Annotated in this window: 48 protein-coding genes and 1 pseudogene (1 of these 49 running past the window's edge); 22 read left to right on the forward strand and 27 right to left on the reverse strand. The window is 53.9% G+C overall.

Annotated elements, in window-relative coordinates:
* Nucleotides 1-192, forward strand: a 192-nt coding sequence (locus IBT46_RS27315; RefSeq protein ID WP_234480161.1) for a hypothetical protein, incomplete at its 5' end; no start/stop codon positions are given.
* 222 nt (nt 193-414) lie between these two features.
* On the opposite strand, the gene IBT46_RS16065 is transcribed toward IBT46_RS27315, so the two are convergent.
* The 16 genes from IBT46_RS16065 to IBT46_RS16140 form a co-directional block, all read right to left on the reverse strand.
* On the reverse strand, nt 415-1,176 hold the full coding sequence (locus tag IBT46_RS16065; protein WP_105592870.1) for an amino acid ABC transporter ATP-binding protein: 762 nt from the start codon (nt 1,174-1,176) through the stop codon (nt 415-417).
* A 10-nt stretch (nt 1,177-1,186) separates the two neighbouring features.
* A complete protein-coding gene (locus IBT46_RS16070) occupies nt 1,187-2,287 on the reverse strand; it encodes an amino acid ABC transporter permease (RefSeq protein WP_200546511.1) in 1,101 nt (366 codons plus the stop codon).
* A gap of 14 nt (nt 2,288-2,301) precedes the next feature.
* Nucleotides 2,302-3,480, reverse strand: a complete 1,179-nt coding sequence (locus IBT46_RS16075) for an amino acid ABC transporter permease (protein ID WP_200546512.1) — start codon at nt 3,478-3,480, stop codon at nt 2,302-2,304.
* A 67-nt stretch (nt 3,481-3,547) separates the two neighbouring features.
* Nucleotides 3,548-4,573: an amino acid ABC transporter substrate-binding protein gene (locus IBT46_RS16080; protein ID WP_200546513.1), complete on the reverse strand. Its 1,026-nt coding sequence runs from the start codon at nt 4,571-4,573 to the stop codon at nt 3,548-3,550.
* Nucleotides 4,574-4,908: 335 nt separating this feature from the next.
* Nucleotides 4,909-5,829, reverse strand: a complete 921-nt coding sequence (gene lpxP, locus IBT46_RS16085; RefSeq protein WP_105592874.1) for a kdo(2)-lipid IV(A) palmitoleoyltransferase — start codon at nt 5,827-5,829, stop codon at nt 4,909-4,911.
* 437 nt (nt 5,830-6,266) lie between these two features.
* Nucleotides 6,267-6,563 carry a DNA-binding transcriptional regulator Fis gene (fis, locus tag IBT46_RS16090; RefSeq protein ID WP_000462905.1) on the reverse strand — a complete coding sequence of 99 codons (297 nt, stop codon included), beginning with the start codon at nt 6,561-6,563 and terminating at the stop codon, nt 6,267-6,269.
* A gap of 25 nt (nt 6,564-6,588) precedes the next feature.
* Nucleotides 6,589-7,554 (reverse strand): tRNA dihydrouridine synthase DusB, encoded by a 966-nt coding sequence (gene dusB / locus IBT46_RS16095; RefSeq protein WP_105592875.1) that lies wholly within the window; start codon nt 7,552-7,554, stop codon nt 6,589-6,591.
* A 304-nt stretch (nt 7,555-7,858) separates the two neighbouring features.
* On the reverse strand, nt 7,859-8,740 hold the full coding sequence (gene prmA / locus IBT46_RS16100; protein WP_200546514.1) for a 50S ribosomal protein L11 methyltransferase: 882 nt from the start codon (nt 8,738-8,740) through the stop codon (nt 7,859-7,861).
* Nucleotides 8,741-8,750: 10 nt separating this feature from the next.
* Nucleotides 8,751-10,205 (reverse strand): sodium/pantothenate symporter, encoded by a 1,455-nt coding sequence (gene panF, locus IBT46_RS16105; protein WP_200546515.1) that lies wholly within the window; start codon nt 10,203-10,205, stop codon nt 8,751-8,753.
* Nucleotides 10,195-10,437, reverse strand: coding sequence for a YhdT family protein (locus tag IBT46_RS16110; protein WP_105592878.1), 243 nt, complete (start codon nt 10,435-10,437; stop codon nt 10,195-10,197). Before IBT46_RS16110 ends, panF begins: the two co-directional genes overlap by 11 nt.
* Nucleotides 10,438-10,577: 140 nt before the next feature.
* Nucleotides 10,578-11,927, reverse strand: a complete 1,350-nt coding sequence (accC, locus tag IBT46_RS16115; protein WP_105592879.1) for an acetyl-CoA carboxylase biotin carboxylase subunit — start codon at nt 11,925-11,927, stop codon at nt 10,578-10,580.
* Between the two features lie 11 nt (nt 11,928-11,938).
* Complete coding sequence (accB, locus tag IBT46_RS16120; RefSeq protein WP_200546516.1) at nt 11,939-12,415, reverse strand: acetyl-CoA carboxylase biotin carboxyl carrier protein; 477 nt, start codon at nt 12,413-12,415, stop codon at nt 11,939-11,941.
* 21 nt (nt 12,416-12,436) lie between these two features.
* Entirely contained in the window at nt 12,437-12,889 is a 453-nt protein-coding gene (aroQ, locus tag IBT46_RS16125) for a type II 3-dehydroquinate dehydratase (RefSeq protein ID WP_105592881.1), read from the reverse strand.
* Nucleotides 12,890-13,136: 247 nt separating this feature from the next.
* A complete protein-coding gene (msrQ, locus tag IBT46_RS16130; RefSeq protein WP_200546591.1) occupies nt 13,137-13,739 on the reverse strand; it encodes a protein-methionine-sulfoxide reductase heme-binding subunit MsrQ in 603 nt (200 codons plus the stop codon).
* 3 nt (nt 13,740-13,742) lie between these two features.
* Entirely contained in the window at nt 13,743-14,747 is a 1,005-nt protein-coding gene (gene msrP, locus IBT46_RS16135) for a protein-methionine-sulfoxide reductase catalytic subunit MsrP (protein ID WP_105592883.1), read from the reverse strand.
* A 126-nt stretch (nt 14,748-14,873) separates the two neighbouring features.
* The gene (locus IBT46_RS16140) at nt 14,874-15,851 is read right to left on the reverse strand and encodes an MDR family oxidoreductase (protein WP_200546517.1); all 978 of its coding nucleotides are present in this window, start codon (nt 15,849-15,851) and stop codon (nt 14,874-14,876) included.
* A 227-nt stretch (nt 15,852-16,078) separates the two neighbouring features.
* Here IBT46_RS16140 and csrD point away from each other — a divergent pair, with 227 nt between their 5' ends.
* The 8 genes from csrD to tldD all read left to right on the forward strand — a co-directional run bounded on the left by csrD (nt 16,079) and on the right by tldD (nt 28,439).
* Entirely contained in the window at nt 16,079-18,028 is a 1,950-nt protein-coding gene (gene csrD / locus IBT46_RS16145) for an RNase E specificity factor CsrD (protein ID WP_200546518.1), read from the forward strand.
* Between the two features lie 314 nt (nt 18,029-18,342).
* Complete coding sequence (mreB, locus tag IBT46_RS16150; RefSeq protein WP_105592886.1) at nt 18,343-19,386, forward strand: rod shape-determining protein MreB; 1,044 nt, start codon at nt 18,343-18,345, stop codon at nt 19,384-19,386.
* 70 nt (nt 19,387-19,456) lie between these two features.
* A complete protein-coding gene (mreC, locus tag IBT46_RS16155; RefSeq protein WP_234471967.1) occupies nt 19,457-20,509 on the forward strand; it encodes a rod shape-determining protein MreC in 1,053 nt (350 codons plus the stop codon).
* A complete protein-coding gene (mreD, locus tag IBT46_RS16160; RefSeq protein ID WP_105592888.1) occupies nt 20,506-20,994 on the forward strand; it encodes a rod shape-determining protein MreD in 489 nt (162 codons plus the stop codon). Before mreC ends, mreD begins: the two co-directional genes overlap by 4 nt.
* A gap of 9 nt (nt 20,995-21,003) precedes the next feature.
* Complete coding sequence (locus IBT46_RS16165; protein ID WP_200546519.1) at nt 21,004-21,597, forward strand: nucleoside triphosphate pyrophosphatase; 594 nt, start codon at nt 21,004-21,006, stop codon at nt 21,595-21,597.
* Nucleotides 21,587-23,056 carry a ribonuclease G gene (gene rng / locus IBT46_RS16170; RefSeq protein WP_105592890.1) on the forward strand — a complete coding sequence of 490 codons (1,470 nt, stop codon included), beginning with the start codon at nt 21,587-21,589 and terminating at the stop codon, nt 23,054-23,056. Before IBT46_RS16165 ends, rng begins: the two co-directional genes overlap by 11 nt.
* Nucleotides 23,057-23,096: 40 nt before the next feature.
* The gene (gene yhdP, locus IBT46_RS16175) at nt 23,097-26,891 is read left to right on the forward strand and encodes an AsmA2 domain-containing protein YhdP (RefSeq protein WP_200546520.1); all 3,795 of its coding nucleotides are present in this window, start codon (nt 23,097-23,099) and stop codon (nt 26,889-26,891) included.
* Between the two features lie 102 nt (nt 26,892-26,993).
* A complete protein-coding gene (gene tldD, locus IBT46_RS16180) occupies nt 26,994-28,439 on the forward strand; it encodes a metalloprotease TldD (protein WP_200546521.1) in 1,446 nt (481 codons plus the stop codon).
* Nucleotides 28,440-28,519: 80 nt separating this feature from the next.
* Here the strand turns inward: tldD and aaeR are convergent, their stop codons facing one another.
* Nucleotides 28,520-29,437, reverse strand: a complete 918-nt coding sequence (gene aaeR, locus IBT46_RS16185) for an HTH-type transcriptional activator AaeR (protein WP_200546522.1) — start codon at nt 29,435-29,437, stop codon at nt 28,520-28,522.
* 267 nt (nt 29,438-29,704) lie between these two features.
* Here aaeR and aaeX point away from each other — a divergent pair, with 267 nt between their 5' ends.
* The 5 genes from aaeX (at nt 29,705) to IBT46_RS16210 (ending at nt 34,722) form a co-directional block, all read left to right on the forward strand.
* Nucleotides 29,705-29,908, forward strand: a complete 204-nt coding sequence (aaeX, locus tag IBT46_RS16190) for a p-hydroxybenzoic acid efflux pump operon protein AaeX (RefSeq protein ID WP_105592894.1) — start codon at nt 29,705-29,707, stop codon at nt 29,906-29,908.
* A 7-nt stretch (nt 29,909-29,915) separates the two neighbouring features.
* Nucleotides 29,916-30,848 (forward strand): p-hydroxybenzoic acid efflux pump subunit AaeA, encoded by a 933-nt coding sequence (aaeA, locus tag IBT46_RS16195; protein ID WP_200546523.1) that lies wholly within the window; start codon nt 29,916-29,918, stop codon nt 30,846-30,848.
* A gap of 13 nt (nt 30,849-30,861) precedes the next feature.
* A complete protein-coding gene (aaeB, locus tag IBT46_RS16200) occupies nt 30,862-32,820 on the forward strand; it encodes a p-hydroxybenzoic acid efflux pump subunit AaeB (RefSeq protein WP_370569484.1) in 1,959 nt (652 codons plus the stop codon).
* Between the two features lie 126 nt (nt 32,821-32,946).
* On the forward strand, nt 32,947-34,401 hold the full coding sequence (locus IBT46_RS16205) for an NAD-dependent succinate-semialdehyde dehydrogenase (RefSeq protein ID WP_200546525.1): 1,455 nt from the start codon (nt 32,947-32,949) through the stop codon (nt 34,399-34,401).
* Nucleotides 34,402-34,452: 51 nt separating this feature from the next.
* A complete protein-coding gene (locus IBT46_RS16210) occupies nt 34,453-34,722 on the forward strand; it encodes a hypothetical protein (protein WP_105592898.1) in 270 nt (89 codons plus the stop codon).
* Between the two features lie 80 nt (nt 34,723-34,802).
* Here the strand turns inward: IBT46_RS16210 and yhcN (IBT46_RS16215) are convergent.
* From yhcN (IBT46_RS16215) to argR, 4 genes and pseudogenes are all read right to left on the reverse strand, one after another.
* Nucleotides 34,803-35,066, reverse strand: a pseudogene (gene yhcN / locus IBT46_RS16215) (peroxide/acid stress response protein YhcN).
* 97 nt (nt 35,067-35,163) lie between these two features.
* Nucleotides 35,164-35,433, reverse strand: a complete 270-nt coding sequence (gene yhcN, locus IBT46_RS16220) for a peroxide/acid stress response protein YhcN (RefSeq protein WP_200546526.1) — start codon at nt 35,431-35,433, stop codon at nt 35,164-35,166.
* Between the two features lie 110 nt (nt 35,434-35,543).
* Complete coding sequence (gene yhcN, locus IBT46_RS16225) at nt 35,544-35,807, reverse strand: peroxide/acid stress response protein YhcN (RefSeq protein WP_200546527.1); 264 nt, start codon at nt 35,805-35,807, stop codon at nt 35,544-35,546.
* Between the two features lie 452 nt (nt 35,808-36,259).
* Complete coding sequence (argR, locus tag IBT46_RS16230) at nt 36,260-36,730, reverse strand: transcriptional regulator ArgR (RefSeq protein ID WP_105592902.1); 471 nt, start codon at nt 36,728-36,730, stop codon at nt 36,260-36,262.
* Between the two features lie 450 nt (nt 36,731-37,180).
* On the opposite strand from argR, the gene mdh reads away from it, so the two are divergent.
* Complete coding sequence (mdh, locus tag IBT46_RS16235) at nt 37,181-38,116, forward strand: malate dehydrogenase (protein WP_200546528.1); 936 nt, start codon at nt 37,181-37,183, stop codon at nt 38,114-38,116.
* A 48-nt stretch (nt 38,117-38,164) separates the two neighbouring features.
* Here the strand turns inward: mdh and degS are convergent, their stop codons facing one another.
* The 3 genes from degS to zapG all read right to left on the reverse strand — a co-directional run bounded on the left by degS (nt 38,165) and on the right by zapG (nt 41,198).
* Nucleotides 38,165-39,220 (reverse strand): outer membrane-stress sensor serine endopeptidase DegS, encoded by a 1,056-nt coding sequence (degS, locus tag IBT46_RS16240; RefSeq protein WP_200546529.1) that lies wholly within the window; start codon nt 39,218-39,220, stop codon nt 38,165-38,167.
* Nucleotides 39,221-39,301: 81 nt separating this feature from the next.
* Nucleotides 39,302-40,675: a serine endoprotease DegQ gene (gene degQ / locus IBT46_RS16245; RefSeq protein ID WP_200546530.1), complete on the reverse strand. Its 1,374-nt coding sequence runs from the start codon at nt 40,673-40,675 to the stop codon at nt 39,302-39,304.
* A gap of 121 nt (nt 40,676-40,796) precedes the next feature.
* A complete protein-coding gene (zapG, locus tag IBT46_RS16250) occupies nt 40,797-41,198 on the reverse strand; it encodes a Z-ring associated protein ZapG (RefSeq protein ID WP_200546531.1) in 402 nt (133 codons plus the stop codon).
* A gap of 177 nt (nt 41,199-41,375) precedes the next feature.
* Between zapG and zapE the strand changes: the two genes are divergently transcribed.
* The 5 genes from zapE (at nt 41,376) to sspB (ending at nt 45,036) form a co-directional block, all read left to right on the forward strand.
* Complete coding sequence (gene zapE, locus IBT46_RS16255; protein ID WP_200546532.1) at nt 41,376-42,503, forward strand: cell division protein ZapE; 1,128 nt, start codon at nt 41,376-41,378, stop codon at nt 42,501-42,503.
* 243 nt (nt 42,504-42,746) lie between these two features.
* Nucleotides 42,747-43,175 (forward strand): 50S ribosomal protein L13, encoded by a 429-nt coding sequence (gene rplM / locus IBT46_RS16260; protein WP_105592908.1) that lies wholly within the window; start codon nt 42,747-42,749, stop codon nt 43,173-43,175.
* Between the two features lie 15 nt (nt 43,176-43,190).
* Entirely contained in the window at nt 43,191-43,583 is a 393-nt protein-coding gene (rpsI, locus tag IBT46_RS16265) for a 30S ribosomal protein S9 (protein WP_056231096.1), read from the forward strand.
* A 311-nt stretch (nt 43,584-43,894) separates the two neighbouring features.
* Entirely contained in the window at nt 43,895-44,536 is a 642-nt protein-coding gene (sspA, locus tag IBT46_RS16270; RefSeq protein WP_105592909.1) for a stringent starvation protein SspA, read from the forward strand.
* Nucleotides 44,537-44,541: 5 nt separating this feature from the next.
* Nucleotides 44,542-45,036, forward strand: a complete 495-nt coding sequence (gene sspB / locus IBT46_RS16275) for a ClpXP protease specificity-enhancing factor (protein WP_200546533.1) — start codon at nt 44,542-44,544, stop codon at nt 45,034-45,036.
* Nucleotides 45,037-45,134: 98 nt separating this feature from the next.
* Here the strand turns inward: sspB and IBT46_RS16280 are convergent, their stop codons facing one another.
* Both IBT46_RS16280 and IBT46_RS16285 read right to left on the reverse strand, forming a co-directional pair.
* Nucleotides 45,135-46,892 carry a sulfite reductase subunit alpha gene (locus IBT46_RS16280; protein ID WP_200546534.1) on the reverse strand — a complete coding sequence of 586 codons (1,758 nt, stop codon included), beginning with the start codon at nt 46,890-46,892 and terminating at the stop codon, nt 45,135-45,137.
* 105 nt (nt 46,893-46,997) lie between these two features.
* Nucleotides 46,998-52,523 (reverse strand): glutamate synthase-related protein, encoded by a 5,526-nt coding sequence (locus tag IBT46_RS16285; protein WP_200546535.1) that lies wholly within the window; start codon nt 52,521-52,523, stop codon nt 46,998-47,000.
* Between the two features lie 1,134 nt (nt 52,524-53,657).
* Between IBT46_RS16285 and arcB the strand changes: the two genes are divergently transcribed.
* Both arcB and mtgA read left to right on the forward strand, forming a co-directional pair.
* Nucleotides 53,658-56,000 carry an aerobic respiration two-component sensor histidine kinase ArcB gene (gene arcB, locus IBT46_RS16290; RefSeq protein WP_200546536.1) on the forward strand — a complete coding sequence of 781 codons (2,343 nt, stop codon included), beginning with the start codon at nt 53,658-53,660 and terminating at the stop codon, nt 55,998-56,000.
* An 808-nt stretch (nt 56,001-56,808) separates the two neighbouring features.
* Entirely contained in the window at nt 56,809-57,501 is a 693-nt protein-coding gene (mtgA, locus tag IBT46_RS16295) for a monofunctional biosynthetic peptidoglycan transglycosylase (protein WP_370569485.1), read from the forward strand.
* Nucleotides 57,502-57,526: 25 nt separating this feature from the next.
* Here mtgA and npr read toward each other — a convergent pair whose 3' ends face one another.
* Nucleotides 57,527-57,671: the 3' portion of a PTS phosphocarrier protein NPr gene (gene npr / locus IBT46_RS16300; protein WP_105592915.1), read on the reverse strand. 128 nt of this gene lie beyond the right edge of the window; the window shows 145 of its 273 coding nt (coding positions 129-273); the start codon falls outside the window, past its right edge — the gene reads right to left on this strand; it ends in the stop codon at nt 57,527-57,529.

Here is a 57,671-nt window from a genome sequence, read left to right on the forward strand (position 1 = left end):
GGTAGTGTGGGGTCTCCCCATGCGAGAGTAGGGAACTGCCAGGCATCAAATAGAGATGAAGCCCTCTGCGAAAGCAGAGGGCTTTTTCTTTTGTCTGCGATTAAGTCATCAGCAGTCGATTTTATGGCAGAAAATGCAGCGGAAGCAGAAATTGAACGCTTCAAATCGAATTATGATTGGCTGACTGGCTGACTGGCTGACTGGCTGACTGGCTGACTGACTGACTTGCTGAGCCTGCTGAAGCAGCTGCTCTTACTACATACTCAATATAATAAAAGGGCCACCCAACCGGGTGGCCCTTTTATTATGGCGATGATTCTATTTCTTAAAAGGCTATTGAAACTATCCCTTAAGTCATCATGGCGCTATACGGGCTAATTTAGAACGGCCATAAAATAGACTAAAATAATAAAATCAGTGGATTACCTGTGAAAGGAATGCACGGGTTCTCTCAGACTTAGGATTAGAGAAGAACTCTTGTGGCGGTGCCTGTTCGACGATCTCCCCGCGATCCATAAAGATCACTCGATCCGCAACGGTGCGAGCAAAGCCCATTTCATGGGTAACACACAGCATTGTCATCCCGTCTTCAGCCAGACCAATCATCGTGTCCAGCACCTCTTTCACCATTTCTGGGTCCAGTGCGGAAGTTGGTTCATCAAACAGCATGATCTTTGGCTTCATACACAGCGATCGCGCAATCGCTACGCGCTGCTGCTGACCACCCGACAGCTGGCCAGGAAATTTATGCGCATGTTCAGCAATACGAACACGTTCCAGATAATGCATGGCCAGCTCTTCCGCCTCTTTCTTCGGTGTTTTACGAACCCAGATTGGTGCAAGCGTGCAGTTCTGCAGTACGCTAAGATGGGGGAATAAATTAAAATGCTGGAAAACCATGCCAACTTCGGTCCGAACACGCTCAATATTGCGGAGATCGTCGTTAAGCAGAGTTCCATCAACCACAATACGCCCCTGCTGATGTTCCTCCAGATGGTTGATACAGCGGATCGTGGTGGATTTACCAGACCCCGAAGGACCGCACAGAACGATTCGCTCGCGTGGTTTGACCGCCAGATTAATATTCTTCAGCACGTGGAACTGCCCGTACCATTTATTAACATTTTCGAGCGTAATCATCATCGCATCGTCAGAAGGGGTAATAATTTGAGTCATTTAATTAACCTCAGTGCGGCGTACGCCCGGTGTGAAAGCGCTTTTCCAGATGCTGGCTGTAGCGCGACATGCTAAAACAGAAAATCCAGTAAACCAGTGCAGCAAAAACGTATCCTTCGGTCGACATACCCAACCAGGTGGGGTCGACGGTCGCCTGCTGCACGCTACTAAACAGATCGAATAATCCGATGATGATCACCAGACTGGTATCTTTGAACAGGGCAATAATGGTATTTACCAGCCCCGGAATCACCAGTTTCAACGCCTGAGGCAGGATAACCAGACCCTGCGTTTTCCAGTATCCCAGCCCCAGCGATTCTGCAGCTTCGTACTGACCCTTTGGCAGCGCCTGCAGGCCACCGCGAACCACTTCCGCCACATAGGCCGACTGAAACAGGATCACCCCAACCAGGGCTCGGATAAGCTTATCAATGGTGCTGCCTTCTGCCATAAACAGCGGCAACATAACTGAGGACATAAACAGCACGGTGATGAGAGGAACTCCCCGCCAGAACTCAATAAACAGGATGCACAGCGTACGGACAACCGGCATGGTTGAGCGACGACCCAATGCCAGCAGGACCCCCAGCGGCAGCGCCCCGGCAATCCCCACTGACGCAATAATCAACGTCAGCGTCAATCCTCCCCACTGACGAGTTTCAACCCGATCCAGGCCGAAATAGCCACCATACATCAGCAGCCAGACGACTATCGGGTAGATAATTGCCCAGGCGGCAATATAGCGTCCTCTGCGCGGTAATCTGCTGACGAACATAGGAACGATCGATATCAGCCCGATAATCAGGGCCAGATTGATGCGCCAGCGCAGTTCATGCGGATACAGGCCATACATAAACTGGCCGAAGCGCGCATGGATGAATATCCAACACGCTCCTTCCTTAGTACAGTCTGCCCGGGTGGTGCCAAACCAGTTAGCCTGGAAGACCAGCCAGTTCAGGGCCGGTGGGACAACCGACCACATCACCCACAGACAAAACAGAGTCAGCAGGGTATTACCCCAGCTGGAAAACAGATTCTTCCTGGCCCAGGTCACCGCACGCGCAAGCGCGTTGGGAACAGCAGGCGAAGTTTCATGAGTGGCAACAGTCATAATTATCCGTTCTCTTAGCGCTCAATGAGGGCGATCTTGCGGTTATAAATATTCATGAGCAGCGATATCGACAGGCTGATAATGAGGTAAACCCCCATCGTAATGGCGATCGTTTCGATGGCCTGGCCTGTCTGATTCAGTACCGTTCCGGCAAACAGCGACACCATATCCGGGTAGCCAATCGCCGCAGCCAGAGAAGAGTTCTTCACGATATTGAGATACTGACTGGTCAACGGCGGAACGATGACTCGCATGGCCTGCGGAATAATGACCTGACGCAGCGTAACTGGATTTGGTAAACCCAGCGAACGTGCAGCTTCGTGCTGGCCGTGGGGTACCGACTGAATACCCGAGCGGATAACTTCTGCGATAAATGAAGAGGTGTAAATTGACAGTGCCAGTGTTAACGCCGCCAGTTCCGGTATCAGCACAAAACCACCGCGGAAGTTGAAGCCGCGCAGCTCAGGGACATCCCAGTGCATTGGACGGCCTGCAAACAGCGATGCCACAAGCGGAAACAGGATCAGCATAGCGATAGCGGCAGGCCAGGTACGACGCAGTTGGCCGGTCTTCAACTGATGCATTCTGTTGTAGCGGAAGAGAGCGACGGTGACCACGGCAGCCAGTAAAATCGCGATCAGGAACGGCCACGTTCCCGGCGCATACTCAGGCCAGGGAATGTACAGTCCGCGATTGCTGACAAACGCGAGGTCGAAGGCGCTGAGTGCCTGGCGAGGGCCGGGTAAATTACGTAATACGGCAAAGTACCAGAAGAAAATCTGTAACAGCGGCGGGATATTGCGGAACGTCTCAATATAGATATTAGAGATTTTACGCAACAGCCAGTTGTCAGATAACCGCGCCAGTCCAATAAAGAAGCCGAGAAACGAGGCAAACACAATACAGAGTGCGGAAACCAGCAGCGTATTGGTCAGGCCGACCAGAAAGACGCGAGCATAGGTATCGCCTTCACTGTAATCAATTAGATGCTGAACAATACCAAAGCCGGCACTGCGTTCCAGGAAGCCAAAACCGGAGGTAATTCCCCGGCTTGCAAGGTTGATGATGGTGTTATGGATCAGGTAGCCAGCAACGATAAGTACCGCGGCGATCGCAGCGATCTGATAAAACCATGCGCGAACCGCAGGATTACTGAATGAAAAATCCCTTTTTACGGTTGGGCGTTGAGACATGTTGAAACCTCAGTAACGAAAATTCTGATGTGGGCACCGCTGGAGCGGTGCCCGGTATTCGGAGGAATTAACGTACTGGCGGTGCGTACTGAATGCCGCCATTGTTCCATAGCGCATTCTGACCACGGGCAATTTTCAGCTGACTGTCTTTCCCGACGTTACGGTCAAAGACTTCCTGATAGTTACCGACCTGCTTAACGATGTTGTAAGCCCATTTGTTGTCGAGCTTCAGATCTTTACCAAAATCACCTTCGGTACCCAACAGGTGAGCCATATCAGGCGTCGTAGGCTTCGCAGCCATCTGGTCAACATTTTTAGAGGTGATACCCATCTCTTCGGCATTCAGCATGGCGAACAGTGACCATTTCACGATCGTGAACCAGTCATCATCGCCGCGGCGTACCACTGGTCCCAGAGGCTCTTTCGAGATGACTTCCGGAAGAACGATAAATTCATCAGGCTTACCCAGCTTGATGCGCAGGGCATACAGCTGAGACTGGTCGGAGGCCAGTGTATCGCAGCGGCCGGTGTCCAGCGCCTTAGCGGATTCGTCTGAACGGTCAAAGGTGACCGGCGTGTACTGCATTTTGTTCGCTTTAAAGTAATCCGCCACGTTCAGTTCGGTATCGGTACCGGCCTGAATACAAACCGTTGCGCCATCCAGCTCTTTTGCACTTTTCAGACCTGCTTTCTGGTGGGTCAGGAAGCCGATGCCGTCGTAATAGTTAACGCCGGCGAAAATAAAGCCCATACCACCGTCGCGCGCAGAGGTCCAGGTGGTATTACGCGACAGAATATCAACCTCACCGGATTGCAGTGCGGTAAAACGCTCTTTCGCAGTCAGCGGGGTATATTTCACTTTTTCCGCATCACCAAACACCGCTGCGGCTGCAGCACGACATACATCCACATCAATACCGGTAAACTTGCCGCTGGCATCCGCATAGGAGAAGCCCGGCAAACCATCACTGATACCACATTGAATGAAGCCTTTCTTTTTAATGGCATCCAGAGTGGTGCCCGCGTGGGCCTGATTGGCAACGGCAAACAGTGTTGCAGCGGCAATCAACGTGGAGAGCATCATTTTTTTCATAAAGCATCCTGTGTGGCGGGATCATATTGTTATGTTTTAACGCACGCTTTGGTGCGCTTGCCTGTCTGGCTATTCACTGCTTTGCAAACACGGTGCCAGGTTTGCATTGCGCTGAATTCCTTGGAAAGCTTTACTAATAATCAGAAGGGAATTGAAAGTTTTATTAATATCGCGCACTGGGGCGGGGCAAAAATAGATGGCTTGGTCACAGATGGTGCAAACAGTTTCACTATATGGAAACGCTGTGAGAAAGGTAACAATTTTGTAAGGGTTTTGTAGGGAAATAGATAAAAGCCAGCGAGGATACGCTGGCTTTTAGAATTCAGAGAGGGCTATTAGTAGAGAGAAGTCGCCCCTGCCGGGCGAGTTTTAAAGCGGCGATGCAGCCACATATACTGGTTTGGCGCGCGCATGATCTCTCGTTCAATCACGCGGTTCATATAGGCTGCTGCCTGCTGCTCGTCATCGATCGGATAATCTTTCAGTTCTGGCTGAATGACCAGTTCATAGCCGCTGCCATCCTCTTTGCGGATCAGCACGACGGTCACCATCGCCGGTTTTGCCATACGGGCCAGCATCCATGTACCGCTGGTGGTGGCGGCCTGGGGGACGGCGAACAGCGGCGCAAACACGCTGCCTTTCGGGCCGTAATCCTGGTCCGGGGCAAACCACACGGCTTCACCCTGTTTAAGGGCCTGGACCATGCCACGTAAATCACGGCGGTTGATCATCGCCTTATTAGAACGCATGCGTCCTTTGGTCTGAACCCATTCCATCAGCTTGTTATTGTGCGGGCGGTACATGGCCATCATCGGCTGGCAGAGGCCCATCGCCCGGCCACCCAGCTCTAGCGACATGAAATGCACGCCAATCACTAAGGCGCCACGGCCCTCGCTCTGCGCAGCCTGAAGATTATGCAGGCCATTAACATTGAACCAGCGCTTAACGCGACGATCTGACCAAAACCATGCCATTCCAGTTTCAATCAACCCCATCCCAAGGGATTCAAAGTTTCCGACGATGCGGTGCTCCAACTGCTCCCGATCCATATCCGGGAAACAGAGTTCCAGGTTACGGCGGGCAATCGAGACGCGGCGCTTCATAAAGCGCATTGAAGTACGCCCCATCCAGCTGCCAAGTCGGTGTAATAACGGATATGGCAGCTGTACCAGCAAAAACAGTACGCTGACGCCAAACCAGGTAAGCCAGTAACGCGGGTGCAGATAGCCCCTCTGGAACTTAGGTGAATGCTTCATAATTACTCGTATAGCGTTAAGGGATGGTGAATCTGTATTGCATTAATGAAATGAATAGCTGCGGTACAGTAACTCAGACACCCAATCAGGACGATGGTTTAACCGGGTTCCGCTACCGGCAAAAACTTTACATTCGTGGGGCGTTACGCACTGCGGTCAGAAAGGTGAGGGCGGCGGGCCTGCGAAGGCATTTCCATTGGCGCTGAGTGTACACAGGTTACAGGCCATCCAGGAAGGGGGTAAGCCGAATAATCTGAGAAGAATTTCAAGAGCGAAAACCGTCAGGTCAGAGTCATTGAATTATCGACAAAAAATGCACTACCAGATTGACTCAATTTCTTCTGCCGAATGGAGCGTTTAAGCAATTTATCAGGCTATTAAAAAAGGCGCTTCCCATGCCGAGGAGCGCCTTTTATCAAACATATCACTGATTAGTATCAGTTCATGCCGTATTTTTTCAGTTTCTTACGCAGTGTTCCGCGGTTGATACCCATCATCAGGGCTGCACGGGTCTGGTTGCCACGGGTGTATTGCATCACCATGTCCAACAGAGGCTGTTCTACTTCAGCCAGTACCAGCTCATACAGGTCATTCACATCCTGACCATTCAGTTGAGCAAAATAGTTCTTCAGTGCCTGCTTGACCGAATCACGCAGTGGCTTTTGGGTCACCTGATCCTGTGAGTTCACGGTAGATACGGTCAGTACGTCAGAATTTACGCGTTGTTCGAACATAGTTCTGTCAGCTCTTTATTTCTAATTACGCAAGATTTTCGAAGTATGCCTCCAACGCCTCCAGCTGTTCGCTGGCATCCTCAATGGCGTTGAATGTGCGCCGAAACTGGTCGTTTGGGGCATGCTCCTGGAGATACCAAGAGACGTGCTTTCGGGCAATACGGTATCCTTTGCGGTGACCATAAAAGTCGTGCAGTTCCCGTAAGTGCTCGATGAGCAAGCGCTTTACTTCAGCCAGTGGCATCGGTGCCAGCAGCTCCCCAGTGTCCAGATAATGCTGGATTTCCCGGAAGATCCACGGTCTTCCCTGAGCCGCGCGTCCTATCATCAGGGCATCAGCCCCCGTATAGTCAAGCACAGCTCTGGCTTTATGCGGGTCAGTAATGTCTCCATTCGCGATAATCGGAATGGATACGTTCTGCTTAACTGTCCGAATGCTGTCGTACTCAGCTTCGCCGTTGAACAAACAGGCGCGTGTGCGTCCATGAATTGTCAGGGCCTGAATACCGCAGCGTTCAGCCAATTGGGCAATCTCTACGCAGTTGCGGTTGTCGCTGTCCCAGCCGGTGCGAATCTTTAACGTTACCGGTACGTCAACTGCATTGACCACCGCCGAGAGGATAGACTTCACCAGCTCAGGGTGCTGCAGCAGTGCCGAACCTGCCATTTTCCGATTCACTTTTTTGGCCGGACATCCCATGTTGATGTCAATGACCTGCGCACCTGATGCTGCATTGATACGCGCGGCTTGTGCCATCTCTTCCGGGTCACAACCTGCAATTTGCACGGTACGAATACCTGGCTCATCACTGTGTACCATACGCAACCGTGATTTATCGCTGGCCCAAACTTCAGGGTTAGACGACAACATCTCGGATACGGTCATTCCAGCGCCCATTGAATAGCAAAGGGTCCTGAACGGCCTGTCGGTGATCCCGGCCATCGGGGCTGCAATCAATCGATTACGAAGCTGGTGATTTCCTATGCGCATGAAAAAAAAGTGACCATAGTGTGTCCGCAAGGCGGCGTATATTACGCATTTTTTCAGGAAGATGAAAGGCCAAACTTTGAACAATCTAACGCTGGTGGTCAATGTCGTGCGTAGCTCAGCCCATGTTGTATATTTTAATTCATATAAAACAATAAATTAAAAAATATGCTGAAATTGTGTACAAAGATTTTTCTTTTTTTGTGACCAATATAACAATATTTTTCACGTCAGATTGGGTGTTATTTGGCACATGTGACGCAAAGAACGCGCTGGCACAGTTCTAATGACCTGTACCAGCGAAATTTTAGTGGCGGATACCGGTAATACGGCACCACTCCTCTTTCTCGGCGACCGGGTCGAGAGTAAAGGTGTCTGCGTAGGCTTCACAGACGCTTTCTGCCTGGCTCGCCAGCACGCCGGAAAGCCCCAAATGACCACCGTTTTTTGGTAACACGCTAATCAGCGGCGCCAGCTCGCGCAGCGGGCCTGCAAGAATATTGGCGACCACCACATCGGCACTCAGGTGGTCCGGCTGCTGGTGGGGCAGGTACAGCGACAGGCGTTCAGACACACCGTTACGTTCAGCGTTGTCACGGCTTGCCTGAATAGCCTGAGGATCGATATCAATGCCAATCGCCTGTGCTGCACCCAGCTTCAGCGCCGCAATGGCCAGAATGCCGGAGCCGCAGCCAAAATCGATTACTGTTTTACCTACCAGGTCCAGGCCATCCAGCCATGCGAGGCAGAGCGCTGTGGTGGGATGGGTGCCGGTGCCAAAGGCGAGCCCCGGATCGAGCATCACATTAACCGCCTCAGGATCGGGCACATCACGCCAGCTTGGGCAGATCCACAGACGCTGACCAAAACGCATTGGGTGGAAATTGTCCATCCACTCACGTTCCCAGTCCTTATCTTCGATCTGCTCGATCTTATGGTGGAAGCCCGATCCCAGCAGCGGATGTTGTTCCAGTCCGGCGATCACGTCCGGCATCTCGGTTTCGGCGTCAAACAGGCCGATCACATCGGTGTCGCCCCACAGGCGGGTTTCGCCCGGCAGCGGTTCGAAAACCGGATTGTCGTGCGTATCCTGGAAGGTCACCGATACCGCGCCGTTTTCAATCAGTGCGTCACCGAGTTCTTCAGCCTGAGCGCCGGTCGTATTAATTTTCATCTGTATCCAGGGCATAGCAATTCTCTTATTCAAACAGGGTGGAGGTCTTCTGCGGTTCAGCGGCAGAGTGACCAAAACGGTTACCGGCAATAAATGCCAGCAGGCTGAGCAGCAGCGCGGGCACAATCGGGTGGAAACCCATCGGTTCAACGTGCAGGCTGGCCAGCAGTGTGTAGCAGGCAGCACCGGTAATCATGCTGCTCAGTGCACCGGCGGCATTCGCCTTTTCCCAGTACAGCCCCAGCACCAGCGGCCAGAGGAACACGGCTTCAAGGCCGCCGAAAGCCAGCAGATTCAGCCAGATAATCATATCGGGTGGATTCCACGCCGCCAGTAGCAGCAGCAGACCCAGCACCAGCGTTACCAGACTGGAGAAGCGTTTAAGCAGGCGCTCGTTCGCCATATGCTCAGGTCGTAGACGCAGGTAGAGATCTTTCACGATCGTTGCCGATGATTGTAGCAGCTGGGCATTGATCGTTGACATGATCGCCGCCATCGGTGCGGCAAGAAAGATCCCGGCAGCCAGCGGCGGTAATACCTGGATCATCAGCGTTGGGATCACCTGGTCGGGGATCGGCAGATCCGGCAGTACTGCACGGCCAAGTGCGCCGGCCAGATGCATACCCAGCATCAGTACGGCGACCACGATAGTGCCGAGGACGATCGCTCTATGTACCGCCTTGCTGTCCTTATAGGAAATACAGCGCACGGCGGTATGTGGCAGGCCAATCACCCCGAAGCAGACCAGGACCGAGAAAGAGGCGAGGAACGTTGGCGTCAGAATATTATCCACACCGGAAGGCGTAATCAGCCGGGGATCGATCGCTTCCAGTTTGGCAACGGCGGTGTGCATACCGCCCGCGGCGTGGATCACCGCATACAGCAGCAAAAACGTTCCCAGCAGCATCACCAGGCCCTGCATCGCATCGTTCAGCACGCTGGCGCGGAAGCCGCCAAAGGCGGTATACAGCGCAATACTGCCGCCGAAGATCAGCAGGCCGATATCGTAAGGGATACCCGCTGCCGTCTCCAGCAGGCGCGCACCGCCGATAAACTGCACCGTCATCGCGCCGATAAAAGCAACCAGCAGACTCAGACTCGCCAGCCACACGAGCAGCGGGCTGCGGTAGCGGGCATACAGCATATCGTTGAGCGTGACGGCATTATAGCGACGGGCAAGAATCGCGAACTTTTTCCCCAGTACGCCCAGCGCCAGCCAGACAGCGGGAACCTGTACCATCGACAGCAGCACCCAGCCGAGGCCGTATTTATAGGCGGCACCCGGGCCACCGATAAACGAGCTGGCGCTGATATAAGTGGTGGTCAGGGTCATCGCCAGCACAAAGCCGCCCATGGAACGGCTGCCGAGGAAATACTCGGTGAGGAAGCTGCCTTCACGGCGCTTGCGCATGGCAAACACCGACAGACCGGCGACCAGCAGTAAATAGCCAATCAGCGGTAAAATAATCTCAAGCTTCACTGTCATCCTCCAGAGGAATATCGCGGAAAACCACGCGAACCATCAGCCAGCAGAGAAATATAAACAGGCCGGGCACCAGCAGGCAGGAGAGCTCAAACCAGTGTGGCAGCCCGGTGATGCCGGGGCGTTCGTCCCACAGCCAGGCCGTCAGCACCCAGCAGGCAAGATAGGCTACAGCCAGCCAGAATGACCAGCGTGCTTCTTTATTCGCCTGTAGAAAACGCGTATCCATCCGTATCTCCTCAGAGTGACGGCAAAGGTTCATTTATGCAGGGATGGCGGAGTTAAGGCTCATGACCCGGCAATACCTTTAGAAGTGACTTACGGGGAAGGAGAATGGGCCTGACGATGCAGGCCCACGAGCAGGCAGGATTACTTCTCTTGCAGGCCGAGTTTTTTCTCCAGGTAGTGGATGTTAGTTCCACCGTGCTGGAAGTTCTCGTCTGACATGATTTTCATCTGCAGTTCGATATTGGTTTTGATCCCGTCAATAATCAGCTCCGCCAGCGCATTTTTCATGCGGGAGATAGCAACATCGCGGGTTTCACCGTAGGTGATCAGCTTACCAATCATTGAATCATAGTACGGCGGCACGCTGTAACCGGCGTAGATATGTGATTCCCAGCGCACGCCAAAACCACCAGGCGCATGGAAGCGGGTGATCTTGCCAGGGCTTGGCAGGAAGGTGTTCGGGTCTTCGGCGTTAATACGGCATTCCACCGCATGGCCGCGAACGGTCACTTCTTCCTGTTTGATGGACAGCGGCTGACCGGCAGCGATACGCAGCTGCTCTTTGATCAGATCCACGCCGGTGATCATTTCAGTAACCGGGTGCTCAACCTGAATACGGGTGTTCATTTCAATGAAGTAGAACTCACCGTTTTCAAACAGGAACTCGAACGTACCCGCACCGCGATAGCCGATATCCACACAGGCTTTGGCGCAACGTTCGCCGATATAGCGACGCAGTTCTTCAGTAATGCCCGGTGCTGGCGCTTCTTCCACCACTTTCTGATGACGACGCTGCATGGAGCAGTCGCGCTCGGCCAGATAGATAGCGTTGCCCTGACCATCGGCCATAACCTGGATTTCAATGTGGCGTGGATTTTCCAGGTACTTTTCCATGTAAACCATGTCGTTGTTGAAAGCCGCTTTGGCTTCCGCTTTCGTCATGGTGATGGATTGCTCCAGATCTTTGTCGCTGCGCACAACGCGCATACCGCGACCGCCGCCGCCGCCGGAGGCTTTGATAATCACCGGATAACCAATGCGTTTTGCAAAGGCACGGTTTTTATCCATGTCCTCGGTCAGTGGACCGTCTGAACCAGGAACGGTAGGCACACCGGCTTTCTTCATCGCGGTGATAGCGGAAACTTTATCGCCCATCAGGCGGATGGTATCCGCTTTTGGTCCGATAAAGATAAAGCCAGAACGCTCAACCTGCTCGGCAAAGTCCGCATTCTCGGACAGGAATCCATAACCAGGATGGATAGCCACCGCACCGGTGATTTCCGCCGCGGAGATCAGCGCCGGAATATTCAGATAGCTTTTTACCGACTGAGCCGGGCCGATGCAGACGGTTTCGTCTGCCAGCAGCACGTGCTTCAGGTCGCGATCCGCAGTGGAGTGCACGGCAACGGTTTTGATGCCCAGCTCTTTACAGGCACGCAGAATACGCAGCGCAATCTCACCACGGTTAGCAATTACAATTTTATCAAGCATGGTTCGCCTCGTTATTCGATGACTACCAGCGGCTCGTCAAATTCAACTGGCTGACCGCTTTCGACCAGGATCGCTTTCACTACGCCGGATTTATCGGCTTCGATCTGGTTCATCATTTTCATCGCTTCAACGATGCACAGAGTGTCGCCGGCGTTAACTTTCTGGCCAATTTCAATGAAGGCTTTCGCATCCGGGCTAGGAGTGCGGTAGAAGGTGCCTACCATTGGAGAGCGCACGATGTGGCCACTGATTTCAGCTGCAGCTGGTGCTTCCATAGCCGGTGCGCTGGCAGGAGCTACGGCGGCGGCCAGAGCGGGCTGTGGCTGCTGCATCATTGGTGCAGCGTAAGCCTGCTGCATCATTGGATAGCCAACGTTAGCCGGGGAACGGCTGATACGAACTGACTCTTCGCCTTCAGAGATTTCCAGTTCAGCGATACCTGATTCTTCAACCAGTTCGATCAGTTTTTTAATCTTACGAATATCCATAAGTGTGGTTCCGTACTCTGTTTAATTAGATGGTGACAGGCGTTTTACCGCTGTCTGTAAAGCCCAGGAATAACCGTCGACGCCAAGTCCACAGATCACGCCGGCAGAAATATCAGAAAGATATGAATGATGGCGAAAAGGCTCACGGGCATGCACATTTGACAGATGAACTTCGATAAACGGGATGCTAACTGCCAGCAGCGCATCACGCAGTGCTACGCTGGTATGGGTGAATGCCGCCGGGTTGATGACGATATAATCGACATTGCCTTTTGCCTCATGTATGCGATCAATCAACGCATGTTCCGCATTGGACTGGAGATGACTCAGGGTAACATTCAGCGCTGCGGCCTGTGCCGTCAGATCGCTGACAATCTCGCCCAGCGTCGTGTGGCCATACTTTTCCGGCTCACGCGTACCCAGCAGATTCAGGTTGGGACCGTTCAAAAGGAGTACATGAAACTTATCCGTCATCTTGCTGCTATCTCCTGCGATAATTGAGGCATCGCACAAAATACATCGCCAAAGCCGGTTTGTCACCTCATTCAGATGAAATTTGATGTCGGCTGGCAAACGAAGTCGGGCATTATAACGATATCAACGCAATTAGCAGCTAAATACTGGTCTTATCAGCGAAGATAATCCACAGCGCCCGTGAAAAAGACGCCGAAGATTTATCCCGTTGTGACAGAGAACACGCTAACTGCGGGGGCAGAACCGGTTACCACGGCCACCACTTGCGGAATGTTTTATAACGGAATGCCAGCAGGATCGCGGCAAGTAACGCATAAATCCACGGCTGTGGCGAAAGCACTTTCACCGACCAAAGATAGTGAATGGCTGCCAGAATTGCCACCAGGTAGACGGTGTAATGCAGCGTTTGCCAGCGTTTTCCTAATCGACGCTGGGCTTTCTGGAAGGAGGTAGCGGCCAGCAGCAGCAGGATAACCCAGCTGATCAAGCCGAAGGTCAGATACGGTCGGTAAATCAACTCTGAACCCAGCAGGCCAATATTGTCGATCCCCAGTTCGAGCAGCGAATAGCTGACCAGGTGCAGGGTCGCCCAGGCAAAGCACCAGAGCCCCAGCAATCGGCGTACGCGGATCAACAGGGGCTGTTTTCCATAGCGAGCAACAGGTGTGACGGCCAGGCTGGCCAGCAGAAACTTCAGCGCCATTCTGCCTGTAAAATGCTGGATATCCTTCGCCGGATCGGCGCTGAACCAGCCCTGGTCAATAGAGAGCAGCAGCCAGAGGAACGGCAGGAAGCCGGCCAGATGCAGCAGAATCTTCAGGACGGTTATTTGTTTCGCATTCAGGCGCATCACTTAAAAATTTTCCCGTAAATCAAGGCCACGGTAGAGCGAAGCCACCTGTTCAGCATAACCGTTATACAACAGCGTCGGCTGCCGCTTAACATCAAGAATACCGCCTGAGCCAATCACGCGCTCGCTGGCCTGCGACCAGCGTGGGTGATCGACGTGTGGATTCACGTTGGCATAGAACCCGTATTCGTTGGGTGCGAGCTGGTTCCAGGTTGTGGGCGGCATATCTTTGACCAGACTGATTTTTACGATGGATTTAATCCCTTTAAAGCCGTACTTCCAGGGGACGGTCAAACGGATCGGCGCGCCGTTTTGCGGCGGCAGCGCTTTGCCATAAACGCCGGTGGTCAGCAGAGTCAGTGGATGCATGGCTTCATCCAGCCGTAATCCTTCTACATAGGGATAATCCAGCCCGCCGCCGATAAAACGATCCTGCTGACCGGGCATTTCATCCGGGGCATAGACCGTCTGGAAGGCGACATAGCGTGCATTGCTGGTGGGCTCAGCGGCTTTTAGCAATTTACCCAGTTCGAAGCCAATCCACGGCACCACCATGGACCAGGCCTCAACGCAGCGCATGCGGTAGATTCGCTGCTCCAGTGGAAAGCGCTTAAAGATATCATCCATATCTAAAGTCAGCGGTTTTGCCACTTCACCGTCGATGGTAATTTTCCAGTCGGTGGTTTTTAGCGTGCCCGCATTGGCGGCAGGATCGGCTTTATCCAGCCCGAATTCGTAGAAGTTATTGTAGCCGGTGACCTTATCTTCTGGTGTTAGCGGTAAATCGGCCTGGTACTGTGCGGGTTTACTGAATTCCAGTGCCTTACCCGGCATCGCTTTTGGGCGATCGTTGCCTTTAAACCATGAAAGCACATCGGCTCTGGCAGCACCGGGTAGGGTGAAAGCCGCAGCCCCAAGTCCTAAGGTTTTTAACAGCGTGCGCCGGCGGGTATTAAACACGCTCTCCGGCGTGACGTCGTTTTCAGACAGTGTGTTTACGGTTTTCATGGGGAATTCTCGACAAAGACTGTGGATATTAGAGCATGGCCTGGCGAAGAAGTTTCAGCGAGCATTCAGGTGAAATGGAGCATTTGCGGTTAAATCAGCCCCGGAAAATAAACCGGGGCGAAAGGATTAGCGAACCCGTACCAGCGTCCGGCCGGTTATCTGATTATTTAACAATCTTTCTGCGGCCTCAGGGGCCTGTGACAGCGAAATCTCCGTAGTGGCCTGTTGATAGAACGAGGCAGGCAAAACCTTGACCAGGCGTTTCCAGGCGGCAATACGTCGTGCGGTCGGGGCTATCACTGAATCGACCCCCTGCAGGCGCACATTACGTAAAATAAACGGCATTACGCTGGTGGGTAGATCGAAGCCACCGGCAAGGCCGCAGGCGGCTACCACGCCGCCCCAGGAGGTTTGCGCCAGTACGCTGGCCAGCACCTGACCACCTGCGGCATCGATTGCCCCTGCCCAGCGCTGTTTTTCCAGCGGGCGGGAGGCTTCGCTGAACTCACTGCGTGGCAATATGTGGGTGGCGCCCAGCTGTTGTAAATAGTCGTGGGTAGATTCACGCCCGCTGACGGCAGTCACTCGGTAACCCAGCGCGTGCAGCAGTGCAATTGCCGTGCTGCCCACGCCGCCGCTGGCTGCGGTTACCAGTACTTCTCCGCTTTCCGGAGTCACTCCACCTTCTTCAAGCGCCATGACACAAAGCATGGCAGTCAGCCCGGCGGTGCCGATAATCATTGCCTGGCGAGCCTCCAGGCCTTCAGGTAGCGCGACCAGCCAGTCCGCTTTCACCCGCGCCTGTTCAGCCAGTCCGCCCCAGTGGTTCTCGCCAACGCCCCAGCCGGTGAGTACCACCGACTGGCCGCTGTGAAAGCGTGGATCGCTACTGGTGTGTACTTTTCCGGCAAAATCAATGCCGGGAACCATCGGGAACTGGCGAATAATCTTTCCCTTACCGGTAATCGCCAGCGCATCCTTATAGTTAATGCCTGACCACTCAATATCCACGGTAACGTCGCCGGGAGGAAGATCGCTGCTGTCAACCTGCCGGATGGAGGCCAGTGTCTTGCCGTCTGCCTGTTCGAGAACCAGTGCCTGCATGTGAATCTCCTGAAATCGCGTGTTCAATGAAAAAAGTACCTGGTACGACTATACTCGCAGAAACCTCTGATTATCTGACACCAGACAAGCAAACGGCATCCGGGTTATGGTATTTTTCCATTCCGTGTTACTCAGGCTAAGGGTGCCTGCTTTCCACCCGCCATTAATCTACGAGCGTACATTACCGTTAATGGCGTATCTGTCACCGCAGTTGAATGGGCACAAGGATGCGATTAACCACCAAACTCTCTGCGATTACCACACTGCTCTGCACATTAGGAATGTTGCTAATGCTGGTGGGCTGCGTGCTGAGCTTCTTCTATATTAGCAACCAGAGAGCAGAATTTCGGGTTGAACGGATGGCTGACGATGTCGATCTCGCCTTGTTAACCCAGTCCCCACAGCAGATCTCTCCCTCGCTCCATCAGGTCATGAACCCCTTACAGATTGAGCGCATTGAGCTGAATGACGGCAACAACACCCTGTTGCAGGTCACCCGCCATCAGCAGTCACTGCTTGATGATGAACCGAACCGCTTTCGTCAGACCGATATTCATCTTCGCCAGCATCCCCATTTAACTCTGCGCATTATGTGGATCGATCCGACCAAAACTTGGTTCAGCTCGATGATTGGCGCCTCAACGCTATTGGCTATCGTTGCGGTTGTGGCGATCATGACATTTTTGCTGGTGCAGGCCCACCGCTGGCTTTACCGGCAGTTGAAAGGCCTGGAAAAGCTGGAGGTGCGTGCAGAAGCCATCATCAAAGGTGAGCGCGCCAGCGTACGTCCGGGGTCGATACATGAATGGCCGGCAAAAGCGAGTAGCGCAATTGATTTGCTGCTGGCGGATCTGAAAGAGGCGGGAGAGCAGCATTACCGCGTCGACACGCTGATCCGCACCTTCGCCGCTCAGGACCCGCGCACCGGGTTAAATAATCGCCTGTTCTTTGATAATCAATTGACCACGTTACTGGAAGATCCTGAGGCGGTTGGCACGCACGGAATGGTAATGATGATCCGCCTGCCGGATTTTGACACGCTGCGCGAGCGCTGGGGGCATACCGAGGTTCAGGACTATCTGTTTGCGCTGGTCAATCTGCTGTCGACCTTCGTTTTACGCTACCCCGGCGCGCTGCTGGCGCGTTACTTCCGCAGCGACTTTGCTGTGCTGTTGCCGCACCGCAGCATCAAAGATGCCGATGGTATTGCATCGCAGCTGATTAAGGCGGTGGATACGCTGCCGCCAACGCGCATGCTGGACCGGGACGATATGATCCATATCGGTATCAGCGGCTGGCGCAGCGGGCAGACTACGCAGCAGGTAATGGAAAATGCCGAACTGGCCACTCGTCAGGCAACGTTACAAGGTGGAAACGGCTGGTCGGTCGGTGAAGGTGCACTTCAGGATCTGGGGCGGGGCAGCGTGAAATGGCGCACGCTACTGGAAAATACCGTTAATCGTGGCGGCCCTCGCCTGTATCAGAAACCGGCGGTGACCAGCGAAGGCAAAGTTCATCACCGTGAGATGATGCCGCGCATATTTGACGGCGAAAAAGAGCTGCTGGCGGCGGAATACCTGCCTCTGGCGCAGCAGCTTGGACTGGCAGAGCGCTACGACCGCCAGATGGTGACGCGGATTTTGACGCTGGTCGACCTGTGGCCCGAAGAAACGCTGGCGATTCCCCTGACTCTGGACTCCCTGCTGCAGCGCAGTTTCCTCAACTGGCTGCGCGATAGTTTGCTGCAATGCACTAAATCACAAAGAAAACGTATTTTATTTGAACTTGCAGAAGCGGATGTGTGTCAACACTTCAACCGGTTAGACCCGGTGTTTCGTTTGATCTATGGTTTTGGCTGCCGCGTGGCCATCAATCAGGCAGGGTTAACCGTGGTTAGCACTGCTTATATACGGCAGTTTCAGGTGGAGCTGATTAAGCTGCACCCGGGGCTGGTGCGTAATATCGAGCGGCGTACGGAAAATCAGCTGTTTGTACAGAGCCTGATTGAGAGCTGCAAGCACACATCAACACGGGTTTTTGCCGCCGGAGTGCGTTTTAAAGAGGAGTGGCAAACTCTGGTTGAGCTGGGCGTTACCGGTGGTCAGGGGGACTTTTTTGCATCCTCTCAGCCGGTCAACAGCAACGTGAAAAAATATTCGCAAAGATATCGAGTTTAGCCTGCCGTTAGCCGGGTTTTCACGTAGAATAGCCGCGCGGTGTGGTTCGAAGCGGCTTCCTTGCCAGCCGAAGCGAAACTAAAATGTTAAATATTATGTATGTTATGTCCGCTTTATCCGTCTAAACCCCAGGGCAGGATGCCGCGTTATCAGCATTTTTTGCAGAAGATGCTGCTGAAGGTTGTGACACCGGCGCGAGATAGCATGATTTTTCACCGAAGTAGACTGTTTTTGCGCCTTGTCGCTGCTTCGTGTGGTTGGTAAAGTAAGCGGATTTTATTTTCCGCCCCCAGCTTGCAGGATTATCCTTTAGTATGTTTAAAAAATTTCGTGGCATGTTTTCCAACGACTTGTCCATCGACCTGGGTACCGCCAATACCCTGATCTACGTGAAAGGACAGGGCATTGTTCTTAATGAGCCCTCCGTCGTTGCTATTCGTCAGGATCGTGCCGGTTCTCCTAAGAGCGTGGCGGCAGTAGGTCATGACGCAAAACAAATGCTGGGCCGTACGCCTGGCAATATCGCGGCTATTCGTCCAATGAAAGACGGCGTTATTGCTGACTTCTTCGTGACCGAAAAAATGCTGCAACACTTTATTAAACAGGTACACAGCAACAGCTTTATGCGCCCAAGCCCGCGCGTGCTGGTGTGTGTGCCTGTGGGCGCAACGCAGGTTGAACGCCGTGCTATCCGTGAATCTGCCCAGGGGGCAGGTGCGCGTGAAGTGTTCCTGATTGAGGAACCGATGGCCGCGGCAATCGGTGCTGGCCTGCCGGTATCTGAAGCGACCGGTTCGATGGTGGTGGATATCGGTGGCGGTACAACAGAAGTTGCCGTGATTTCCCTCAACGGCGTGGTTTATTCCTCTTCCGTACGTATTGGTGGTGACCGCTTCGATGAAGCCATCATTAATTATGTGCGTCGTAACTACGGTTCACTGATCGGTGAAGCAACCGCGGAACGCATCAAGCACGGTATCGGCTCGGCGTACCCGGGTGATGAAGTGCATGAAATGGAAGTCCGTGGCCGTAACCTGGCTGAAGGGGTTCCACGTGGTTTCACGCTGAACTCAAACGAGATCCTGGAAGCGCTGCAGGAGCCTTTGACCGGTATCGTGAGCGCCGTTATGGTCGCACTGGAACAGTGCCCGCCAGAGCTGGCATCTGACATCTCCGAACGCGGCATGGTACTGACCGGTGGTGGTGCGCTGCTGCGTAACCTGGACCGCCTGCTTATGGAAGAGACCGGCATTCCGGTAGTCGTTGCAGAAGATCCGCTGACCTGCGTAGCACGCGGTGGTGGTAAAGCGTTGGAAATGATTGACATGCACGGCGGCGATTTGTTCAGCGAAGAATAATTTGCCTGAAGGGAGTGGCGGGGCGCTGCCCGCACTCCTTTTTCATGTTGTCGAGGAAAACGCCGATTTTATGAAGCCGATGTTCAGCAGGGGGCCTTCCCTGCAGTTACGCTTATTTTTAGCGGTTATAGTGGCAATAGGCGTTATTGTTGCCGATAGTCGTATGGGGGCTTTCACCCAAATACGCACCTATATGGATACCGCCGTTAGTCCATTCTACTTTCTGGCCAATGGGCCGCGTCAAATTCTGGACGATGTTTCTGAAACATTGGCCTCCCGCCAGCAGGTCGAGCTGGAAAACAAAGCCTTACGTCGTGAACTGATCCTGAAGAACAGCGAACTGCTGATGCTGGGACAATTCAAACAGGAAAATGCCCGCCTGCGCGAACTGCTGGGTTCGCCGCTGCGTCAGGATGAACACAAGATGGTGACCCAGGTCATCTCTACTGGCAGCGATCCTTATACCGATCAGGTAGTGATTGATAAAGGCAGCGTAAACGGTGTTTACGAAGGGCAGCCTGTTATCAGCGATAAGGGCGTCGTCGGACAGGTGGTTGCCGTCGGTAAAATCACCAGCCGCGTGCTGCTGATTTGCGATGCTTCCCATGCACTGCCGATCCAGGTGCTGCGCAACGATATCCGCGTGATCGCGGCGGGCAACGGCTGCACGGAAGATTTGCAGCTTGAGCATCTGCCGGGCAATACCGATATTCGTGTGGGTGACGTGCTTGTAACGTCGGGACTCGGTGGGCGTTTCCCTGAAGGCTATCCTGTCGGCGTTGTGTCGTCGGTGAAAGTGGATACGCAGCGTGCCTATACGGTGATTCAGGCTCGCCCAACCGCCGGACTGCAGCGTCTGCGCTATCTGCTGCTGCTGTGGGGGGCCGATCGTAACGGCACTATGCCAATGGCGCCTGATGAAGTTCACCGCGTGGCAAACGAACGTCTGATGCAGATGATGCCTCAGGTACTGCCGCCGGTAAGCGAGATGGGGCCTCCGGCTCCGCCTGCTGTTAGTGACAGTGGTAGCACCGCGCCCGGCACGGCTGCCGTGACGGAACCCGCGCCAGCTCAGGCTGCGCCGGTTCGCCGCCAGTCACCGGTGCGTGGAGGTCAGCCTTGAGTAGCTATCGCAGTCATGGCCGCTGGGTCATCTGGCTCTCATTCCTCGTTGCGTTGGTATTGCAAATCATGCCCTGGCCGGAACAGATTTATATGTTCCGGCCATCCTGGCTGCTGCTGATCTTGATTTACTGGGTGCTGGCGCTGCCGCATCGGGTAAATGTCGGTACGGGATTCGTGATGGGATCTATAATGGACCTCATCTCTGGTTCAACGCTGGGCGTACGTGCGCTGGCATTGAGCATTATCGCGTATCTGGTGGCGTTTAAATTCCAGCTGTTCCGCAATCTGGCGCTGTGGCAGCAGGCACTGATGGTGATGGTGCTGTCGCTAGCGATGGATGTGATCGTCTTCTGGGCCGAATTCCTGGTGATCAACGTTTCGTTCAGACCAGAGATTTTCTGGAGCAGCGTCATCGACGGCATCCTCTGGCCCTGGTTGTTCTTACTGATGAGAAAAATTCGCCGCCAGTTTGCCGTACAATAAAGGACAATTATGGTATCCCTGTATCTGGCTTCTGGTTCTCCCCGTCGTCGTGAACTACTGACTCAGCTCGGTTTATCATTTGAGCGCATCTCTACTGAGGTAGAAGAGCAGCGCCGCGATGGTGAACAGGCCGAACACTACGTCCGTCGGCTGGCGCTGGAAAAAGCGCAGGCCGGCGTGGCCGTTGCCCGCCAGGATCTGCCCGTACTTGGGGCCGATACCATAGTCGTATTACATAATGAAGTGCTGGAAAAACCAGCCGATAAAGATGCCGCAGCCGCGATGCTGGCAAAGCTCTCCGGCCAGACCCATCAGGTGATGACTGCCGTAGCGTTTGCCGACAGCCAGCGGTCGCTTGATTGCCTTGTTGTCACCGATGTGACGTTTCGCTCACTGACACCAGATGATATCAGGAACTATATCGCCAGCGGCGAGCCGATGGACAAAGCCGGTGCGTATGGTATTCAGGGACTGGGTGGAAACTTTGTCAGAAAAATTAACGGAAGTTATTACGCAGTGGTGGGATTACCTCTGGTTGAAACAGCCGAGCTGTTCAGCAGCTTCCTGGCGCTGCGTGAAGTGAGAGGACAAGATGACAGCTGAACTGCTGGTTAATATTACGCCGTCGGAAACCCGCGTTGCCTACATCGACGGCGGCATTTTGCAGGAAATTCATATCGAGCGCGAAGCGCGCCGCGGCATCGTCGGTAATATTTATAAAGGCCGCGTCAGCCGGGTACTGCCTGGGATGCAGGCGGCGTTTGTGGATATCGGTCTGGAGAAAGCCGCTTTTCTTCATGCTTCAGACATCATGCCGCACACCGAATGCGTCGCGGGCGATGAACAGAAAAACTTCTCGGTGCGGGATATCTCCGAGCTGGTTCGTCAGGGGCAGGATCTGATGGTGCAGGTGGTGAAAGATCCGCTGGGCACCAAAGGCGCGCGTCTGACCACCGACATTACGCTGCCATCACGCTATCTGGTGTTTATGCCGGGAGCCTCCCACGTCGGCGTTTCACAGCGCATTGACAGCGAAGCCGAACGCGACCGCCTGAAAGCGGTGGTCTCCGGCTACTGTGATGAGCTGGGCGGCTATATTATCCGCACCGCGGCGGAAGGCGTGGGTGAAGAAGAGCTGGCCTCGGATGCTGCGTTTCTCAAGCGCCTGTGGACCAAAGTGATTGAGCGTAAGAAGCGCAATCAAACCCGCTACCGTCTGTACGGCGAGGTGGCGCTTTCACAGCGTATTCTGCGTGACTTTGCCGGCGCGGCGCTGGATCGCATTCGTATCGACTCACGTCAGACTTTCGAGCACCTGGTGGAATTCACCAGTGAGTACATCCCGGAAATGACCGCGAAGCTGGAGCTGTATACCGGCAAGCAGCCGATATTCGATCTGTTCGACGTGGAAAATGAAATTCAGCGCTCGCTGGACCGTAAGGTTGAGCTGAAATCCGGTGGTTACCTGATTATCGATCAGACCGAAGCGATGACCACCATCGACATCAATACCGGTGCGTTCGTTGGCCATCGTAATCTTGAAGAAACCATCTTCAATACGAATATCGAAGCCACACAGGCCATCGCCCGGCAGCTGCGGCTGCGTAATCTCGGCGGTATTATTATTATCGACTTTATCGATATGAGTAATGAAGACCACCGCCGCCGGGTGCTGCACTCGTTGGAGCAGGCGCTGAGCAAAGATCGGGTGAAGACCGGCATTAACGGTTTCTCTCAGCTTGGGCTGGTGGAAATGACGCGCAAGCGCACCCGCGAAAGTATTGAGCACGTGCTGTGTCAGGACTGCCCGGTGTGTAAAGGCCGCGGCACGCTGAAAACGGTAGAAACCGTGTGCTATGAAATTATGCGTGAGATCGTTCGTGTGCATCATGCCTATGACTCCGATCGCTTCCTTGTCTACGCTTCCCCGGCGGTCGGTGAGGCGCTGAAAAGCGATGAATCGCATGCGCTGGCAGAAGTGGAAATCTTCGTCGGCAAGCAGGTTAAAGTACAGATTGAGCCGCTCTATACGCAGGAACAGTTTGACGTAGTGATGATGTAGAGTAAAAACTGTTACCCCGGAACGAAACAAGGAGAGGCATGTGAGGCAACTGCCGAGGATTTTGCTACTGACTGGCGCAACGTTAGTTGTGGTTATTGCGCTGCTGGTCAGTGGCTTACGCCTGGTGATGCCGCATATGAATACCTGGCGCGAGCCGATTCTTGAGCGCGTATCGGCCGCGGCAGGCGGTAAGGTAACGGCCAGTTCGCTGTCTGGAAATTGGGAATCTTTCGGTCCGCGCCTGGAAATTAAGGATATTCAGGCGGCGCTGTCTGACGGCGGCAGCGTCAGTATTCAGCGCGTCACGCTGGCACTGGATGTCTGGCAGTCACTGCTGCATCTGCGCTGGCAGTTTCGCGATCTGACCTTCTGGCAGCTTAATCTGGTCACCAACACCCCGCTAACCGGCGGCGGCGGTCAAACCGATTTACAGGCCGATCGCCTCAACAACCTGTTCCTGCGGCAGTTCGATCACTTCGACCTGCGCGACAGTGAAATCAGCTTCGTTACCCCTTCCGGCCAACGTGCCCAACTGGCAATTCCTCAGCTCACCTGGCTTAACGAAAGTAACCGCCACCGGGCCGAGGGGCTGGTCAGCCTTTCCAGCTTTACCGGCCAGCACGGCGAGGTGCAGGTTCGCCTCGATCTGAGTGACAGCAACGGTTATCTCGATACCGGCCGCGTATGGATGCAGGCCGATGATGTGGATGTGAAGCCGTGGCTGGGGCAGTGGATGCGCGATAATACCAGCCTGGAAAGCGCAAAATTCAGCCTTGCCGCATGGATGGAAGTGAAAAACGGTGAGGTCTGGGGTGGCGATGTCTGGCTGAAGCGAGGCGGAGCAAAGTGGGAGGGTTCCGATCGGCCGCACCACCTGCGCGTGGATAACCTGACTGCGCATATCAGCCGCTTTAACCGTGGCTGGCTGCTTAACATCCCGCAAACGCGCTTTATCACCGACGACAATCCGTGGCCAAAGGGTCAGCTTTCCATGCTCTGGCTGCCGCAAAGCAGCGACCTGCCGGGGCCGGATAAGCAGGCGGAACTGCGCGTGCGCGCCACGCATCTGGATTTAGGTTCGCTTGACCCGCTGGTTCCGCTGTTTGCCAAACTGTCGCCGGAACTGCTGGAAAACTGGCGCGCGCTGCAGCCGCGCGGTGAGATACAGTCGCTGGCCGCCGATGTGCCGCTGAACCAGCCCGAATTGACCCGTTTCCAGGCACGCTGGCAAAACCTCAGCTGGCAGCAGTGGAAGCTGCTGCCGGGCATGGAGCACCTTAACGGTTCGCTTTCCGGCAGCGCGGCGGACGGTCAGCTGGCGTTTGCCGTACAGCAGGCGACAATGCCCTACGGCGATATGTTCCGCGCTCCGCTGGAAATCAGCCGGGCTTCCGGTGCGCTGAACTGGCAGCATAATGCCGACGGACTGACGCTGTCCGGCGAGCAGCTTGACGTACAGGCCCGTTCGCTCTGGTCCCGCGGTGATTTCCATTACCAACAGCAGAAAGGTCAGTCCCCGCGCCTGGACATCCTGGCCGGTATCAAGCTGACGGATGCCGCCGATGCCTGGCGCTACTTCCCTGAACCGCTGATGGGCACGTCACTGACCAACTACCTCAGCGGCGCGCTAAAAGGCGGGCAGGTGGATAACGCCACGCTGATCTTCGCCGGGGACCCGCATCAGTTCCCGTTTAAACACAACGAAGGCATGTTTGAAGTGGCGGTACCGCTGCGAAAAGCTACCTACGAATTCGAACCCGGCTGGCCACTGCTGGAAAACCTGGCGATCGATCTCGATTTTGTGAATAACGGCCTGTGGATGAAGGCGGAAGAAACAAAGCTGGGTGAGGTGCAGGGGCGTAACATCTCGGCGGTCATTCCTGATTATCTGGAAGAGAAACTGCTGATTGACGGTGAAATCAGCGGCGGCGGTGACCAGGTTCGCGACTATTTCAACGATTCGCCGTTAAAGTCATCGTTGGGTGCCGCGCTTGATGAACTGCAGGTTGGCGGAAATGTGAGTGGTAACTTACATATTGATATCCCGCTGGATGGCCAGCAGGTGCGCGCGACCGGCGACGTTAACTTCAGAAACAACTCGCTGCACATTAAACCGCTGGAAACCACCTTTGAGCAGCTTAGCGGGCGGCTCACCTATGATAACGGCGACTTGAAAAGCGATCAGATGCACGCCCGCTGGTTCGGTCAGCCGCTGGCGGTCAGCTTTAACACGCTGGAAGGCGAGAAAGACTATCAAATTGGCGTGGATCTGCAGGCCGACTGGCAGCCAGGCGAGGTCAATGCGATACCGGGATCGGTAAGGTCGCAGCTGGCGGGGAATCTGCCATGGCAGGGCAAAGTTCAAATCACGCTACCGCATGGCGGCGGTGCAAATTATCAGGTTGATATTGACAGCGACCTGAGAAATGTAAGCAGTCACTTACCTGCACCGTTGGATCTCAGCAAGCCTGCAAATACGCCAGTCAAACTGGTTGCTAAAGGTAATCTCAATAGCTTCGAGCTTAGCGGTTCAGTCGGCAGCAGCCATCGTTTTAACAGCCGCTGGCTGCTGGGCAAACAGCTGCGCATCGATCGCGGTATTTGGGAGAACGATGCCAAACGCACGCCGCCGCTGCCGGAGACTCAGGGCATGGTACTGAATCTGCCCCCGCTTGACGGTAGCGCATGGATGGGGCTTATGGCCGCTGCCGGTTCGGAGAGTGGAAAAGCGGGCAGCAGCGCGTTACCGGGCGATATCCGGCTGCATACGCCCGCTCTGACGCTGGCGGGGCAGCGATGGCAGGATCTCAACGTTACGCTAAGTCAGGATGTTGCTGGCGACACGACGGTCGCGGCGAAGGGGAAAGAAGTGGAGGGGACGCTGATGATGAAGCGCTCGGCCCCCTGGATCGCTCAGCTCAAATATCTCTATTACAACCCGCAGTGGCAGACCTCGGGCGGCGGTGCTCCGCTGCCAGCTGATACCTCCAGCATCGACTTCAGCCGCTGGCCAGCACTGAATCTGAACTGCGCCGAGTGCTGGCTGCGCGGGCAAAAATTTGGCCGCATGCAGGCTTCTCTGACGCCGACGGGCGACACGCTGAAGCTGGAAAACGGGCTGATTGACAGCGGTAATGCACGCCTGACGGTTAACGGTGAGTGGGTAAATCGTCCGGATGGTCAGCGCACTTCATTGAAAGGTGTCCTGAGCGGCAAAAAAATCAACGAGGCGACCAACTGGTTCGGCATTAGCAGCCCGCTGCGCGATGCGCCGTTTAACGTCGACTACGATCTGCACTGGCGTTCTGCGCCGTGGCAGCCTTCGGAAGAAACGTTGAGCGGGGTGCTGAAATCGCACCTTGGCGCGGGGCAGATTACCGACGTCTCAACCGGGCGTGCCGGTCAGCTGCTGCGCCTCGTCAGTTTCGATGCGCTGATCCGCAAGCTGCGTTTTGATTTCAGCGACACCTTTGGTCAGGGCTTCTGGTTTGATTCGATTAACGGCACCGCCTGGATAGAAAATGGCGTGATGCACACGGATAACCTGCTGGTGGATGGGCTGGAAGCGGACATTGCCATGAAGGGCAAAATGGATCTCGTAAGACGGCAGATTGATATGGAAGCGGTGGTCGCGCCGGAGATTTCTACAACGGTCGGGGTTGGCGTGGCCTTTGTCGTTAACCCGGTTGTGGGGGCTGCCGTGTTTGCCGCCAGCAAGGTGCTGGGGCCGCTGTGGAATAAAATTTCAGTACTGCGCTATCACATCACCGGGCCAATTGATAAGCCTGAAATCAATGAGGTACTGCGCAAGCCGCGAGAAAACGACGATAAGTGAATTTGACGTGGCTATGGAATTGCCTCACGCTGTAAACATAGCGAACCTAAATGAATATTGAGGGCCAGTCGCATCTGGCTCATCCATACTGAGTGAGAATTCATGAGTCTGAATTTGGTGAGTGAGCAGCTACTGGCTGCCAATAATATTAGTCATAACGATCTGTTTGCCATTCTCGGCCAGCTCTCCGAGCGCAAGCTGGATTACGCCGACCTCTATTTCCAGTCCAGCTATCATGAATCCTGGGTGCTGGAAGACCGCATCATTAAAGATGGCTCCTACAATATCGATCAGGGTGTGGGCGTGCGCGCGGTAAGCGGCGAGAAAACCGGCTTTGCCTATGCCGATCAGATCACCTTGAATGCGCTGCACCAGAGCGCAACGGCGGCCAGAAGCATCGTGCGTGAACAGGGCAACGGTCAGTCGCACACCCTGGGCGCGGTGCTGCATCGCCCGCTGTATCCGGCGCTCGATCCGCTGCAAAGCCTGACCCGCGAAGAAAAAATTGCCCTGCTGCACCGTGTTGACAGTACCGCGCGCGCAGCAGATAAGCGCGTTCAGGAAGTTTCAGCCAGCCTGACCGGTGTCTACGAACTGGTGCTGGTGGCGGCCACGGATGGAACGCTGGCGGCGGATGTCCGTCCGCTGGTTCGTCTGTCCGTCAGCGTACAGGTTGAGGATAACGGCAAGCGCGAACGTGGTTCCAGCGGCGGCGGTGGTCGTCATGGTTATGAGTTCTTCCTGGCGAATGAAGACGGTGAAGTTCGTGCCGACGCCTGGGCGCGTGAGGCGGTCCGTATGGCGCTGGTTAATCTGAACGCCGTAGCGGCCCCGGCAGGCTCCGTACCGGTGGTACTGGGCGCAGGCTGGCCGGGCGTGCTGCTGCATGAAGCGGTGGGTCACGGCCTGGAAGGCGACTTCAACCGTCGTGGTACTTCGGTATTCAGCGGTCAGATGGGGGAGCTGGTGGCTTCCGAACTCTGTACCGTAGTGGATGACGGCACCATTGAAGGGCTGCGTGGTTCGCTGGCCGTTGATGATGAAGGTGTTCCGGGACAGTACAACGTACTGATTGAAAACGGTATTCTGAAAGGCTACATGCAGGATAAGCTCAATGCGCGCCTGATGGGCGTTAAGCCAACCGGTAACGGCCGCCGTGAGTCCTATGCGCACCTGCCGATGCCACGAATGACCAACACCTATATGCTGGCCGGTAAATCGACGCCGTCAGACATTATTGCCAGCGTTGAATATGGTCTGTACGCGCCGAACTTCGGCGGCGGTCAGGTGGATATCACCTCCGGTAAGTTTGTGTTCTCCACGTCGGAAGCCTATCTGATTGAGAACGGCAAAGTGACCAAGCCGGTGAAGGGCGCAACCCTGATCGGTTCCGGCATTGAGGCAATGCAGCAGATTTCGATGGTCGGTAACGATCTGGCGCTGGATAAAGGCGTTGGCGTCTGCGGTAAAGAAGGGCAGAGTCTGCCGGTTGGCGTCGGCCAGCCAACGCTGAAGCTGGATAAAATCACGGTAGGTGGCACGGCGTAACTCAACGCCGGTTTTCTCGCAACGTTCTGTTATTTAATTCGGGCGATCGCACAGGCGGCCGCCCGATTTTTTATGTCTTGCTATACCTTACGAAATTCCCGGTAGATCTCATCCACCTTATCGAAGTAACTGATAAGGTAGTTAATACACACCTGAACTTTCAGCGGCAGCTTGTCTTTTTGCGTATAAAGCGCATAGACCGGGCGTGGCATCGAATGATAGTGGGTAAACAGGATCTCTACCTCACCGGCATTAATCTCTTCAATCACCCACATCAGCGGTACGTAGGCGATACCGGTCCCGGCTTTCAGCCAGCGAATTAACGTCTGAGCATCATTGGTGGCAAAACGCCCCTGCGGCGATAAGCGAACGGACTTGCCTTCCGGCGAAGTCAGTTCAAAGTCGTTGTCTGTCCGCACGCTGTATTCAAGCCAGGAAAAGTTACTGATATCCCCTGGATTTTCCGGCGTACCGTGCTGTGCCAGATAGCTTTTTGCTGCACAGACCACCATCGGCATCGATCCCAGACGTTTGGAAAACAGTCCGGAATCCTGAAGAGCACCCACACGCAGGACCAGATCCAGACCATCGGCGATCAGGTCAGGGGCCGGAATACCGGTGACCAGATTAATTGTCAGGCCGGGATATTCTTTCAGCATCTCCACCGTCATCGGGGCCAGCAGGTTTTGCGACATGGTGGAAGAGCTGCCGATGCGCAGCGTACCGATAGGCGTATTATTAAATGCCCACAGCTGTTCATGAACCTGCTGAACTTCCGATAGCATTCTCCGGCAGCCCTGAAAATAGATCTTCCCTGCTTCGGTCAGGCCGATGCTGCGCGTGCTGCGATTAAGTAATTTAACCTGCAGCTCATCTTCCAGCCGGGCGACGATCTGGCTGACCGCCGAGACGCTAAGCTGTAGCTGCTGCGCCGCAGCGGTAAATGAACCTAACTCCACCACTTTGGCGAAAACGGACATGCCTTTGAGTCTTTCCATTATTAACCCTGGCTTAAAAGTGATTTACATCACATTTGGTAGAAAACTTATAGTCAAGCGCGTTACTATAGCAGCGCCGGACTACCGTTCTGAAGTCCTACTCCCTATTTTAAAGCTCACTTTATAAGCTACTATTTTGTGAGTATCGGTTGTGATCCCGGCCCGACTTCGTGGCCATCATCAGCCTGAACTTTAAACTGCCCTGAAACAGGTGGGAGTTCGTTATTGCGTCTTCGTATTCCGGCACTGTTTTTACAAGGATAAGAGATGAGTGTGCTTCCTGTTATCGTGGTTTTCGGGCTTTCTTTTCCGCCCATTTTCTTTGAAATCGTCGTGTCATTGATGCTGTTCTGGCTGGTTCGTCGCCTGCTTATGCCGACCGGACTCTATGACAGGGTCTGGCATCCAGCGCTGTTTAATACCGCGCTTTACTGCTGTCTGTTCTACCTTGTATCCCGCTTGTTCGTCTGAGGTCATCGTGAAAGCACTAATAAGAAAAATTTCCCGGTTCGCCATTACCCTGATTTTGGTGGCGATTGCGGTGGTTCTGATTTTCCGCGTTTGGGTGTTTTACACCGAATCCCCGTGGACCCGCGATGCGAAGTTCACCGCTGATGTGGTCGCGATTGCACCCGATGTGAGTGGCCTGATCACCGATGTGCGTGTGCGTGATAACCAGCTGGTTGAGAAAGGCCAGGTGCTGTTCGTGATTGACCAGCCGCGCTATCAAAAAGCGCTGGACGAGGCGAATGCCGACGTTGCCTATTACCAGGCCATTCTGGATGAGAAACGTCGCGAAGCGTCTCGTCGTAACCGGCTTGGCGTTTCCGCCATGTCGCGTGAGGCTATCGATCAAGCCAACAATGATTACCAGACCACGGAGCATCAGCTGGCGAAATCCATCGCCACGCGCGATCTGGCGAAGCTGGATCTGGAACGTACCGTGGTGAAGGCACCGTCGGCGGGGTGGATCACCAACCTGAACGTCTATGCCGGTGAGTTTATCACCCGGGGTTCCACGTCAGTGGCGCTGGTCAAACAGGATTCGTTCTATGTACTGGCCTTTATGGAAGAGACTAAGCTGGATGGTATTCGTCCTGGCTATCGTGTTGAGATCACGCCGCTCGGCAGCAACCAGGTCATTCTTGGCTCCGTTGACAGCATGGCCGCCGGGGTGACGAACAGCAGCAGTACCGTTGATAGCAAAGGCATGGCGACCGTCGATTCGAATCTGGAGTGGGTACGTCTGGCACAACGTGTGCCGGTGCGTATTCGCCTGGACAAGCAGCCGGGTAACCTGTTCCCGTCAGGCACCACGGCGACCGTTGTGGTCACCGGTGCGCAGGATCGCCAGGAAAAAGACATCTCCCCGCTGATGAAACTGATGCATCGCCTGCGCGAGTTTGGCTAAGGTGGAGTAAATGATGCAGTGGTATCGTCTGCGATTTCCCATCAAGCTGACTTTTGCCATCATTCTGGCGCTGTTTGTGGGCTTTGAATTCAATCTTGAAACTCCGCGCTGGTCGGTGATGACCGCCGCGATTGTTGCCGGCGGTACGGCCTTTGCCGCCGGGGGCGATCCCTTCTCCGGGGCGTTGCGCTACCGCGGTATGCTGCGCATTGTCGGGACCTTTATCGGCTGTATCGCTGCACTGACCATTATGATCGCCACCATTCGCGCACCGCTGCTTATGCTGCTGCTGTGCTGCCTGTGGGCCGGCGTGTGCGTGTGGCTGTCATCGCTGATCAAGCTTGAGAACTCCTATGCCTTAGGCCTGGCCGGCTATACCGCGTTGATTATCGTGGTCAGCGTTGATTCCAGCGGTTCGCTGCTGCTTGCGCCGCAGTTTGCCGTAGAGCGCTGTAGCGAAATCATTATTGGTATTGTTTGCGCCATTCTCGCCGATATGCTGTTTTCGCCGCGATCCATCAAGCAGGATATCGATCGCGAGGCTGATGCACTTCTGCTTGAGCAGTATCGGCTGATGCAGCTTTGCGTCGCCCATGCCGACAAGGATGAAGTGGATAAAACCTGGGCTGGGCTGGTTCGTCGTACCACGGCTCTGAAAGGAATGCGTTCGCTGTTGATGATGGAGTCGGGCGGCTGGCCGAAGGTGGAGCGCCGAATGGCGGTGCTGAACACGCTTTCGCTGACGTTGATTACCCAAGCCTGCGAAACGTTCCTGATCCAGAACTCCCGTCCGGAATATGTGCCGCCACAGTTTCTGCTGCTGTTTGAAAAGCCGGTAGAAAGCACGGCAGACATCCATAAGCGGATGAAGATCATGCGCCGGATTATCACCGTCAGCGGCAGCAAAAATACACCGGCAACGATTCGCAGCTGGGTCGCTGCGGCCAGCCGCTATTTGCTGTTGCTGAAGGGTATCCACACCAACAGCAGCATCAGCCGTATCGAAGAAGAGGTGCTGAATGCCGAGCCGGTGGTCAGAATGCGTTCGGCAGAATCCCGGCACGCTATTATCAACGGTGTTCGTACTTTCGTTGCCACGGCCGTGGGTTCTATATTCTGGCTGTGGACCGGCTGGGCCTCCGGCAGCGGGGCGATGATTATGCTGGCGGTCATTACCGCTCTGGCTATGCGTATGCCAAACCCGTTGATGATGGCTAAGGATTTCCTCTACGGGATGATTTTTGCCGTTCCGCTTGGTGCGCTGTATTACATGGTGATCATGCCCGCGACGCAGCAAAGTATGCTGCTGCTGTGTATTGCTCTTGGCGTGATGGCATTTGTGGCCGGTATCTTTATTCAGCGGCGTCAGATCGGCACGCTGGGCGCGCTGGTTGGCACAATTAACATTTTGACGCTGGATAACCCGATGACCTTCCACGTCAGTACTTTCCTTGACGGTGCGCTGGGGCAGGCCATTGGCTGTTTTGTGGCATTGTTGGTGATTCTGCTTATTCGCGACAGCTCCAAGGCACGTATAGGCCGCACGCTGCTGAATCGCTTTATGTATGCGGCGGTGTCAGCGATGACCACCAATACGGCGAGGCGTCGGGAAAACCATCTGCCTGCGCTGTATCAGCAGCTGTTCATGCTGCTGAATATCTTCCCGGGCGATATTGATAAATTCCGCCTGGCGCTGACGCTGATTATTGGCCATCAACGCCTGCGCGACGCGGATATTCCGATTAATGACGACCTGTCGGCCTTCCATAAACAGCTGCGCCACACCGCTGACCGGGTTATTTCGGCGAGTAGTGATGCGAAGCGGCGTCACTATTTCACCCGTCTGCTGTCCGAGTTCGATATTTACCAGCAAAAGCTGGCGCTGTATGAGGCACCGATTAGCGTGACCGAACCGGTTGCCCGGCTTGCCCAAATGCTGAAAAAATACCAGAACACCCTGATCCAGATTTGATCCTTCCGCCGGTAGCACGGGCTACCGGCACCGCATTTTCCTCCTGCCGATATCACTCCGTCACAAAACGGCATGGGTTTGCCATCTATACTTATTGAGATAACGGCAATCAAAACAGGAGGAATCATGACGATCTCATCATTTAAGGATAATGAACTGTTCCAGACCGGATACCTGGCGGCAGGAGAGTGGCTGCAAACGGGGTTCACGTTCCCGGTATTCAACCCTGCCACTGGCGAAACCATCGCTGAAGTTGCTAAAGCCGGTAAAGCAGAAACCGAACGAGCGATTGCAGCCGCGGCGGCGGCCTTACCCACCTGGCGAGCGAAAACGGCAAGCCAGCGCTCGGAAATCCTGTATCGCTGGTATCAACTGATGCTGGAAAATAAAACCTGGCTGGCGCAGCTGATGACCGCCGAGCAGGGCAAACCACTCAAAGAAGCTGAAGGCGAGGTGCTGTATGCCGCCAGCTTTATTCAGTGGTTTGCCGAACAGGCCAAGCGCGCCAATGGTGAAATTATTCCACCTGCCCGGCCCGGAACGCGCATTCTGGCCACCCGTGAACCGGTCGGCGTGGTGGCGGCCATTACACCCTGGAATTTCCCGATGGCGATGCTGACCCGCAAGCTGGGCCCGGCGCTGGCCGCAGGCTGCACGGGGATTATCAAGCCGGCCAACAATACTCCGTTGTCCGCATTCGCACTGTTAGCGCTGGCGAAAAAAGCCGGTGTACCGGACGGTGTACTTAATGCGGTAGCCGGCGATACCGCCGCCATCAGCGACGCGATTATGACCAGTAAAGAGGTGAGAAAAATCTCCTTCACTGGTTCCACGCAGGTCGGCAAGCTGCTGATGCGCAACGCAGCGGAGACAATGAAAAAAGTGTCGATGGAGCTGGGGGGCAATGCCCCGTATATCGTTTTTGACGACGCGGATATTGATGCTGCGGTTAAGGGGGCGATTGCCAATAAATTCCGCAACGCCGGTCAGGTTTGCGTCAGCGTCAACCGCTTCTATATTCAGAACAGTGTTTATGATCGCTTCGTGGAACGGCTGGCCGAAGAAGTGAAAAAGCTGAAGGTTGGTAACGGAGTCGAAGAGGGGGTCGTTGTCGGGCCGTTGATTGAAGCTTCCGCATTGAAAAAGGTGGAAGAGCACGTTAACGATGCGGTGGCAAATGGAGGGCGCATCGTGGTCGGTGGTGCCCGGCACGCGCTGGGCGGAAACTTCTGGCAGCCTACTGTGATTGCCGATGCCAGTGAAAAAATGAAACTGGCGAAGGAAGAAACCTTTGGCCCGGTTGCCGCCTGTTTCCGCTTCGATGATGAAGACGAGGTGATTCGTCGTGCCAACGACACCGAGTTTGGTCTGGCGGCGTATTTTTACACGCAGAACCTGCAGCGGGTATTTCGCGTATCGGCGGCGCTGGAAAGCGGCATGGTGGGCATTAATGAGTGTGCAGTATCGACCGAACTGGCTCCCTTTGGCGGCATAAAAGAATCAGGCCTGGGGCGTGAAGGGTCGGTGCTTGGGCTGGAGGAGTTTCTTGAGGTAAAAGCCCTGCATATCGGTGGACTGTAACCCGACGGGCGACGAGTGTCGTCCGGCAGTTTTTTCAGCGGAGCAGCCTTAATGAGAAAAGAGATTTTTGACTTTAATGTGATTGTCGATCGCGCGCATTTTTATCGTCAGTTCAGCGAGCGCTTCGCTCTTGAGCCACACGGTATTACCGATCTCGACAGCTTATGGGATGTGCTGATCGCGGCGAAGGTGCCGTTGCCGCTGGAAATTGAGTTTATTCATCTGGGAAGTGGGCAGAAGCGGCGCTATGGTGCGCTGATCCTGCTGTTTGACGAAGCTGAAGAGGAGCTGGAGGGCCAGCTCCACTTCAATGTCAGATAGTCTTTATCAAAAAGGGCCCCGGCGAACGGGGCCAAAGAGTTCGTCATAGGCGGCTATCAATGGATAGCCTCGACGAGGAATTACTTGTAAATCTCAGCGGTCACGTGCCAGTTGTCCTGATTGCGGGCTTCTACCACGCGATAGGCGCTGGCACCCTGCATATCTGCTTTCTATGACAGCTGCTGGCGAATATCCGAGGGTACTCCGGCCACACCGCTTAGCGTAATTGTCCCCGCAGATTGCAAGTTCTCTGCCTGTTGGCTATTGACCAGTTCGGCGGCAGAAGCGCCGAAACCGATCATTGACAAAAGACTCAATGCAGCGATGGTTGTTTTGATTTTCATAGATTATCTCCCATTTGCAATCAACAACCTACGGGCTACGTCATAATGACCAGGTCGTCGATACCACCACCGGATGCTACGCATCCGGCACGATCAATTATTTGTACAGTTCAGCAGTCGCGTGGTAGTTGCCATCATTATGCGCTTCGATCACGCGATAAGAGCTTGCACCTTGCTGGTCAGCTTTGTCTGACAATTGCTGGCGGATATCGCTTGGCGCCGCATCGATGCCGCTGACGCTGATGGTGCCGACAGATTGCAGATTCTGTTGAGCAACCTGATCGTTAGTCACCAGTTGTGCAGCGCTGGCACCGAATGAAAGAACAGAAGCAAGACCTAAGGCAGCGATAGTAAATGTAGTTTTCATGATATTGACTCCAGATAAGGTTTTCGGTAACCGAAAGGGCTAAAAAGCATTTATTATTCTTGGGGTTACCGTACTAATTTTTTCACACTGAATAACTTTTCAAACCGATATTATTTGTAAATCTCGGCGGTGGCGTGCCAGTTACCGTTCTGATAACTCTCGATAACGCGGTATGCACTGGCACCTTTCTCCTTCGCTTTGCTATCCAGCGCCTGGCGGATATCCATTGGTGAACCGGCGACGCCGCTGACGCTGACCACACCGATTGACTGGAGATTCTGCGCCTGAGTGGCGTTAACAGATTCGGCGGCAAATGTACCGAATGACAGAGCAGAGAGTACGCTTAGAGCGGCAATAGTAGTTTTAACGTTCATGATTTTATTCCTCGTCAACTGTTTTTATCTTTTTAGTTACTGTGATTCTCATCACGGAAATAAGTATAGATCTGATAACGGGAAATATTAATAGCAGGCTAATAATATTTTTCTGGGATTTATTGCAACTGTGTGCGGTTTTAATAACCACTAGTTATAAGAAGTGCTTATATTTTGCTCTGGGTTTGTTAAATTCACGTAAAAACATCAACCTGGATGACTTTAACTATTTGTGCGGTTATTTGCGGGCGATCACACAGGTGAAATAAATGGTGCTTTGCCAGACAGGCTGTTTTCTCGCGAAAAGCCAGTGATATGTGCTGACAGGCGGGGGCGGTGGATCGACGACTGAAGTAAGAGCTGCCTTGCGACAGCTCATAAATACCTCGGTAACAGGTGTTAGCACGAGGTTAAGCAATGGGGCATAACAGGAGTGCTTTTAACTCTTTCCTTTAAAGCTCCTGTTCGAACAGGACCAGGATTGCATCATGCAGCTGCTTGACGGTAAAGGCGCGGGCAGGGGTAATGAAGATGGTATCGTCCCCGGCGATAGTACCCAGAATACCTTCGGCTTTTCCCAGTGAGTCGAGCAGGCGGGCAATCAACTGAGCGGCTCCCGGACTGGTATGGATCACGACCAGGGCATCATTGAAGTCGACATCCAGCACCAGGTTTTTCAGCGGGCTGGTGGTGGTGGGAACGCCAAGTTCAGCCGGCAGGCAGTACACCATTTCCATTTTCGCATTACGGGTGCGAACCGCGCCAAACTTAGTCAGCATCCGCGAGACTTTAGACTGATTGATATTCTCGAAGCCTTCTTCCTGCAGTGCATTGACGATTTCGCCCTGCGAGCTGAATTTTTCTTCTTTCAGTAAGGCCTTGAACGCCTTAATCAGTTCTTCTTGCTTTGATGGGTTACGCATAGGTTACCGATAAAAAGGAAGTGAATGGGGGAACCCCAAGCGGGATAGTACATTATTATGCAATTAAATGAATTTTTATGCAAACTTGAATTGTGGTGCGAGGTGAAAGCCTGGCAGGGAGCCGAAGTCTAACAAACTTTGGCACTGAAAAGAAATCTAACGGGCCGGTACTACTTTGCACAATAAGTGAACAATTTGTTATAAAATTGATGTTGTTCGGATAAGTGCTATAGGTGTAAGGTACGCCGGATCACGATGTCTGCATGTTGCAACGACTGGCGACCAGCGATAACAGGATGCAATGCGGGCATATCTTCAGCATTTGCTGCTTTTTAGTGCTTAAGTACGCAAAACCGTAAACCCGCTATCGTCATTATCCCGCAGGTCGTCTAAGGTCGTAAGCAGATGGATTTCCCGGCATAACATGCTCAAAATAATAAGGAGTTTAGGATGAAAGTTGCAGTTCTCGGTGCAGCGGGTGGTATCGGTCAGGCTCTGGCCCTCCTACTGAAAACCCAGCTTCCGGCTGGTTCAGAACTCTCTCTCTATGATATCGCCCCCGTCACTCCGGGTGTTGCGGTAGACCTTAGCCATATCCCTACAGCAGTCAAAATTGAAGGCTTCAGCGGTGAAGATGCGACCCCGGCTTTGCAGGGCGCTGATGTGGTTCTGATTTCCGCTGGCGTAGCGCGTAAACCGGGTATGGACCGTTCCGACCTGTTTAACGTCAATGCCGGCATTGTACGCAACCTGATTGAACAGGTTGCTGCGATCGCGCCGAAAGCGCTGATTGGCATTATTACTAACCCGGTTAATACCACGGTGGCCATTGCGGCTGAAGTACTGAAAAAAGCCGGTGTGTATGACAAAAACAAACTGTTCGGCGTGACCACGCTGGATATTATTCGCGCCAACACCTTTGTGGCTGCGTTGAAAGGCAAACAGCCGCAGGAGCTGAACGTTCCGGTCGTGGGCGGCCACTCTGGTGTTACCATCCTGCCTCTGCTGTCGCAGATTGAAGGCGTCAGCTTTACCGAGCAGGAGGCGGCGGATCTGACTAAACGCATTCAAAACGCCGGTACCGAGGTTGTTGAGGCGAAAGCCGGTGGCGGGTCGGCGACGCTCTCAATGGGCCAGGCTGCAGCGCGTTTCGGGCTGTCGCTGGTGCGCGCCCTGAAAGGGGAAAGCGATGTTGTCGAATGTGCCTATGTTGAAGGCAACGGCGAATACGCCCGTTTCTTCTCACAGCCGCTGCTGTTGGGCAAAAACGGTATTGTTGAACGTCGTCCGATTGGTAAACTGAGTGCGTTTGAGCAGCAGTCGCTTGATCAGATGCTGGACACGCTGAAAAAAGATATCGCTTTGGGCGAAGATTTTATTAAGTAAGTCCACATTTCGCCCCGTCTCCAGACGGGGCGATACAAATACTTTTCCCTACTGACTTTTGTTCTCTTCCGGGTATTCCAGTACCGTGACCGGTAGCGTCATCTTCTTATCGTTACGCAGGATCTCAACCTCTATGACTGTTCCAGGACGGATCTCCGCGACCTGATCCATGGTTTCCATTGCGGAAACGGCAGGAACATTATTCACCCGCGTAATCACATCGTGGATCTGCAAGCCGGCTGTTTGCGCCGGGCCGGTAGGGTTCATACCGGTGATGACAATGCCCTGCGGATGCTCCAGCGTGGTATTCTGGCCGGTAAAGCGCGGGATTTCTTCCCCGGTGATACCGATATAACCGCGGATCACTCGTCCGTCTCGGATCAGCTTATCCATAATTTTGGTGGCCAGCCGTGTCGGGATTGCAAAACCCAGCCCTTCCGGCGTTTCGCCATCGCTGCTCTTATCGAATGAAAGCGTGTTAATCCCCATCAGTTCGCCCAGCGAGTTAATTAGCGCGCCGCCGGAGTTACCGCGGTTAATCGAGGCGTCCGTTTGCAGGAAGTCCTGATGGCGTGATGGGCTCAGCCCAACGCGGCCGGTTGCACCAATAATGCCCTGAGTGACCGTCTGACCGATGTTATAAGGATTACCAATCGCCATCACCAGATCGCCGATATGCGCCACGCGTTTCGGGTTGATCGGGATGACCGGCAGATTCGATGCGGTAATTTTCAGCACGGCAAGGTCGGTCAGCGAATCTGACCCCACCAGCATTGCTTCAAAGTAACGGCCATCCTGCAGGCGCACGATAATCTGGTTGGCATCGTTGATGACGTGCTTGTTCGTCAAAATATAGCCGCGAGGGTCCATGATCACGCCGGAACCCAGGACATCAGAAGAGTTGCTGGCGCTGCGGTTATAAACGTAAACCACCGCCGGTGCCGCACGCCGCACGGCATCGTTGTAGCTGACCGGTTCCTGGTCGGCGTTGTCGCCAGGCTGTGACAGCAGATCGCCGCCGAACTTAAGGCCCGGCACGGCTACCAGAAGAATACCCGCCACAATCAGGCCGAATATCACGGAACGTAAAAGTTTAAGAAACATGGTTTTAAGCGGTGAATGAATGAACTAAATGCAGGATAACATGAGTTGCGCGGGCACAGTAGCCTGTGCCCGCGAAGGGGACTACTGAAGCAGTAAATAGATGCTGTCGCTACCGCGAATAATATTCAGCGCCAGTAGCGGAGGTTTGCCCTCCAGCAGCTTGCGCAGTTCAGCCAGATTCTGAACCGGGGTACGATTCAGGCCGACAATGACATCATCTTTCTGCAGGCCCGCGAGCGCCGCAGGAGTGCCTTTCTCAACATTATTCACTTTGACACCTTTGGTGCCATCAGCAGCCGCTCCGTCGCTGAGCGTTGAGCCCTGAAGGGCCGGAGCCAGCTGTTCTGCACTCACGGTGCTCTGGCTGCTGTTATCCAACTTAACGCTGACAGTCGCCGGTTTTCCTTCGTGCAGCAGGCCAACCTTCACCTCCTGTCCCGGTGCGGTGGTACCGATTTTCACCCGCAGTTCGGCAAAATTATTAACCGGTTTGCCGTCCACGCTAATGATAATGTCACCGGCTTTGATGCCCGCTTTTGCCGCTGCCGAACCTGCCAGCACTTCGTTGACGAAGGCCCCACGCTGGACATCAACGTTAAAGGCTTTGGCCATATCGGCGGTCATTTCCGTGCCTTTAATGCCGAGCTGTCCACGTTTTACTTCGCCAAATTGAATCAGCTGCTGGGCCAGATTCATTGCCATATTGCTCGGAATCGCGAAACCGATGCCGATGTTGCCACCCGCCGAGGAGAGAATGGCGGTATTCAGGCCAATCAGCTCACCGTTTAGATTGACCAGCGCGCCACCGGAGTTGCCACGGTTAATCGCGGCGTCGGTCTGGATAAAGTTTTCCAGCCCTTCCAGGTTCAGGCCGCTGCGACCCAGCGCCGAGACAATGCCGGATGTTGCCGTCTGGCCTAAACCAAACGGATTCCCGATGGCAACGGTAAAGTCACCGACTTTTAGCTGGTCCGAGTCGGCAATACTGACCTGGGTCAGTTTGGTGGCGCCATTTAGCTGAATAAGCGCCACATCGGTTTGCTCATCGTCACCAATCAGTTTGGCGTCAAATTCACGCCCGTCGCTGAGCTGGACTTTAATCTTGTCTGCGCCGTTCACTACATGGTAGTTGGTCAGCACATAGCCTTTCGCCGCATCGATGATGACACCGGAGGCCAGGCCTTCAAATGGTTGCTTAGGTCCGTCATCCTGTTCGCCGTCCTGGCCCAGAAAACGTTTCAATTGTTCAGGGATCTGCTGTTCCTGCTTCTGTGTGCCTTCCACGTAGACACTGACCACGGCTGGTAATACTTTTTCCAGCATAGGGGCCAGGCTGGGCAACGGTTGCCCTTCAACTTGCGAAGGGAGGGAAGCCAGGGCCGAAGGAGTCATCAGAGCCAAATTAAGGCCGAGACTGAGTGCTAATGCGCTTAACAGAAATGACTTTTTTTTCATCGCTACGACGCTCTCGCTACCGGAGAAGTGATATGAATACCCTGCACATGCAGGCTCTGAGATGTGACTGACAGCGATACTTGCAACGAAACGGGGGTGCCAGGCACCCCATAAGAATGGCTTATTTTCCTGCGGGGCGTTCACCACGCAGCAGGCCGGAAGCGCTGTCCGGGTAGTCCTTTGGCATCTGTACCGGTGCCTGGTCGTTATCGGCTTCTGACTCAGTCAGCTGATAAGCAAAGGGATTTTTCTCTCCCGGCAGGTTCGGTAACAGGTCATTAGACCCTTTCGCCATATGTTGGTACAGCTGGCGATAATCGCGGGCCATATTGTCCAGCAGCTCAGCGCTGTGGGCAAAATGGTTGGTCAGCTCTTCACGGTATTCCGCCAGCTCAGCTTTGCTTTTTTCCAGTTCATACTGCAACGAGCGCTGCTCACGCAGTTTCTTGTTGCCAAAACGCATTGCAACCGCGCCGATAATAATCCCAACAACTAACCCAATGAGCGCGTATTCCCAGGTCATAATAACTCCCGTTTTGTCTTCGTTGTTCCGTAGGGTCTTTCCATTCACTACTAGCCACTATAACCGCTAATGTTATGGAAGTGGAATCCTGTGGCCGCTTCGCTTAGTGTAGAACGACTTTTTTTTCGACGATCAACCCCCCGGCACGGCCATTTTTTCAGGGAATGTGACTAAATTATGCAAAAGATGTCCCCTCTGGCGCTCTATGAGCAGGCGCTGGAAAACGGCGAGTATCAGCCTGATGAAGTACAGCGCGCAGCAATCACCCAGCTTGACGGCATATGGCAGGCGTTAAGCGGTTCTCGTCCCGCTCCCGCCCCGAGCAGCGGTGGGTTGTTTGGCAAATTAAATAAGCTGTTAGGCAAAGGGAAAACCGACCCTCAGCCCCCGGCGCGTGGCCTGTATATGTGGGGTGGCGTTGGGCGTGGAAAGACCTGGCTGATGGACATGTTTTTTCAGGCAATTCCTGGTGAGCGCAAACAGCGTCTGCATTTTCATCGTTTTATGCTGCGCGTGCATGAAGAGCTGACCGAGCTGCAGGGGAAAAGCGACCCGCTGCAAACCGTCGCCGACCGTTTCAAGGCGGAGACGGATCTACTGTGTTTTGATGAGTTTTTTGTCTCCGATATCACTGATGCAATGTTACTGGGCACGCTGATGGAAGCGCTGTTCAGTCGCGGCATTACTCTGGTGGCAACCTCGAATATCCCACCAGACGATCTCTATCGTAACGGTTTGCAACGCGCACGTTTTCTGCCGGCTATCGAAATGATTAAGCAGCATTGCGACATTATGAACGTTGATGCCGGGATTGATTATCGCCTGCGCACGCTGACTTCTGCCCATTTATGGATGACGCCGCTGGACGCCTCCACCTCAAAAGAGATGGAACGGATGTTTGTCGCGCTGGCCGGTAAACCCCGTGAAGCGCATGCACCGTTGGAAATCAACCATCGCCAGCTCCCTACGCTCGGCATGGCGGAGGGCGTACTCGCAATGAGTTTCCTCACCCTGTGCGGTGAAGGACGAAGCCAGCACGACTATATTGAGCTATCTCGCCGTTTTCACAGCGTATTGCTGTATGATGTGCCGGTGATGATTTATAAAACCGAAGATCAGGCCCGGCGTTTTCTGGCGCTGGTGGATGAGTTTTACGAGCGTCACGTGAAGCTGGTGGTTTCGGCGGAAACATCACTGTATGAAATTTATCAGGGCACGCGGCTGAAGTTTGAGTATCAGCGCTGTGTTTCCCGCTTGCAGGAAATGCAGAGTGAAGAATACCTGCGCCTGCAGCATCTGCCCTGAGTAAAAAAGGACGTGGCGGAACGGCAATTTTATCGTAGAAAGTGTTCGATTTTTATGGGCGACTTCTCTATAATCTTGCGACCCCACGTTACAACAAAGGTTTTTTTCCCAAAACTCTTTGTGTTCCAGTAACTCTATCCGAAGGGGTGGGCTTACTGGTCAAGATGGTCGTGTGAGCTCCAACCGTTTATTCAAGCGTTTGGGATTTCACCAACGTGTAACTTAATTTGGGTAAGCTTTTAGATGAAAACTTTTACAGCTAAACCAGAAACCGTCCAACGTGACTGGTATGTTGTTGACGCAACAGGCAAAACTTTAGGTCGTTTAGCGACTGAACTTGCTCGTCGTCTGCGCGGTAAGCACAAAGCGGAATACACTCCGCACGTAGATACTGGTGATTACATTATCGTTCTGAACGCTGAGAAAGTTGCCGTAACTGGTAACAAGCGTACCGATAAAGTGTATTACCATCACACCGGCCACATCGGTGGTATCAAGCAAGCGACCTTCGAAGAGATGATTGCTCGCCGTCCTGAGCGTGTGATTGAAATCGCGGTTAAAGGCATGCTGCCAAAGGGCCCGCTGGGTCGTGCTATGTACCGTAAACTGAAAGTTTACGCGGGCAACGAGCACAACCATGCGGCACAGCAACCGCAAGTTCTTGACATTTAATCGGGATTACAGGCAATGGCTGAGAATCAAAACTACGGCACTGGTCGCCGCAAAAGCTCTACCGCTCGCGTATTTATCAAGCCGGGCAGTGGTAACATCGTAATCAACCAGCGTTCTCTGGAACAGTACTTCGGTCGTGAAACTGCCCGCATGGTAGTTCGTCAGCCGCTGGAACTGCTGGACATGGTTGGTAAATTCGATCTGTACATCACCGTTAAAGGTGGTGGTATCTCTGGTCAGGCTGGTGCGATCCGTCACGGTATCACCCGCGCTCTGATGGAGTTCGATGAGTCTCTGCGTGGCGAACTGCGTAAAGCAGGCTTCGTTACTCGTGATGCTCGTCAGGTTGAACGTAAGAAAGTCGGCCTGCGTAAAGCACGTCGTCGTCCACAGTTCTCCAAACGTTAATTTATTCTGCTTCGGCAGAGTCAGTTATCGAAAACCCGGTGCTCAGCGCCGGGTTTTTTATTTTCTGCTGGTGCAAAAAGCGCGAAAGTTATCTTGCTTTATCACTTTTCCCTCGTAAATCGGCATTCCTCTCCGCACAAGCTGACTAAAATCTGGTAGACTATGTGTCACTTTGTGCCCATTGGCCAGTCAACAATGACGTGCAGCTCCCGCTTACGGCTGGAGTGGTCAATCATCGGGCTAATGGCAATAACGAGTCGCCGCGTGGATGGCTATTCGCAGTAATTTTCTGGATAAACTTGGAGGTTTACATGGCTGTCGCTGCCAACAAACGTTCGGTAATGACGCTGTTTTCTGGTCCGACTGACATTTTTAGCCATCAGGTTCGTATCGTACTGGCTGAGAAAGGTGTAAGCGTCGAGATCGAGCAGGTTGAAACGGATAATCTGCCCCAGGATCTGATCGACCTCAACCCGTACCGTACCGTGCCGACACTCGTTGATCGTGAGCTGACGCTGTATGAATCTCGTATCATCATGGAGTATCTGGATGAGCGTTTCCCGCATCCTCCATTGATGCCGGTGTATCCGGTCGCACGTGGTGAAAGTCGTCTGATGATGCACCGCGTTGAGCAAGACTGGTACAGCCTGATGCGTAAAGTTGAGAACGGCACGGCGCAGGAAGCCGAAGCGGCTCGCAAACAGCTGCGTGAAGAGCTGCTGGCGATTGCCCCACTGTTCTCCCGCACGCCGTTCTTTATGAGCGAAGAATTCAGCCTGGTTGACTGCTATCTGGCTCCGCTGCTGTGGCGTCTGCCGCAGTTGGGTATTGATCTGAACGGTGCCGGTTCGAAAGAGCTGAAGGGCTATATGACTCGTGTCTTTGAGCGTGATTCATTCCTTGCTTCCCTGACGGAAGCCGAGCGTGAAATGCGCCTGCAAACGCGGGGCTGATTACGATGGAAATGTCGCAACTTACCGCACGTCGTCCTTATCTGTTGCGCGCTTTCTATGAGTGGTTGCTTGAGAACCAGCTCACCCCGCATCTGGTCGTCGATATTAATTTGCCGGGTGTGATGGTCCCCCTGGAATATGCGCGGGATGGTCAGATCGTACTGAATATCGCGCCGCGTGCCGTGGGGAATCTGGAGCTGGGCAACGATGAAGTTCGTTTCAATGCTCGCTTTGGTGGCGTTCCGCGCCAGGTGAACGTTCCGCTGGCAGCGGTGCTGGCGATCTACGCCAGGGAAAACGGTGCCGGTACAATGTTCGAACCGGAGCCAGCCTACGACGGTGCCGGGGAGTTTGATGCTTCAACCGAACAGGATGAGGCACCGGAAACCCTGATGTCGGTGATCGATGGCGATCGTCCGGATGATGAAAATGACGATCACACGCCAGACGATGAGCCGCCGCCGCGCGGTGGCCGCCCGGCATTACGCGTTGTGAAGTAAGCCATTAATAAGCAGCATAGGAAAACGGGCCAGTTGGCCCGTTTTTTTTTGAGTGCATATCGTCAATGGATGCGGGCTGGCCCGCATCCAAAGGATGATTAATAGACGTCGCGCAGGTAGCGTTTCTCTTTCTTCAACTGATCGATGTAGTCAGCTGCGCGTTCGGCAGACATACCGCCAAACTGAGAAACGATTTCATACAGTGCTTTATCCACGTCTTTCGCCATGCGTGATGCATCGCCGCACACGTAGAAGTAAGCCCCTTCCTGCAGCCACGCAAACAGTTCAGCACCCTGTTCCAGCATACGGTTCTGCACGTAAATCTTTTTCGACTGATCGCGTGAGAAGGCCAGATCCAGATGAGTCAGCAGACCGCTTTCCTGCCAGCCGTTAAGCTCATCCTGGTAAATAAAGTCGTGTTCCTGGTGCTGATCGCCGAAGAACAGCCAGTTTTTACCGCTGGCGCCGGTTGCCTGACGCTCCTGAAGGAAGGCGCGGAACGGTGCAATACCGGTGCCCGGGCCGATCATGATCAGCGGTGCGTTACCGTTTGACGGTACGCGGAAAGCTTTGTTAGGCGAAATAAAGATTGCCGGCTTGCCGCCGCGGCCCACGCGCTCTGCCAGATAGGTTGAGCAAACGCCGTTACGCGCACGTCCTGCGCTGTGATAGCGTACGGAAGCAATAGTCAGGTGTACCTGATTAGGATACGCCTTCGAGCTGGACGAGATGGAGTAAGCGCGGTGCTGCAGCGGACGCAGCAGCGTAACAAACTCAGCGGTAGTCAACGTGCGGGTCAGATCCAGCTGCAGCAGATCCAGGGTGTCTTTACCCCACAACCAGACGCCCAGCGCATCTTTATCGTCGTGCTGAAGCACGTGACGCAGCTCCTGGTTAGTGGTGTTCTGGCCCACCCATTCGATCAGCTTGCGTGAAGGCTCGGAGATTTCGAACTGATAGGTCAGCAGATCGCCCAGGCTGCGGTCAAAGCCAGGAACCGGGCTCTGATAATCGGATTTGAGCTGCGTCAGCAGCAGATCGACCAGGACCGGATCGTTGACCGGGATTACACCCAGTGCATCGCCGGCTTCATATTTCAGGCCGCTGTCGGTCAGATCGAACTCAAAGTGGCGAATGTCTTTACCGGACGCCTCGCCGGACAGGCGCTTATTGGTCACCAGGGCGGCGGCATACGGGTTGTTCTTGTTGCTGCCTGGGATCACCGGCGCTTCCGGCAGGTTCTCCAGCGCTGCGCCGGTGCTGCCCGCACTGGCGGCGAACTGCGGCATTGAGTTAGCAATCCACTCACCGGCAGGTTCTTCATAATCAATGTCGCAGTCAATGCGGTCGAATACGCGCTTCGCACCCAGCTGCTCAAGACGCATATCGAAGAATTTACCCGCCTGGCAGAAACCGTCGTAGCCGGTATCACCGATGGCCAGAATAGCAAAGTGCATCTGCTCCATACGCGGCGCGGTGCTGGCGGAAAGTGCCTGCCAGAACAGCTCGGCGTTATCCGGCATTTCACCTTCACCGTAGGTAGAGGTGATAATCAACACGTGGCGCATGGTGGCGAATACGTCGATATCGACTTCACCCAGCCCCTGAACCACCGGTACCAGACCTTTGGCGCGTGCAGCTTTCGCGGCGCTCTGCGCTAACGCCTCAGCGTTACCAGTCTGTGAACCAAACAGGATATGCAGCTGGGTGGTGGTTGCCGCGCCCGCGCTTGCTCCCGCCTGCGGTTTGTCTTCCAGCACCAGCAGACGTGAATGTAACCCGGCGAGGAAGCCTGCCAGCCAGAATTTCTGCTCACCATTAAATGGTGCATCTTCAGGAATATAAGGAATTTTCATGGGTTTTCTATACTCAATCCCGTTTCGTCATGTTCAGTAACCTGCATTCCGGCGCGGCATCCCGTGGGATATCGCGCCGGTTAACGCGGTTGATTCAGGCTGTTATCAGGCCAGTTTGCCTACCGCAGCGGCTAACTCCGGCAGCGCGGCGCGGGCAAACAGTTCCTCAAAGTCAGGCAATCCACCCAGCACCTGACGGTTGCTGGCATCCTGATAGATGATCCAGCCGTAGGTCGCCAGACTATCCATTGAGCGGATGTTACGCTGAGTCAGCGCTGCCTTGTAGTCCGCCATACGTTTGGCAGCAATCAGGCAGGACAGCTCTTCGTCGTTGTAGTTCTCAATCGCTGCGCGAGCGTGACGCTGCAGCTTAGAGATCAGGGCAAAGTCTTCTGTCATCAGCAGGTTACGTACCGCTTTTTCAACGGCGGCATCATCTACCGCAGTGCCTTTCGGCAGGCGGGAGAGTGCTAACTGCTGGGCAGAACTCAGCACGGTGTAGTTATTCAACAACACCAGCATTTCCGGCGTATCGGTGGCACCGTAGGCCGGTACTGCACCGTTAGCGATCGGCTTACCTTCACGCCATGCGGCTTTGAATTTCGCTACCTGATGGCCGGCCAGAGCGGTAGACAGCTCTTCCAGCAGATCCTTACGGGTTTTCGCTTTCAGGATCTCAGCGCTGTCCTGATACAGCAGCAGGGAGCGCGGCATCACGTAGACAAAGTTCTGGCACTCGGTTTCCCAGTGGTCCAGCAGCCAGGCGGCGCGAGGTGAGTTCGTTGCCTCCAGATGCCAGGTCAGCATGGTGAACACCGCCTGTTTGTGCACGCGGGCCATTTCATTGTCTTCGGCGATAGAGCCGAACAGCACGGAATCACCGGCAGCATGGCTGGCGAGCGATCCGTACGGATCGTACTGGTAGGCAAAGCCACCGCTCATCCCGTTACCGAAACCTTTACCGAACGTACCGAGGTTCAGAACGGCACCGTTGGTCATATATTCGCAGCAGAAATCACCGACGCCTTCCACAACTGCGGTCGCACCGGAGTTACGTACCGCGAAGCGGTCACCGGCCTGGCCCTGAACGAACAGACGGCCACCGGTGGCACCGAACAGCGCGAAGTTACCGATCAGCACGTTGCCTTCAGCATCTTCAGAGCCGCCGCCAGGTGAAACAACGATAATCTCGCCGCCGCACTGGCCTTTGCCCACACCGTCGTTACAGGTGCCGGAATGCGTCATCTGCATCCCGTCGTTACAGAATACGCCATAAGACTGACCGGCAGATCCAGAGGTGAAGATGTTCACCGTGCCCGGCGCCAGGTAGCGGCGGCCGCGATCGTCGAGCAGCGCAGCCGGGATATCTGCAAGCTGTTCAGCGTTCAGCGTGTGGTTCAGCATACGCTCGATATCAATGGCCAGCTGGCCGCCAACGCTCTTGTTACGGTTGTTCAGCGTGATGCCATTGCCCAGACGGATATCAGTGCTTCCCTGAACCACCAGCGAGTCGTTCAGCAGCTCCACCCAGTCGTTATCAAGGGCGAAATCTTTTTCCAGATAAACTGGCTTGGCGATCTTCACTTCCGGTACCACGGTGAGCATGGCACGCAAATCGAGTTTGCCGACTTCCAGCGGGTGATCCATCAGGTGCAGCAGGTCAGAGCGCCCGCGCGCTTCGCGCAGAGAGCGTAATCCCAGACGAGACAGCATCTCACGAACTTCATGCGCAACGTTGATGAAATACTGTGCCAGCTGGCGCGGATCGCCATCGAAGGCTTCGGCATTGGTGGTCAGACCGGCCGGGCACTTCACGTTACAGTTTTTCGCCATCACGCACTTCAGCATCATCAGCGCAGTAGTACCAAATTCGAAGCTGTCGCCGCCGAGCAGGGCCGATTTCACCACGTCGCTGCCGGTCTGCTGTGCGCCAGAGCAGCGCAGCAGTACTTTTTCGCGCAGGCCGTTGGCGCAGAGTGCCTGGTGCACTTCGGCAATACCGATTTCGGCAACGCGACCGGTGTATTTCAGACTGGTCACCGAGGCTGCACCGGTTCCGCCGGTGTTACCCGCCACGTTGATCACATCGGCACCGGCTTTCGCCACGCCGACCGCGATAGTGCCGATCCCTTCAGAGGAAACCAGCTTAACGATGACGCGAACGCGCGCCGCCTTACAGTCGTGGATCAGCTGTGCCAGATCCTCGATGGAGTAGGTATCGTGGTGCGGAGGAGGGGATACCAGCTCCACGCCCGGCGTACCGCCACGAGCAGCGGCGATCTCAACCGTCACTTTCGGCGCAGGCAGCTGACCGCCTTCACCCGGTTTTGCACCCTGACCGATTTTGATTTCCAGCTCTTCCAGCATCGGATCGGCCAGATAAGCCGCCCAGACGCCAAAACGACCGGATGCCAGCTGTTTAATGCGAGAGGCACGGATGGTGCCGTGGCGCGAAAAGTGCTCGCCGCCTTCACCGCAGTTGCTCATGCCGCCAACCATGTTGGTGCCGTGGGCCACCGCTTCGTGAGCCGGAGCAACCAGCGCACCGTGGCTCATCGCACCGGAGGCAAACGTGCGGGTGATCTCGCAGGCCGGCTGCACTTCGCTCAGCGGCAGGGAAGGCTGAGTAGCGAAAATACGTGACAGATAGTCAGCCGCTTTGCCCTGTGCGGTGATCTGCAGGCCGTCAGCGGTAATTTCAGTGTGTTCAATTTCATCCAGGAAGCGGTTTTTCAGCGCAGTTGCCAGCACCAGCAGACGCTCGTGTTCCGGCTTCAGGCCTTCAATCGCATCGGTCAGACGCAGGGTAAACTGGCCTGCGCTTCCGGCTTCACAGGTCAGTCCGCGCACGGCGAAGCTGTTGTTGACCAGCGAATAACGTCCCAGCTTACGGCTGAATTCAGCCAGGCTGTCAACGTGGGTCAGATCGCACGGGAAGGCGAGGATATCGCGCAACGCGGCCGGGCGACGTTTACGCTCTTCGTGCATCAGGCTGGAGAACTGACGGTAATCCGGCGTGATGGTAAAGGCGTTAATGACCTCATCAGGGATGCGCTCAAAGCTGCTGTCAGCAAAGGACTTCGCTTTGATATTGAAAGCGTTATCCAGCTTAGCCAGCGTCAGCAGGCGGATAAACTGATCTTCGTCATGCTGCTTGTCCGAGAAGCGGATAGGCTGCTCGGTCATGTCGATAAAGGTACGTACGGCAATAGTACCGTAGGAGTGACCGGCACCTTCCGCACGTTCTTTAAACAGGCCCAGCAGCGGAACTTCGGCTTCTCCCTGAATTTTCAGGGCGCTCTGATGCCAGTCCACCGCCATCTGCGCGATAGAGGCAAAGCCTGCGCCACCCACCGGCGTTTTAATGTTCGGGAAGTATTTCTTCAGCACGCGATCTTCCGTATCGAGGAAGTTTGGCTCGAAGAATTCACCGCAGCTGTAGCTTTCGACGGTACACAGGCCCACTTTGCCCATGGTTTTCATCAGCGCTTTTTCTGCAGCTTTGGCATAGCGCTTAAAGGCTTTATTGCCTTCTTCTCCTTCACCATATTTCTCTTCGGCACGCATCTGCACGCCCAGCGGATAGATTGCTGAGGCACCAAAGCCCAGCGCCGCGGCAATGTGGTGCGAAGAAATACTTTGGCCGCTTTCGACCACCAGCGAAACATCAAGACGCAGACCTTCCTGAACCAGGCGCTGGTTGATGGCGGACACCACCAGCAGCATCGGCATCGCGGCTTGAGTCGAGGAGATATGGCGGTCGGTCAGTACGGCGATGCCGCCCTGTTCACGGGCAAAATCAACCACCTGCTGAGCAAGATCGTCAATCGCCTGCTCCAGCGCATCGGCATTTTTCTGGCGGCTTTCTGCATCGCTGCCCAGCACCGGTGCATAGAGCATTTCAAAGCGGGCATACGGTGCCACATCCTGCTCGCGCAGCTGCAGCATATCCAGGTGAGTCAGGATCGGCGTTGGCACGATGATCTGGCGACCTTTACTGCGGCCCAGATGCGGCTTCGCACCCAGCGCCACGCGCAGCGTCATGCCGTCAACTTCACGAATGGAGTCTAACGGTGGGTTCGTCACCTGCGCGAAGCGCTGGGAGAAGTAGTGCGCCATACCGCCTTCATGATCGGATAAGGCGTTGATCGCGTTGCCATAACCCATGGCTGAAATTTTTTCAGCTCCGGTGTTCAGCATCGGGTCCATCATGAATTTGAAGCTTTCCTGGTTGTAGTAGTAAGCCACAAATCGCTGATAGGTTTTCAGGTCGCCGCTGTAACGCAGCGGGGAGCCCTGTTTTTCCGCCGGGATTACCGGCAGCTCTTGCAGAGTAATACGAGCCTGAGCAACCAGCGCCGGGTAGTCTTTCTCCGCAGCGAGTTTTTCCAGCGCTTCTACGGTGGTGTAGCTGCGTTTCTCACTGTGATCGTAGTACAGCATCCCGCCCGCTTCGATACGGCCGCGGCGCAGCACGCTTTCCGGTGGGAAGGCGATCTGGCCGGCTTCGGACATTGCACCGATGTATTCGGCGGTTTCCACCGAACGCAGCGGACGCAGGCCCAGACGGTCAAGGCGGGCACCGATGATTTCACCGTTACCAAAGATCAGTGCTGCCGGGCCGTCATTCTTCTCTTCATAAAGGGAGAAGTATTCGAGCATGGCGCGAACGTTATCGGAAAGAGATTCATCGTTTTCCCAGGCCGGTGGCATCATGGAAACCACGGCGTTGATCAGGTCGAGATTATCTTCCATCAGGCGGCTGTGGATGCTCTGGTCCAGACGCGAGCTGTCCGACTGCCCTTTAGGACGCACGATTTTCTTGCCGCGTGCGGAAGCCAGTGCGGATTCCGCAATGCGGTTTTTACGGTCGGTATTCAGCTCACCGTTGTGCGCCATCAGACGGAACGGCTGCGCCATCGTCGTATGCGGATCGGTGTTGGTTGAAAAACGGGTATGGAAGAACAGACCGCGAACGCGATGATCGGGATCGGTCAGATCTTTGAAGTAAGGGATCACTTCATTCGAGTTCAGGCGTGCCTTGAACACCTGGGTACGTGAAGAGAGCGACAGCGGGTAGAGGCCGCCAAACTCGCTTTCGGTAAAGGCGCGGGCTTCAATATCCAGCAGGGCACGATAAATGCGTTTTTCGAAATCGTTTTGATTATCGATATCCTGAGGAATAGTGAAGATCCACTGTGCGATAGGCAGCTGTGAGACAATGGCTGCCGGACGCAGTACGTCAGTGTCCAGCGGCATATCACGTTTTAAAATCACCGACAGGCCGTAAGCCGCAAGGGTTTCCTCAACCAGACGCTCGGCATTTGCGCGCAGCGCACTGTCTTTCGGTACAAAGAAATTGCCTACGCCAAAACGACCCGATTCAAGCTGTTGACCGGTAATTTTGCGGAAGAAATGCAGAGAGATGTCGACGTTGACGCCCGCGCCGTCGCCCACGCCTTCAGCGGACATACCGCCGCGATGAGGAACGGTACACAGGGCACTGTGTGCCATCTGGAGGACCTCATGAGTTTGCTCGCCGTCCTTACGTGTAATGAAACCCACGCCACAGCTATCACTCTCTTTTGTTGGATCATACAAGCCATAGGGATAAGGTTTTGAGTCAGACATCGAGGGCCTCCTTAACTTCTTTTGTACATTACCTATATTGTTCAGGCACAGAACGCAGCTGAGCGGTCACCTCAGGGTCTGTATCAATTTTCTTTGCCGCTAAAACGCGGACACCATGACTCCGAGCATTCCATCCTGAGACATAAGCGCATCGTCCGTGAATGAAAAACTCTCTAGATTCCTGGTCTCATTAAATGGAGATATCCGGTATCACGAGGGAGTCGTCTAACTGCATATGTATGCCGAGACACTGGCCCGTAAGCAAAGCTTCCAGCGGATTCCCAACTTATCGGGAAAGCGTACAGAGGTCAAATACCGATCTTTCTTATGCCTTTTTATGAGCTTTTTAAGTTAACTGTATGATATGTAATTAAATTTTGTCGTATTTTACCCCTATGGATGGGGGGGCGTCGTGTAAAGAAGTGTGAGCTGTCTCACTATAGTGCAGCGAGCAAATCGCTGCACCATGCTGGAGTAGTGCCTGATTGCAGCATAATATGCCGAATGAGGGGTAATACCCACATCAACGCACTGTTTTTAATCAGTGGGGATATTTGAATTAAACAAGGGGGGTTATTAGCAAAATTAATCACCTTGGGTGTGACTAGAATTTCGGATTTTATGAATGATTATTCGTTTGGATGTAACCAAGGAATAGTGAACGATCTGCATCATCACTATGAATTATATTGGCGAAGCGGGTTGCTCTGGATTTTGAGCGGCTTTATAGATTATGCAGTTATAAAATTTAGTCAATATGTACGACGGCAACTTTTTGCTCTGAAGGCAAAATAATTAAATTTTCTCTCAAGGGCCGCGCCAGTACAGGCTGCAAGACGAATCTCACAGGCAGAATCTAAACTTCTTCAGGCGACGAAAATTCCATAATAATACCTTTCAGGATATAGAGTGTGCTGCACTAATATTGTGCAATAGTTTCGTTAATAAAAAACCAATGAACCATAACTGTGCAATATATGTATTGATTAACATTTGATGAACTATAACTGTGCAAATACCCTGATCTTAATTGTGCATTGCACTATTTTTGTGCGTTTTTCTCATCGCGTTAACCTGTGGGACTTTTATCCGATTCCGGTATGATTGTGTGATTCAGACCGGAAAGGACCCTACATGAAACAAATTCGATTATTAGCCCAGTACTACGTTGATTTAATGGTTAAGCTGGGGCTGGTGCGCTTCTCTTTGCTGTTGGCCTCCGCCCTGGTGGTACTGGCAATGATTGTCCAGATGGCCGTGACCATGGTGCTGCGTGGGCATGTGGAAAGCATCGACGTGGTGCGTTCGGTGTTTTTCGGCCTGCTGATTACGCCCTGGGCGGTGTATTTCCTTTCGGTCGTTGTTGAGCAGCTGGAAGAGTCACGCCAGAGACTGGCGCGGCTGGTCGATAAACTTGAGGAGATGCGCAATCGCGACCTTGAGCTGAATCAGCAAATGAAGGAAAACATCACACAGCTCAATCAGGAAATTGCCGATCGTATTAAGGCGGAAGAAGCGCGTCTGCAGGTGATGACCCGGCTGAAAGAGGAAATGGCACGTCGTGAGCAGGCGCAAATCGAACTGGAGCAGCAGTCGACCTTTCTGCGCTCATTTCTGGATGCTTCGCCGGACCTGGTCTTCTATCGTAACGCCGATCAGCAGTTCTCCGGCTGTAATCGGGCTATGGAGCTGCTGACGGGGAAAAGCGAGAAGCAGCTTATAGGATTAACCCCGAATGACGTCTACGACGACGATGCCGCATTAAAAGTGCTCGAAACCGATGAGAAAGTCTTCCGCCATAACGTTTCTCTGACCTACGAGCAGTGGCTACAGTATCCCGACGGCCGTAAAGCCTGTTTTGAGATCCGCAAGGTTCCTTATTACGATCGCGTGGGGAAACGCAGCGGGCTGATGGGCTTCGGACGCGATATAACGGAGCGTAAGCGTTACCAGGACGCGTTAGAGAATGCCAGTAGGGAGAAGACGACCTTTATCTCTACGATCAGCCACGAGCTTCGTACGCCGCTTAACGGCATTGTCGGACTAAGTCGCATTCTGCTGGATACCCATCTAAACCAGGAACAGCTCAAGTACCTTAAAACCATTCATGTCTCCGCCATCACTCTTGGCAATATCTTCAATGATGTGATTGAGATGGACAAAATCGAGCGCCGGAAGGTGCAGCTTGATAATCAGCCACTCGATTTCACCGGTCTGCTTGCCGATCTGGAAAACCTGTCCGGCCTGCTGGCCGAGCCTAAAGGACTGAAATTTATTCTGCAGCCTGAGCTACCGCTGCCGCACAAAATTGTGGCGGACGGTACGCGGTTGCGGCAGATCCTGTGGAATTTGATCGGTAACGCGGTGAAGTTCACCCAGCGTGGCGAGATAGTCGTCCGGGTGGGTTACCTTGACGAAGACCGCCTCTATTTTGAAGTGGAAGATTCCGGAATGGGCATCCCGCAGGATGAACAGGATAAAATCTTTGCCATGTACTATCAGGTTAAAGATCAGCGCGGAGGCAAGCCGGCAACCGGCACTGGCATCGGACTGGCGGTTTCTCGTCGCCTGGCGCAGGCCATGGGCGGGGATATCAGCGTGCGTAGCGCACAGGGGCAGGGTTCATGCTTTACGCTGACGCTGAGTGCGCCCCGGGTTGCGGAAGAGGTTGAGGATGAACAACCTGAAGACGACCTTCCTCTGCCTGCGCTGCATGTGCTATTGGTGGAAGATATTGAGCTTAACGTGGTGGTGGCGAGGTCGGTGCTGGAGAAGCTGGGTAACAGCGTCGAGGTAGCGATGACCGGGCAGGAAGCGTTGGATATGTTCGATCCGGATGAATTCGATCTGGTTCTGCTGGACATCCAACTGCCGGATATGACCGGACTGGATGTGGCGCGTGGCATTCATCAGCGCCATGCAGGGAAACAGTTACCGCCTCTGGTGGCACTAACCGCCAACGTGCTGAAGGATAAACGGGAGTATCTGGATGCGGGAATGGATGATGTGTTGAGCAAACCTCTTGCAGTGCCTGCTCTCACAGCGATGATTAAGAAGTACTGGAACTATCAAAGCGAGGAGCAGGCGGTGCCTGCGCAGGAGATCAATATGGATGAGAAAAAACTGGCACTGCTGGATGTGGTGATGCTGGAGCAGTATATCGAACTGGTTGGGCCGAAGTTGATTCATCAAAGTCTGGAAATGTTTGAGCAGATGATGCCTGGTTACCTGGATGTTCTGGATTCCAACATGATGGCCCGCGACCAGAAAGGCATTGCGGAAGAAGGGCATAAGATTAAAGGCGCAGCAGGTTCGGTTGGGCTGGTGCATTTGCAGCAGATCGCTAAACAGATCCAAAGCCCTGAGCTCCCCGCCTGGTGGGACAATGTACAGGAGTGGATTGATGAGCTTAAACAGGAATGGCGTAACGACGTGAATGTGTTGCGTGAATGGGTTAAGGCTTCTGAAAAAAAATGACCCCGACCTAGGCCGGGGTGCGCGAATACTGCGCCAACACCAGGGAAAATGGAAACCCACGCTATTCTGATATGAATCGTCGGGAGCGCAGGCCGGGTATTGGGTAAAACTCTCAGCCACTACCTTAGCAAATCTAACATCACATGTTACCAGATTCATTAAAATGTGTGATGTTGAGCAGTGTTTGTAAATAGAAGACATCAAATTACTTTCTCAGTCAAGCAGGTAATTCATTTTGCTTTTTTTATGATGGATTATTGTACGATTGTTGTATTTTATTCATGGAAATTCTTGACGGGTTACGTTGTCGGATTGGATTGTCTCTGCCCCGCAGCTGAAATGCTATTTCAGCATTTTTAATGCGTTTAATATGCTGTTTGTAATGCATTTTTTGTGGTTTTTGCTGAATTCTTCCGAAACGTTTTGGTTTCTGCTAGCACAAACAGGCTTCAGGGCGTGATTCGGCGAAAAAATGCTGACACAGTTCAGCAAGATAAATCTCACGATTTAATAGAAAACCCTGCAAACAAGATGTTCTTTCGTTTCATTTATCGGTGGTTTTCTATTTCGAGTTTTGTGATTTCGAAATGTACCCAGTGAAATTTATAAGCAATGCAAATCAATTTGAAAATGTTTTTTCGCCCTGAATAGTAGCCCCCTAAAATGTATTAAACTATGGCGCGTCATGGAACCGATTCCTGGGTAAGCAGCTCATGGTAGGGACCTGACCAAAATAATTAGCTTTATCTGAAGATGATGATAATGGAGTCGACGAATGAGCCGTAACCGACGCCCGGGGTGGGTATGGATGAAAAAGGCCGTGCTGCGTTTGCTGATGGGGATTGTCGGTCTTTGGCTGGTCGGTATTGTGCTCTTCGCCTTTATCCCTGTGCCTTTCTCCGCGGTTATGATTGAAAGGCAGCTTGGTGCCTGGCTACAGGGTAATTTTAGCTATGTTGCCCATTCTGACTGGGTCGGGCGCGATGAAATATCTCCATGGATGGCGCTGGCCGTTATTGCTTCTGAGGATCAAAAATTCCCCACGCACTGGGGTTTTGATGTCGATGCTATTCAGTCTGTGCTGGATAGTAACGGCGAAAACTCGCGTATGCGCGGTGCTTCAACGTTGTCTCAGCAAACCGCTAAGAATTTGTTTCTTTGGGACGGACGTAGTTGGGTGAGAAAGGGGCTGGAAGCCGGGCTGACAGTCGGTATTGAAACCGTGTGGACTAAACGGCGTATTCTTACCGTTTATCTTAATATCGCAGAGTTTGGTGACGGTGTGTTTGGCGTGGAAGAGGCGGCACAGCGTTACTTTAATAAGCCCGCCAGCCGGTTAACCATGTCCGAAGCGGCGCTGCTGGCGGCTGTTTTGCCGAATCCAATACGTTTTAAAGCCGCAGCACCTTCAGGTTATGTTCGCCAGCGTCAGCAGTGGATCATGCGACAGATGCGTCAGTTGGGTGGTGAAACGTTTCTTTCCAGAAATCACCTTAATTAGCTGGAAATTATCACAACCCTGGCAACTACTCTTCGTCGAATCCGGCATCGAACAGTTCAATAACTGCCGCCAGCGCTTCCGCTTCCTGCGGTCCGCTGGCCTCAATTTCGATATGACCGCCCTTGGCGGAATCCAGCATCAGTAGCGCAATAACGCTGCTGGCTTCGGCC

It is taken from the genome of Erwinia sp. S38 (genome assembly GCF_016624545.1).
GTDB lineage: Bacteria > Pseudomonadota > Gammaproteobacteria > Enterobacterales > Enterobacteriaceae > Erwinia > Erwinia coffeiphila.

Excerpts from the sequence above, each read along its gene's own strand:
- IBT46_RS16075 (WP_200546512.1), bottom strand. The coding sequence starts at position 3,480 with ATGTCTCAACGCCCAACCGTAAAAAGGGATTTTTCATTCAGTAATCCT.
- yhcN (WP_200546526.1), bottom strand. The coding sequence starts at position 35,433 with ATGAAAACTACATTTACTATCGCTGCCTTAGGTCTTGCTTCTGTTCTT.
- csrD (WP_200546518.1), top strand. The coding sequence starts at position 16,079 with ATGCGATTAACCACCAAACTCTCTGCGATTACCACACTGCTCTGCACA.
- rng (WP_105592890.1), top strand. The coding sequence starts at position 21,587 with ATGACAGCTGAACTGCTGGTTAATATTACGCCGTCGGAAACCCGCGTT.
- aroQ (WP_105592881.1), bottom strand. The coding sequence starts at position 12,889 with ATGACGGATAAGTTTCATGTACTCCTTTTGAACGGTCCCAACCTGAAT.
- IBT46_RS16165 (WP_200546519.1), top strand. The coding sequence starts at position 21,004 with ATGGTATCCCTGTATCTGGCTTCTGGTTCTCCCCGTCGTCGTGAACTA.
- IBT46_RS16070 (WP_200546511.1), bottom strand. The coding sequence starts at position 2,287 with ATGACTGTTGCCACTCATGAAACTTCGCCTGCTGTTCCCAACGCGCTT.
- rpsI (WP_056231096.1), top strand. The coding sequence starts at position 43,191 with ATGGCTGAGAATCAAAACTACGGCACTGGTCGCCGCAAAAGCTCTACC.
- IBT46_RS16285 (WP_200546535.1), bottom strand. The coding sequence starts at position 52,523 with ATGTCTGACTCAAAACCTTATCCCTATGGCTTGTATGATCCAACAAAA.
- sspA (WP_105592909.1), top strand. The coding sequence starts at position 43,895 with ATGGCTGTCGCTGCCAACAAACGTTCGGTAATGACGCTGTTTTCTGGT.
- IBT46_RS16140 (WP_200546517.1), bottom strand. The coding sequence starts at position 15,851 with ATGCAGGCACTGGTTCTCGAACAGGCAGACGGCAAGACACTGGCCTCC.
- arcB (WP_200546536.1), top strand. The coding sequence starts at position 53,658 with ATGAAACAAATTCGATTATTAGCCCAGTACTACGTTGATTTAATGGTT.
- prmA (WP_200546514.1), bottom strand. The coding sequence starts at position 8,740 with ATGCCCTGGATACAGATGAAAATTAATACGACCGGCGCTCAGGCTGAA.
- dusB (WP_105592875.1), bottom strand. The coding sequence starts at position 7,554 with ATGCGCATAGGAAATCACCAGCTTCGTAATCGATTGATTGCAGCCCCG.
- zapG (WP_200546531.1), bottom strand. The coding sequence starts at position 41,198 with ATGACCTGGGAATACGCGCTCATTGGGTTAGTTGTTGGGATTATTATC.
- degQ (WP_200546530.1), bottom strand. The coding sequence starts at position 40,675 with ATGAAAAAAAAGTCATTTCTGTTAAGCGCATTAGCACTCAGTCTCGGC.
- mreC (WP_234471967.1), top strand. The coding sequence starts at position 19,457 with ATGAAGCCGATGTTCAGCAGGGGGCCTTCCCTGCAGTTACGCTTATTT.
- IBT46_RS16110 (WP_105592878.1), bottom strand. The coding sequence starts at position 10,437 with ATGGATACGCGTTTTCTACAGGCGAATAAAGAAGCACGCTGGTCATTC.
- msrQ (WP_200546591.1), bottom strand. The coding sequence starts at position 13,739 with ATGCGCCTGAATGCGAAACAAATAACCGTCCTGAAGATTCTGCTGCAT.
- IBT46_RS16210 (WP_105592898.1), top strand. The coding sequence starts at position 34,453 with ATGAGAAAAGAGATTTTTGACTTTAATGTGATTGTCGATCGCGCGCAT.
- IBT46_RS16080 (WP_200546513.1), bottom strand. The coding sequence starts at position 4,573 with ATGAAAAAAATGATGCTCTCCACGTTGATTGCCGCTGCAACACTGTTT.
- accB (WP_200546516.1), bottom strand. The coding sequence starts at position 12,415 with ATGGATATTCGTAAGATTAAAAAACTGATCGAACTGGTTGAAGAATCA.
- IBT46_RS16280 (WP_200546534.1), bottom strand. The coding sequence starts at position 46,892 with ATGAAAATTCCTTATATTCCTGAAGATGCACCATTTAATGGTGAGCAG.
- IBT46_RS16205 (WP_200546525.1), top strand. The coding sequence starts at position 32,947 with ATGACGATCTCATCATTTAAGGATAATGAACTGTTCCAGACCGGATAC.
- mtgA (WP_370569485.1), top strand. The coding sequence starts at position 56,809 with ATGAAAAAGGCCGTGCTGCGTTTGCTGATGGGGATTGTCGGTCTTTGG.
- rplM (WP_105592908.1), top strand. The coding sequence starts at position 42,747 with ATGAAAACTTTTACAGCTAAACCAGAAACCGTCCAACGTGACTGGTAT.
- degS (WP_200546529.1), bottom strand. The coding sequence starts at position 39,220 with ATGTTTCTTAAACTTTTACGTTCCGTGATATTCGGCCTGATTGTGGCG.
- aaeB (WP_370569484.1), top strand. The coding sequence starts at position 30,862 with ATGCAGTGGTATCGTCTGCGATTTCCCATCAAGCTGACTTTTGCCATC.
- zapE (WP_200546532.1), top strand. The coding sequence starts at position 41,376 with ATGCAAAAGATGTCCCCTCTGGCGCTCTATGAGCAGGCGCTGGAAAAC.
- tldD (WP_200546521.1), top strand. The coding sequence starts at position 26,994 with ATGAGTCTGAATTTGGTGAGTGAGCAGCTACTGGCTGCCAATAATATT.
- IBT46_RS16065 (WP_105592870.1), bottom strand. The coding sequence starts at position 1,176 with ATGACTCAAATTATTACCCCTTCTGACGATGCGATGATGATTACGCTC.
- msrP (WP_105592883.1), bottom strand. The coding sequence starts at position 14,747 with ATGAAAACCGTAAACACACTGTCTGAAAACGACGTCACGCCGGAGAGC.
- argR (WP_105592902.1), bottom strand. The coding sequence starts at position 36,730 with ATGCGTAACCCATCAAAGCAAGAAGAACTGATTAAGGCGTTCAAGGCC.
- aaeX (WP_105592894.1), top strand. The coding sequence starts at position 29,705 with ATGAGTGTGCTTCCTGTTATCGTGGTTTTCGGGCTTTCTTTTCCGCCC.
- aaeR (WP_200546522.1), bottom strand. The coding sequence starts at position 29,437 with ATGGAAAGACTCAAAGGCATGTCCGTTTTCGCCAAAGTGGTGGAGTTA.
- yhcN (WP_200546527.1), bottom strand. The coding sequence starts at position 35,807 with ATGAACGTTAAAACTACTATTGCCGCTCTAAGCGTACTCTCTGCTCTG.
- sspB (WP_200546533.1), top strand. The coding sequence starts at position 44,542 with ATGGAAATGTCGCAACTTACCGCACGTCGTCCTTATCTGTTGCGCGCT.
- mdh (WP_200546528.1), top strand. The coding sequence starts at position 37,181 with ATGAAAGTTGCAGTTCTCGGTGCAGCGGGTGGTATCGGTCAGGCTCTG.
- mreB (WP_105592886.1), top strand. The coding sequence starts at position 18,343 with ATGTTTAAAAAATTTCGTGGCATGTTTTCCAACGACTTGTCCATCGAC.
- accC (WP_105592879.1), bottom strand. The coding sequence starts at position 11,927 with ATGCTTGATAAAATTGTAATTGCTAACCGTGGTGAGATTGCGCTGCGT.
- fis (WP_000462905.1), bottom strand. The coding sequence starts at position 6,563 with ATGTTCGAACAACGCGTAAATTCTGACGTACTGACCGTATCTACCGTG.
- lpxP (WP_105592874.1), bottom strand. The coding sequence starts at position 5,829 with ATGAAGCATTCACCTAAGTTCCAGAGGGGCTATCTGCACCCGCGTTAC.